Source organism: Cytobacillus oceanisediminis (assembly GCF_003182355.1).
Lineage (GTDB): Bacteria > Bacillota > Bacilli > Bacillales > Cytobacillaceae > Cytobacillus > Cytobacillus oceanisediminis_A.
Genome location: NZ_QGTW01000016.1, coordinates 1 through 57,671, shown reverse-complemented (window position 1 = coordinate 57,671; position 57,671 = coordinate 1). Strand labels below are relative to the sequence as shown.

General features: G+C 36.5%; 57 protein-coding genes, 1 tRNA gene and 1 pseudogene (1 of these 59 running past the window's edge). 12 read left to right on the top strand and 47 right to left on the bottom strand.

Going from position 1 to position 57,671, the window contains the following annotated elements:
• Nucleotides 1–236, bottom strand: partial view of a glycine/sarcosine/betaine reductase component B subunit gene (locus tag DFO73_RS23530; protein WP_110067140.1) — the start only. Its footprint begins 1,072 nt before the window's first position; only the first 236 of its 1,308 coding nucleotides appear in the window; it begins with the start codon at nt 234–236; its stop codon lies off the left edge, out of view.
• Nucleotides 237–500: 264 nt separating this feature from the next.
• On the opposite strand from DFO73_RS23530, the gene DFO73_RS23525 reads away from it, so the two are divergent.
• Nucleotides 501–2,042 carry a glycine betaine uptake BCCT transporter gene (locus DFO73_RS23525; RefSeq protein ID WP_110067139.1) on the top strand — a complete coding sequence of 514 codons (1,542 nt, stop codon included), beginning with the start codon at nt 501–503 and terminating at the stop codon, nt 2,040–2,042.
• Between the two features lie 3 nt (nt 2,043–2,045).
• On the opposite strand, the gene DFO73_RS23520 is transcribed toward DFO73_RS23525, so the two are convergent.
• Nucleotides 2,046–2,708 carry a TetR/AcrR family transcriptional regulator gene (locus tag DFO73_RS23520; protein WP_110067138.1) on the bottom strand — a complete coding sequence of 221 codons (663 nt, stop codon included), beginning with the start codon at nt 2,706–2,708 and terminating at the stop codon, nt 2,046–2,048.
• 227 nt (nt 2,709–2,935) lie between these two features.
• On the opposite strand from DFO73_RS23520, the gene pyc reads away from it, so the two are divergent.
• Nucleotides 2,936–6,403 carry a pyruvate carboxylase gene (gene pyc, locus DFO73_RS23515; RefSeq protein WP_110067137.1) on the top strand — a complete coding sequence of 1,156 codons (3,468 nt, stop codon included), beginning with the start codon at nt 2,936–2,938 and terminating at the stop codon, nt 6,401–6,403.
• Between the two features lie 85 nt (nt 6,404–6,488).
• Here the strand turns inward: pyc and DFO73_RS23510 are convergent, their stop codons facing one another.
• From DFO73_RS23510 to DFO73_RS23480, 7 genes are all read right to left on the bottom strand, one after another.
• The gene (locus DFO73_RS23510) at nt 6,489–8,594 is read right to left on the bottom strand and encodes an ATP-binding protein (protein ID WP_110067136.1); all 2,106 of its coding nucleotides are present in this window, start codon (nt 8,592–8,594) and stop codon (nt 6,489–6,491) included.
• 208 nt (nt 8,595–8,802) lie between these two features.
• The gene (gene modA, locus DFO73_RS23505; RefSeq protein ID WP_110067135.1) at nt 8,803–10,677 is read right to left on the bottom strand and encodes a molybdate ABC transporter substrate-binding protein; all 1,875 of its coding nucleotides are present in this window, start codon (nt 10,675–10,677) and stop codon (nt 8,803–8,805) included.
• A gap of 20 nt (nt 10,678–10,697) precedes the next feature.
• A complete protein-coding gene (locus tag DFO73_RS23500; RefSeq protein ID WP_110067134.1) occupies nt 10,698–11,504 on the bottom strand; it encodes an ABC transporter permease in 807 nt (268 codons plus the stop codon).
• A gap of 197 nt (nt 11,505–11,701) precedes the next feature.
• Nucleotides 11,702–11,929 (bottom strand): sulfurtransferase-like selenium metabolism protein YedF, encoded by a 228-nt coding sequence (yedF, locus tag DFO73_RS23495; protein ID WP_110067133.1) that lies wholly within the window; start codon nt 11,927–11,929, stop codon nt 11,702–11,704.
• The gene (gene yedE, locus DFO73_RS23490; protein ID WP_110067132.1) at nt 11,907–13,130 is read right to left on the bottom strand and encodes a selenium metabolism membrane protein YedE/FdhT; all 1,224 of its coding nucleotides are present in this window, start codon (nt 13,128–13,130) and stop codon (nt 11,907–11,909) included. Before yedE ends, yedF begins: the two co-directional genes overlap by 23 nt.
• An 88-nt stretch (nt 13,131–13,218) precedes the next feature.
• Nucleotides 13,219–14,145, bottom strand: coding sequence for a selenium metabolism-associated LysR family transcriptional regulator (locus tag DFO73_RS23485; protein ID WP_110067131.1), 927 nt, complete (start codon nt 14,143–14,145; stop codon nt 13,219–13,221).
• A 398-nt stretch (nt 14,146–14,543) separates the two neighbouring features.
• Nucleotides 14,544–15,809 (bottom strand): NAD(P)-dependent malic enzyme, encoded by a 1,266-nt coding sequence (locus DFO73_RS23480; RefSeq protein WP_110067130.1) that lies wholly within the window; start codon nt 15,807–15,809, stop codon nt 14,544–14,546.
• 241 nt (nt 15,810–16,050) lie between these two features.
• On the opposite strand from DFO73_RS23480, the gene citZ reads away from it, so the two are divergent.
• On the top strand, nt 16,051–17,163 hold the full coding sequence (gene citZ / locus DFO73_RS23475; protein ID WP_110067129.1) for a citrate synthase: 1,113 nt from the start codon (nt 16,051–16,053) through the stop codon (nt 17,161–17,163).
• Between the two features lie 115 nt (nt 17,164–17,278).
• On the opposite strand, the gene selA is transcribed toward citZ, so the two are convergent.
• The gene (selA, locus tag DFO73_RS23470) at nt 17,279–18,667 is read right to left on the bottom strand and encodes an L-seryl-tRNA(Sec) selenium transferase (RefSeq protein ID WP_110067128.1); all 1,389 of its coding nucleotides are present in this window, start codon (nt 18,665–18,667) and stop codon (nt 17,279–17,281) included.
• 994 nt (nt 18,668–19,661) lie between these two features.
• On the opposite strand from selA, the gene DFO73_RS23465 reads away from it, so the two are divergent.
• Nucleotides 19,662–19,793 (top strand): FbpB family small basic protein, encoded by a 132-nt coding sequence (locus tag DFO73_RS23465; RefSeq protein WP_110067127.1) that lies wholly within the window; start codon nt 19,662–19,664, stop codon nt 19,791–19,793.
• 231 nt (nt 19,794–20,024) lie between these two features.
• Here DFO73_RS23465 and DFO73_RS23460 read toward each other — a convergent pair whose 3' ends face one another.
• From DFO73_RS23460 to DFO73_RS23420, 9 genes are all read right to left on the bottom strand, one after another.
• On the bottom strand, nt 20,025–20,321 hold the full coding sequence (locus DFO73_RS23460; RefSeq protein ID WP_110067126.1) for a tyrosine-type recombinase/integrase: 297 nt from the start codon (nt 20,319–20,321) through the stop codon (nt 20,025–20,027).
• The gene (locus DFO73_RS29880) at nt 20,272–20,565 is read right to left on the bottom strand and encodes a tyrosine-type recombinase/integrase (protein ID WP_375137346.1); all 294 of its coding nucleotides are present in this window, start codon (nt 20,563–20,565) and stop codon (nt 20,272–20,274) included. Before DFO73_RS29880 ends, DFO73_RS23460 begins: the two co-directional genes overlap by 50 nt.
• 120 nt (nt 20,566–20,685) lie before the next feature.
• On the bottom strand, nt 20,686–20,979 hold the full coding sequence (locus DFO73_RS23450) for a hypothetical protein (protein WP_110067124.1): 294 nt from the start codon (nt 20,977–20,979) through the stop codon (nt 20,686–20,688).
• 536 nt (nt 20,980–21,515) lie between these two features.
• Nucleotides 21,516–21,851 carry a hypothetical protein gene (locus DFO73_RS23445; protein WP_110067123.1) on the bottom strand — a complete coding sequence of 112 codons (336 nt, stop codon included), beginning with the start codon at nt 21,849–21,851 and terminating at the stop codon, nt 21,516–21,518.
• A gap of 250 nt (nt 21,852–22,101) precedes the next feature.
• Nucleotides 22,102–22,773, bottom strand: coding sequence for a hypothetical protein (locus tag DFO73_RS23440; protein ID WP_110067122.1), 672 nt, complete (start codon nt 22,771–22,773; stop codon nt 22,102–22,104).
• The gene (locus tag DFO73_RS23435) at nt 22,773–23,018 is read right to left on the bottom strand and encodes a hypothetical protein (protein WP_110067121.1); all 246 of its coding nucleotides are present in this window, start codon (nt 23,016–23,018) and stop codon (nt 22,773–22,775) included. Before DFO73_RS23435 ends, DFO73_RS23440 begins: the two co-directional genes overlap by 1 nt.
• Nucleotides 23,011–23,496 (bottom strand): phBC6A51 family helix-turn-helix protein, encoded by a 486-nt coding sequence (locus tag DFO73_RS23430; protein ID WP_110067120.1) that lies wholly within the window; start codon nt 23,494–23,496, stop codon nt 23,011–23,013. The genes DFO73_RS23435 and DFO73_RS23430 overlap by 8 nt, the downstream gene beginning before the upstream one ends.
• Before the next feature lie 17 nt (nt 23,497–23,513).
• Nucleotides 23,514–23,927: a hypothetical protein gene (locus DFO73_RS23425; RefSeq protein ID WP_110067119.1), complete on the bottom strand. Its 414-nt coding sequence runs from the start codon at nt 23,925–23,927 to the stop codon at nt 23,514–23,516.
• Between the two features lie 3 nt (nt 23,928–23,930).
• Entirely contained in the window at nt 23,931–24,167 is a 237-nt protein-coding gene (locus DFO73_RS23420; protein WP_110067118.1) for a helix-turn-helix domain-containing protein, read from the bottom strand.
• Nucleotides 24,168–24,508: 341 nt separating this feature from the next.
• Between DFO73_RS23420 and DFO73_RS23415 the strand changes: the two genes are divergently transcribed.
• Nucleotides 24,509–24,688: a hypothetical protein gene (locus tag DFO73_RS23415; protein ID WP_110067117.1), complete on the top strand. Its 180-nt coding sequence runs from the start codon at nt 24,509–24,511 to the stop codon at nt 24,686–24,688.
• Between the two features lie 1,260 nt (nt 24,689–25,948).
• Here the strand turns inward: DFO73_RS23415 and DFO73_RS23410 are convergent.
• From DFO73_RS23410 to DFO73_RS23360, 11 genes are all read right to left on the bottom strand, one after another.
• Complete coding sequence (locus DFO73_RS23410; protein ID WP_110067116.1) at nt 25,949–27,544, bottom strand: hypothetical protein; 1,596 nt, start codon at nt 27,542–27,544, stop codon at nt 25,949–25,951.
• Nucleotides 27,531–29,072, bottom strand: a complete 1,542-nt coding sequence (locus DFO73_RS23405; RefSeq protein ID WP_110067115.1) for a hypothetical protein — start codon at nt 29,070–29,072, stop codon at nt 27,531–27,533. Before DFO73_RS23405 ends, DFO73_RS23410 begins: the two co-directional genes overlap by 14 nt.
• Before the next feature lie 361 nt (nt 29,073–29,433).
• Nucleotides 29,434–30,030, bottom strand: a complete 597-nt coding sequence (locus DFO73_RS23400; protein WP_110067114.1) for a hypothetical protein — start codon at nt 30,028–30,030, stop codon at nt 29,434–29,436.
• Between the two features lie 26 nt (nt 30,031–30,056).
• Nucleotides 30,057–30,800: a hypothetical protein gene (locus DFO73_RS23395; RefSeq protein WP_110067113.1), complete on the bottom strand. Its 744-nt coding sequence runs from the start codon at nt 30,798–30,800 to the stop codon at nt 30,057–30,059.
• A gap of 24 nt (nt 30,801–30,824) precedes the next feature.
• Nucleotides 30,825–31,328 carry a hypothetical protein gene (locus DFO73_RS23390; protein WP_110067112.1) on the bottom strand — a complete coding sequence of 168 codons (504 nt, stop codon included), beginning with the start codon at nt 31,326–31,328 and terminating at the stop codon, nt 30,825–30,827.
• The gene (locus tag DFO73_RS23385; RefSeq protein WP_110067111.1) at nt 31,313–31,606 is read right to left on the bottom strand and encodes a YjcQ family protein; all 294 of its coding nucleotides are present in this window, start codon (nt 31,604–31,606) and stop codon (nt 31,313–31,315) included. The genes DFO73_RS23390 and DFO73_RS23385 overlap by 16 nt, the downstream gene beginning before the upstream one ends.
• 37 nt (nt 31,607–31,643) lie before the next feature.
• A complete protein-coding gene (locus tag DFO73_RS23380) occupies nt 31,644–32,213 on the bottom strand; it encodes a DUF3883 domain-containing protein (protein WP_181396114.1) in 570 nt (189 codons plus the stop codon).
• Complete coding sequence (locus tag DFO73_RS23375) at nt 32,180–33,037, bottom strand: hypothetical protein (protein WP_110067109.1); 858 nt, start codon at nt 33,035–33,037, stop codon at nt 32,180–32,182. Before DFO73_RS23375 ends, DFO73_RS23380 begins: the two co-directional genes overlap by 34 nt.
• Before the next feature lie 88 nt (nt 33,038–33,125).
• Entirely contained in the window at nt 33,126–33,929 is an 804-nt protein-coding gene (locus DFO73_RS23370) for a hypothetical protein (protein ID WP_110067108.1), read from the bottom strand.
• A gap of 212 nt (nt 33,930–34,141) precedes the next feature.
• Nucleotides 34,142–34,336, bottom strand: coding sequence for a hypothetical protein (locus DFO73_RS23365; protein WP_110067107.1), 195 nt, complete (start codon nt 34,334–34,336; stop codon nt 34,142–34,144).
• A gap of 16 nt (nt 34,337–34,352) precedes the next feature.
• Nucleotides 34,353–35,336 (bottom strand): tyrosine-type recombinase/integrase, encoded by a 984-nt coding sequence (locus DFO73_RS23360; protein ID WP_258309717.1) that lies wholly within the window; start codon nt 35,334–35,336, stop codon nt 34,353–34,355.
• 702 nt (nt 35,337–36,038) lie between these two features.
• On the opposite strand from DFO73_RS23360, the gene DFO73_RS23355 reads away from it, so the two are divergent.
• Nucleotides 36,039–37,925, top strand: coding sequence for an HsdM family class I SAM-dependent methyltransferase (locus DFO73_RS23355; RefSeq protein WP_110067106.1), 1,887 nt, complete (start codon nt 36,039–36,041; stop codon nt 37,923–37,925).
• Nucleotides 37,909–38,865, top strand: a complete 957-nt coding sequence (locus DFO73_RS23350) for a restriction endonuclease subunit S (RefSeq protein ID WP_219993449.1) — start codon at nt 37,909–37,911, stop codon at nt 38,863–38,865. Before DFO73_RS23355 ends, DFO73_RS23350 begins: the two co-directional genes overlap by 17 nt.
• A gap of 40 nt (nt 38,866–38,905) precedes the next feature.
• On the opposite strand, the gene DFO73_RS23345 is transcribed toward DFO73_RS23350, so the two are convergent.
• The 5 genes from DFO73_RS23345 to radC form a co-directional block, all read right to left on the bottom strand.
• Nucleotides 38,906–39,346 (bottom strand): hypothetical protein, encoded by a 441-nt coding sequence (locus DFO73_RS23345; protein WP_110067105.1) that lies wholly within the window; start codon nt 39,344–39,346, stop codon nt 38,906–38,908.
• A gap of 259 nt (nt 39,347–39,605) precedes the next feature.
• Nucleotides 39,606–40,439, bottom strand: a complete 834-nt coding sequence (locus DFO73_RS23340) for a hypothetical protein (protein WP_110067104.1) — start codon at nt 40,437–40,439, stop codon at nt 39,606–39,608.
• Nucleotides 40,440–40,744: 305 nt separating this feature from the next.
• Complete coding sequence (locus DFO73_RS23335) at nt 40,745–41,308, bottom strand: tyrosine-type recombinase/integrase (protein WP_110067103.1); 564 nt, start codon at nt 41,306–41,308, stop codon at nt 40,745–40,747.
• Nucleotides 41,309–41,482: 174 nt separating this feature from the next.
• The gene (locus tag DFO73_RS29695; protein WP_309044237.1) at nt 41,483–41,548 is read right to left on the bottom strand and encodes a hypothetical protein; all 66 of its coding nucleotides are present in this window, start codon (nt 41,546–41,548) and stop codon (nt 41,483–41,485) included.
• Entirely contained in the window at nt 41,520–42,089 is a 570-nt protein-coding gene (radC, locus tag DFO73_RS23330) for a RadC family protein (protein WP_309044189.1), read from the bottom strand. The genes DFO73_RS29695 and radC overlap by 29 nt, the downstream gene beginning before the upstream one ends.
• A gap of 472 nt (nt 42,090–42,561) precedes the next feature.
• Between radC and DFO73_RS23320 the strand changes: the two genes are divergently transcribed.
• The 3 genes from DFO73_RS23320 to DFO73_RS23310 all read left to right on the top strand — a co-directional run bounded on the left by DFO73_RS23320 (nt 42,562) and on the right by DFO73_RS23310 (nt 45,347).
• Nucleotides 42,562–42,849, top strand: a complete 288-nt coding sequence (locus DFO73_RS23320) for a helix-turn-helix domain-containing protein (RefSeq protein ID WP_110067101.1) — start codon at nt 42,562–42,564, stop codon at nt 42,847–42,849.
• Between the two features lie 45 nt (nt 42,850–42,894).
• Nucleotides 42,895–43,113, top strand: coding sequence for a hypothetical protein (locus DFO73_RS23315; RefSeq protein WP_110067100.1), 219 nt, complete (start codon nt 42,895–42,897; stop codon nt 43,111–43,113).
• Between the two features lie 1,202 nt (nt 43,114–44,315).
• Nucleotides 44,316–45,347, top strand: a complete 1,032-nt coding sequence (locus tag DFO73_RS23310) for a hypothetical protein (RefSeq protein ID WP_110067099.1) — start codon at nt 44,316–44,318, stop codon at nt 45,345–45,347.
• Between the two features lie 80 nt (nt 45,348–45,427).
• Here DFO73_RS23310 and DFO73_RS23305 read toward each other — a convergent pair whose 3' ends face one another.
• Both DFO73_RS23305 and DFO73_RS28880 read right to left on the bottom strand, forming a co-directional pair.
• A complete protein-coding gene (locus tag DFO73_RS23305; RefSeq protein ID WP_110067098.1) occupies nt 45,428–46,396 on the bottom strand; it encodes a tyrosine-type recombinase/integrase in 969 nt (322 codons plus the stop codon).
• 197 nt (nt 46,397–46,593) lie between these two features.
• Nucleotides 46,594–46,690 (bottom strand) — tRNA-Sec (locus DFO73_RS28880).
• 124 nt (nt 46,691–46,814) lie between these two features.
• On the opposite strand from DFO73_RS28880, the gene DFO73_RS23300 reads away from it, so the two are divergent.
• Nucleotides 46,815–47,243, top strand: coding sequence for a DUF2621 domain-containing protein (locus DFO73_RS23300; protein ID WP_110067097.1), 429 nt, complete (start codon nt 46,815–46,817; stop codon nt 47,241–47,243).
• 260 nt (nt 47,244–47,503) lie between these two features.
• On the opposite strand, the gene DFO73_RS23295 is transcribed toward DFO73_RS23300, so the two are convergent.
• The 3 genes from DFO73_RS23295 to DFO73_RS23285 form a co-directional block, all read right to left on the bottom strand.
• A complete protein-coding gene (locus tag DFO73_RS23295) occupies nt 47,504–47,995 on the bottom strand; it encodes a CcdC family protein (RefSeq protein ID WP_110067096.1) in 492 nt (163 codons plus the stop codon).
• Nucleotides 47,996–48,400: 405 nt separating this feature from the next.
• Nucleotides 48,401–48,760: a response regulator gene (locus DFO73_RS23290; RefSeq protein ID WP_110067095.1), complete on the bottom strand. Its 360-nt coding sequence runs from the start codon at nt 48,758–48,760 to the stop codon at nt 48,401–48,403.
• A gap of 296 nt (nt 48,761–49,056) precedes the next feature.
• Complete coding sequence (locus tag DFO73_RS23285) at nt 49,057–49,764, bottom strand: cytochrome c biogenesis CcdA family protein (RefSeq protein WP_110067094.1); 708 nt, start codon at nt 49,762–49,764, stop codon at nt 49,057–49,059.
• Between the two features lie 678 nt (nt 49,765–50,442).
• Between DFO73_RS23285 and DFO73_RS23280 the strand changes: the two genes are divergently transcribed.
• Nucleotides 50,443–50,613 (top strand): aspartyl-phosphate phosphatase Spo0E family protein, encoded by a 171-nt coding sequence (locus DFO73_RS23280; RefSeq protein WP_110067093.1) that lies wholly within the window; start codon nt 50,443–50,445, stop codon nt 50,611–50,613.
• A gap of 53 nt (nt 50,614–50,666) precedes the next feature.
• Here the strand turns inward: DFO73_RS23280 and DFO73_RS23275 are convergent, their stop codons facing one another.
• The 7 genes and pseudogenes from DFO73_RS23275 to sirA form a co-directional block, all read right to left on the bottom strand.
• On the bottom strand, nt 50,667–51,332 hold the full coding sequence (locus DFO73_RS23275) for an HAD family hydrolase (RefSeq protein WP_110067092.1): 666 nt from the start codon (nt 51,330–51,332) through the stop codon (nt 50,667–50,669).
• Nucleotides 51,333–51,503: 171 nt separating this feature from the next.
• On the bottom strand, nt 51,504–53,297 hold the full coding sequence (locus DFO73_RS23270) for an ABC transporter ATP-binding protein (RefSeq protein WP_110067091.1): 1,794 nt from the start codon (nt 53,295–53,297) through the stop codon (nt 51,504–51,506).
• Between the two features lie 4 nt (nt 53,298–53,301).
• Nucleotides 53,302–55,050 (bottom strand): ABC transporter transmembrane domain-containing protein, encoded by a 1,749-nt coding sequence (locus DFO73_RS23265; protein WP_110067090.1) that lies wholly within the window; start codon nt 55,048–55,050, stop codon nt 53,302–53,304.
• Nucleotides 55,051–55,159: 109 nt separating this feature from the next.
• Nucleotides 55,160–55,579 (bottom strand): DUF6376 family protein, encoded by a 420-nt coding sequence (locus DFO73_RS23260; protein ID WP_258309714.1) that lies wholly within the window; start codon nt 55,577–55,579, stop codon nt 55,160–55,162.
• A 131-nt stretch (nt 55,580–55,710) separates the two neighbouring features.
• A pseudogene (locus DFO73_RS29690) lies at nt 55,711–55,793 on the bottom strand (YneF family protein); the annotation flags it as partial.
• A 470-nt stretch (nt 55,794–56,263) separates the two neighbouring features.
• Nucleotides 56,264–56,479, bottom strand: coding sequence for a YneF family protein (locus DFO73_RS23255; protein ID WP_026583317.1), 216 nt, complete (start codon nt 56,477–56,479; stop codon nt 56,264–56,266).
• 86 nt (nt 56,480–56,565) lie between these two features.
• Complete coding sequence (gene sirA, locus DFO73_RS23250; protein ID WP_110067088.1) at nt 56,566–57,003, bottom strand: sporulation inhibitor of replication protein SirA; 438 nt, start codon at nt 57,001–57,003, stop codon at nt 56,566–56,568.
• Nucleotides 57,004–57,671 lie beyond the last annotated feature (668 nt).

The following is a 57,671-nucleotide window of genomic DNA, read 5'->3' as shown; positions in this document are numbered from 1 at the left end:
GGAAACATTACCCCTCCAGAAACTTTACACCTAGGTTCAACTGCATCCTTTACTGGAGTAATACGGATAGGATCTCCTTCTTTTGCAATTATGAGATCCGCGTATGTTATGTTTTCATCTTGAAGTACAATGTTTAGTGCCTCTTCTTTGTTAATCGTTAAAATTCCATTTTCAAAGAAGGTCTTTTCTCCAAAGACAATATCTTGGACATGAAAATATCCCATCTCTAACTTCATACAACCCCTCCTTTAATCGTGATTATATTTTAATTATGACTAGATTATATTATTGTTTTTTCAGAAAGTAAATAATTTTCGATTAATTTTACTGTATAATTTTTACTTTTTATTTTTATAAGAAAATCTTATTGTTTAATTAACAGAATATTCGGGATGTTATTTTAATCAAGATTATGATAACATCTTGAGTAGTTAATTGTTTCTGAAAACGATTACAATTGAATTTGAAAGGAGAAATGATTTTAATTAAGGGGGAAAATTATGAGTAAAGGTAAAAATCAAGTGTTTATTACATCGTTGTTAGTCACCGTTTTTTTTGTTTTATTCGGTGTTTTTTTTAATGACCTTTTGTCAGATTTAACAACAGGATTCTTAAAAACTACTACTGATTATTTTGGATGGTTCTATTTGATTGCTGCCCTATCATTTTTAGTTTTTACACTTTGTTTATTGTTTTCAAAATATGGGGCTTTAAGGTTAGGGAAGGATACAGATCGCCCTGCTTATAGTACGGTATCCTGGTTTGCGATGTTATTTAGCGCAGGAATGGGAATTGGATTAGTATTTTGGGGAGTTGCAGAACCCGTAGTTCATTACACGAAGCCTCCATTTGGAGAAGGTAATACGGAAGAAGCCGCAGCTATATCGATGACATATACTTTTTTCCACTGGGGGCTTCATCCTTGGGCGATTTATACGTTTATCGGATTAAGCCTTGCCTTTTTTCAATACCGAAAAAACCTCCCGGGACTTATCAGTTCTGTTTTCTACCCTATTTTAGGTGAACGAATTCACGGGAAGATTGGTAAAACAATTGATGTACTAGCTATAATAGCTACTGTTTTTGGTATTGCTACTTCCTTAGGATTAGGCACATTGCAAATTGCCAGTGGGGTAGATTACCTTTTTAATGTACCTAATACAATAACCAATCAAATCATTATTATATGTTTCCTAACTGCTTTATTCACTGGATCTGCTTTTATTGGAATTGACCGAGGGATGAAAATTTTATCTAACATTAATATTCTGTTGGCCATATTACTCATGACTGTATTAATTATCATTGGCCCTACAGCTCAGATATTTAATGTATTAACTAATACAATGGGTAGTTATCTAGATCAGCTCTTATCTATGAGCTTAAGAAACAGACCATTCGGTGACAATTCCTGGATTTCAGGCTGGACACTTTTTTATTGGGCATGGTGGATTGCTTGGGGACCGTTTGTAGGAAGTTTTATCGCCAAAGTTTCAAAGGGAAGAACCATAAAAGAGTTTATTTTAGGTGTTTTAATTGTTCCTACATTAGGAACTTTTGTATGGTTTGCTGCTTTCGGTGGGTCAAGTCTTCATTTAGTTCACAATTTAGGGAATAAAGCATTAATAGATGCGGTCAATACAGATGTATCATTAGCATTGTTTGTATTCTTTGAAAATTTCCCAATGGGCTTCCTCTTAAGTATTATTGCTCTAATCCTGGTTGTGACATTTTTTGTTACTTCTGCAGATTCATCCACATTTGTTCTATCAATCTTTAGTTCAGAGGGTAACCTGAACCCTTCCCGATCAATAAAAGTAACTTGGGGAATTCTTTTATCCCTGATCTCCATTGTATTGCTATTAAGCGGTAGTTTAGATACTTTACAATCCGCGTCAATTGCTGCAGCTTTTCCGTTTACTATTATTATGATTATTATGTGTTACTCACTATATAAAGGCTTAAAAGAGGAAAAAAAGGAAAGTAATCCCCAAGTAAAAGCACCTACAGAAAATGCTAACGAAAGCAAGGAAGCCATTTAAATCTTATAAAATTTCTGGAATGGTATTTCGAATGTGTTTTAAGGTCATTTCAGTAATTTCCTGAACCGAATTGGCAGATCTATTATTAATAAACAATGTAAGCGCACCTTGCCATATTAAATAATGTGTATCTGCCATTTGGTCAGCATCTGATTCCTTAATGTAACCCTCTTTTACACATTGCTCTAGAGCGATTCGAGTTCTCTTGGATACGCTGGTTTCCATAATCATGGTCCTGAATTCTTCAGGCACTGAAATTATGTCACCTGGAAAGTAATCATAATAATCACTCAACTTCGTTGGATGAACACCTAAATCAGAAGAAAAGATTGCATAATAGATTTGCGGTGATCCAAATGAGTATTTACAAAAGCATTCCCATATTAATAAATACTTCTCTAAAGGATTTTTAGCATTAGAAATATATTCTGGTAAGGCACTTGTGTAATCTTTCATAAATTTCATGGAAGCAAAGAATATTAAATGTGATAAGTCCTCAAAGTAATTATATATAGTTGCACTGTTATAACCTGCTATATCAGCAACTTTTCTAATTGTTACATTTTCTATTCCTTCTTCTTCAATAATTTTCGCTGTTGCATCAATAAAATAAGACATCATGCGAACCGTTTGAATTTTTTTATTTCTCTGTTGAATATTTTTCATAGAATCTCCACCCCATACCCTTTTGGGTTATATTGTAATCGCGATTATTATTTTTGTATAAAAGTAGGTAAAACTGTGACGCTTAAATTGTGTATTTTATATCATTAAAGATTGTAAAGGTAATCAAGATTATTTTTTTAGTATAACATAGATTAGTCTCTTATGTTCAAATAATTTAAATTATCTAACAATTTATTTCTAACTCATTATAAAAGGAGGCGCTTTAATTGGCAAATAAAATTAATAAATTATTAGTAGCAAATCGTGGTGAGATTGCGATTCGGGTCTTTCGGGCTTGTACGGAATTGAATATTCGTACGGTCGCAATTTATTCTAGGGAGGATTCAGGATCATATCATCGATATAAAGCTGATGAGGCCTATTTAGTCGGAGAGGGAAAAAAACCCATTGATGCCTATTTGGACATTGAAGGAATTATAGAAATTGCAAAAAGCGCCGAAGTTGATGCCATACATCCAGGTTATGGATTCTTATCAGAAAATATTCACTTTGCAAGACGTTGTGAAGAAGAAGGAATTATTTTTGTTGGGCCAAAAACAGAACATTTAGATATGTTTGGAGATAAAGTAAAGGCTAAACATCAAGCAAAAATCGCTGGCATTCCTGTTATTCCAGGAAGTGACGGGCCTGTAAATGATTTGGAGGATGTAGTCCTATTTGGGAATCAAAATGGATACCCGATCATCATTAAAGCATCACTAGGCGGTGGTGGACGGGGTATGCGGATTGTAAGTCGCGAAGAGGAAGTGAAAGAAGCTTATGATCGAGCAAAATCGGAAGCAAAAGCTTCCTTTGGTAGTGATGAAGTGTATGTGGAAAGGTTTGTAGAAAATCCTAAACATATAGAAGTCCAAATTCTCGGGGATCAACAAGGAAAGATTATTCACTTATTCGAACGTGATTGTTCTGTACAAAGGCGCCATCAAAAAGTAGTAGAAGTAGCACCTTGTGTTTCCCTTTCAGAGGAATTGCGTGAAGCGATCTGTCAAGCCGCTTTACAATTGGCCGAAAATGTCCAATATGTCAATGCCGGGACAGTAGAATTTCTGGTTTCCGGAACCTCCTTTTATTTTATTGAGGTAAATCCTCGTGTGCAAGTGGAACATACCATTACAGAAATGGTTACAGGCGTCGATATTGTTCAGTCCCAGATCCTGATAGCAGAAGGTCATTCTTTACATGGTGACATGATTAACATTCCAAAACAAGCTGATCTACGAATATATGGCTATGCTATTCAATCCCGTGTCACTACAGAAGATCCACTAAATAACTTTATGCCTGACACGGGAAGAATTATGGCATATCGTTCTGGGGGTGGCTTTGGGGTTCGGCTTGATGCCGGAAATGGCTTCCAGGGTGCAGAGATCACACCACATTATGATTCATTATTAGTCAAATTATCAACTTGGGCACAGACATTTGAACAAGCTGCATCTAAAATGGTACGAAATTTACAAGAATTCCGTATCCGCGGAATTAAAACGAATATTCCTTTCCTGGAAAATGTGGTAAAACACGAAAAGTTCCTTACAGGTGAATATAATACATCCTTTATTAATAACACACCTGAGCTATTCTTCTTTTCCAAAAGCAAGGACCGTGGGACTAAAATGCTCACATATATCGGTACTGTAACGGTAAATGGGTTTCCCGGTGTCCCTAGAAAGAAGAAACCGGTTTTTTCCAAGCCAAGAATACCAAAGCTTTCTTCTCAGGAGAGGATTCAGCCTGGTACTAAACAAATTTTAGAAGAACATGGTACCGTGGGGCTTTTAAACTGGGTGAAAGATCAGAAAGAAGTTTTATTGACAGACACAACCTTCCGTGACGCTCATCAATCCTTGTTAGCCACCCGGGTACGGACAAATGATATAAAGCACATTGCCGAACCAACAGCAAAATTACTTCCTGAATTATTTTCGATAGAAATGTGGGGCGGTGCAACATTCGATGTCTCCTACCGTTTTCTAAAAGAAGACCCATGGGAACGTTTGGTATCTCTAAGAAAATCAATTCCAAATATATTATTTCAAATGCTATTGCGTGCATCTAATGCAGTTGGTTATAAAAACTATCCAGATAATGTAATTCGTGAATTTGTAACAAAATCAGCAGATACGGGCATTGATGTTTTCCGCATTTTCGACAGCCTTAACTGGCTGAAAGGAATGGAAGTAGCCATTGATGCTGTACGACAATCAGGAAAAATTGCAGAGGCAGCTATATGCTATACCGGTGATGTCTCGGATTCTACAGAAGTTAAGTACAATATGGAATATTATAAGGACATGGCAAAAGAATTGGAACAACAAGGTGCTCATATTATTGGTATTAAAGATATGGCGGGACTTCTAAAGCCTCAAGCTGCTTATCGCCTTATTACTGAACTGAAAGGAATAGTAAATATCCCAATCCATCTTCATATGCATGATACAAGTGGTAACGGTATTTATACTTATTCCAAGGCTATTGAGGCGGGTGTGGATATCGTGGATGTTGCGGTAGGTTCCATGGCGGGTTTAACCTCACAACCAAGCATGAATTCACTGAATTATGCATTAGAGGGAACTGACCGTAAGCCAAGTATTCCTATCTCTTCTATTGATAAACTGACTCACTATTGGGAAGATATACGGAAATATTACCAAGATTTCGAAAGCGGAATGGTGGCGCCTCACTCAGAAGTCTATCAGCATGAAATGCCTGGCGGACAGTACAGCAATCTTCAGCAGCAAGCAAAAGCCGTTGGACTTGAGGAACGCTGGGATGAAGTAAAAGATATGTACAGACGTGTTAACCAAATGTTTGGAAATATAGTGAAGGTAACACCCTCTTCTAAAGTAGTTGGAGATATGGCATTGTTTATGGTACAAAATAATCTTTCAGAGGAAGATGTAATAGAACGTGGCTTGAAAATAGACTTCCCAGACTCTGTTATTGAACTTTTCCAAGGTTATTTAGGGCAGCCATATGGTGGATTCCCTGAAGATTTACAAAAGGTTATCCTGAAGGATAAAAAACCAATTACTGTAAGACCTGGGGAATTATTAGATGAGGTTGATTTTGAGGATTTGAAACATACACTAATAAAAGAAATCGGTAATAGGGCTACGGATTATGATACATTGGCATATGCATTATATCCTAAGGTATTTATGGATTATATTAAAACGGTGGATCAGTTTGGTGATGTATCCGTTTTGGATACACCGACATTCCTATATGGAATGAGGCTCGGTGAGGAAATTGAAGTAGAAATTGAATCAGGTAAAACACTTATTGTAAAACTTATTTCAATTGGAGAGCCACAAGCAAATGGTACAAGAATAATTTATTTTGAGTTGAATGGGCAGCCACGTGAAGTAGTCATTCGAGATGAAAACATAAAATCAGAAGTGATAGCAAAAATAAAAGCAGATCCTAAAAACGATGGTCATATCGGTGCAACCATGCCTGGTACAGTCATTAAGGCGGTTGTGGAAAAAGGAGAAAAGGTAAAAAGAGGCGACCATCTCCTTATTACAGAGGCAATGAAAATGGAAACCACAGTTCAAGCACCTTTTGATGGGATCATTAAAGATATTTTTGTTAAAAGTGGCGAATCAATTAAAGCAGGAGACTTATTAATTGAAATTTCAAAAGTGGAAGCTAATGACTTGATTGCTCATTAACTTCTTATACATTGGAAAAAGGACGCTGGCATTGTCTCACCAGCGTCCTTTTCTTGAGTATAAAGACAATCCAAACATAACAAAATTAAGAGGGTTTTACGCTGGAGTGTAACATTAGCTTTAAACTACCATTTTTATCCTTCGATCTATTTACTGGTATGGTTACGTCTACCGTTGTCCCTTTCCCTTCCTCGCTAGAAATAAAAAGTTGGCCTTGGTGGTGTGCAACGATTTTATAACTTAACATCAATCCTATACCTGTCCCTTTTTCCTTTGTTGAGTAATATGGTTCCCCTAGCCTGTGTAATCGTTCTCCTGGAATCCCGCATCCATTATCAATAAAACGAATTCTAAGATTATTTTGCTCCATTTGTTTTACTTCAATATAAATATCTCCCTGACCATCTGTTGCTTCAATGGCATTCTCAATCAAATTTATAAACACTATCCTTAATTGACTTTCTATGCACTCAATAGGCGGGATGTCCTCTTCTGTTTCCATGATAATATTAATATTGAACATTGTTTCGTCTTCAATTATTTCTTGTATTAAATTTTTAACATTGACTTTACTAAATATCGTCTCATGATGAAGATCGGCTAAATACAAAAACTTATAAATAATTTTTTCCATCCGAGCCAGCTCTGATAAAGTAGTCTCCAAAAACTCTTGTTGAAAAGAATTTTTGTCTATATTTATCAATTGTAAAAACCCTTTAATTGTCGTGAGCGGGTTTCGTATTTCATGTGCTACTCCTGCAGCCAAGCGTCCAACAACCGAGAGTTTTTCGGATTTCATAAGCATTTCTTCTGTTTTCCTCTTCTCTGTAATATCTTGTGCAAGTCCATAAACGCCAATAACTTTATTATTCACAATGATAGGAACTAAAGTTAAGTTTAATTCAATTCTTTTTCCCGTAATATGCAGAAATGCAATATCGAAATTTTGAGGACTCCCGTGAAGTGCTTTATCAAAGTTATGATGCGAAAGATCTATATAATCCGATACAATGCTATCACAAAAATGACTACTCCTGCATTCTTGAACACTATATCCCGTAATTTTTTCAAAACTATGATTTGCTGATAGAATATATCCATTTTTGTCAATGGAGTATATAGCACTCGGATGGTGGTCAAACAATGACTTATAACGCTGTTCACTAGCTGACAATTCTAACTGAACACTTTCTAATTCTTTTGTTCTATCCTTAAGTTGGTGAAGTAAAATGTCATTTTGTAAAATGGTCATGACTTGACGTATAACGATTAAAAGTAAAACAATTGCTCCTCCTATAAACACACTAAAGATAGCTTCCTCTTTTTTCAGAGCTATAATCACTAAAATGCTTAAACCTAAGTACGGAAATAAAATACGGAAAGAAGAAGATAATTTTGATAAAATACTTTTTCTCTGAGGAGCATTGTCTACTTTTTTATAAAAAAGACTAGAAACTCCTATAAATAAAAGAGAGATATTCCAAACTGGTGTCATTAGTGAAAAGTCTTGATTATATTCATAAAAAATAGACTGATATACGTAGTAAGATTCTGCTAGTGTATAAATTACTATTCCTGTAATATTCAAAGTTAAAACAATTGGAGAAAATATAGGCTTAGAAGAAAGATAAATTAAGACAATTCCCAGTAAAACCCCTAAATGAGCTACTGGATAACTTAATGAAGCGATAAGCTTAAAATATGAATATGAATAGTCATTATTATGTATAATAGGGCTCAAAAAATGTATCCAACTAATTGTTGTTAGTACGGTCATTATAATAAAAGAATCAAAAAACACTTGAAAGGTATGAAGTTGTTTCCTTTTTACATATACTTTAAAGAGAACAGCAATCGCGTATAATAATACAAATAAGTTATAAAATAAATTAGCCCATCCAGGAAATGGGTAATTCAAATCCAAGTACGCCACATGAAACCTATAGATTAACTCAGCAATAAAATAACTCAAGCACCCGATAAATATAATGGTCCAAAATGTTTTATCTGACTTATCTTCTATTCTGTTAAAAGATAGCCCTAAGAATATAAGTGTTAATAATGGGCCAATAACCGCTATAATAACCCCTAACGATTTAATATCTGGCCAAAATAATATAGATGAATAATAAGCTAATATATATAGTAAAGTGATTATAATGGATTGCTCTTGTATTTTTTCAAATTTCATCTAAGAAACCACCTATATCCAAAATAATTAAAATTATGAATTATTAAATAATTTTCTGCGAAAAAATGTTTTTATCAATTGAATTAAAAAAAGTAGACATAACGTCTACTATCGTAATTATATGATAATCATGATTCCCGTGTAAATACCTATCCTGAATTAAACTGAAGTTAAACCTAGTTACGGATCAGCATCATAAATTTAGAAGTCATTGAAAATCCTCACTTAACGGATCATAGTTGTATTTTAAAAAAGTTTTTTGGCCTTTATCGGAAAGAATCATATGCATGAACTCTTCGGCCAAGTTCTTGTTTGGTGCCGCGTTAGGCACAGAAATATAGTTAGTGGCAACAATGTTGTATTCTTTAGGAATTTCGATAATTTTAACCTTTTTTAAGAACTCTGGAGTCACGTCAGTTGTATATACAATCCCTGCCTCTGCTTCTCCCAAAGATACCTTTTGAAGTACTTGCTTAACATTTGTTTCAAATGACACCACGTTGGCTAACACTTTTTCATAAAAATCCTCTCCGTATTTAACCTTGGCCTTTTCTAATACTTCTCGTGTATATTTTCCAATAGGTACTGTATCTGTGCCAATCACGAGTTTCACTTTTTTTGAACTCAGGTCCTTTAAAGAATGAATACCAACCTGATTATCTTTTGGTATAACAATCACGAGATGATTATTAGAAACAGGGAAAAATTCACTTATTAAGCCTTGTTGTTTGACAGCCTCAATATGATCCAAATCAGCAGATAAAAATAAATCTGCTTTTGCCCCTTGCTCCAGTTGTGTACGAATGATTTGGGTACCAGCGTATGTTGCTTCGACATTAACATTTGAATGATCATTTTCAAATTCTTCAATTAATTTGTTAAATGGATCTGTAGCATTAGCCGCAACTAAGGAGAACATCTCTATTTGACTTTCATTTGTAAATCCATTAGCACGCTGGGAACTAAACACATAAGTAAACATCAAAAATGTTATCGCCAGAATAGCGACAAGGGTATAACCCCATTTCCATAGTTGTTTTACATTCTTTTCTGGCCGTTGTATTCCCTTCTGTTCAACAGGTGAACCTTCGTCCTTTTCGAGCTTTATGGTTCGAACCTCTTTAGGGCCAACGCATGCATATATTGCCTCCCCGATCTGGAAATCCATTTGCTCATAAGTTTCAATTGGAATATCTGCATAGAAGGAGGATCTTCCGTTAATATGTAAGCGCACAAATCCGCCAGTTACCGCCATATCACAAATTTCCCCGTGCCATTCTAGAACTGAATTTTTTGATTCCCGACTTACCTTTACTTTCCATGGATCAAAAGCAACATAATCTGATATTTCGGAATCAGCGGTTTCCACAGCAATCAAATTTGTACCGGTAAACTCTGCTACAAAATGGTTTGCTGGAAACTGGGCAATCTCGCGAGGAGTGCCTGTTTGAATAATTTTTCCTTTATCCATTACAGCTACACGGTCCGCCAATACACGCGCATCTTCATAATCATGTGTGACCACGATAGTAGGAATCGACAGTTTTCCAAGCAACTCTTTTAGCTCAGTTCTTACATGGGATCGGGTAGATACATCTAGCGCAGACAACGGTTCGTCCAAAAGCAAAAGTTTAGGTTGAGTGACCAGGGCACGAGCTAAAGCGACCCGCTGCTGCTCTCCCCCGGAAAGCATGGAAGGCTTGGATTGTGCCAGGGCTTCAATTCCCAAAAAGGATAATGTCTCATTGATGCGTTTCTCTCTTTCTTCTGTGGCTAGCTTAGAAATACCATAGGCAATGTTTTCCTTTACGCTAAGATGAGGAAACAATGCATAATTTTGAAAGACAAAACCAATGGTTCTGTCTTCAGGGGGCAAATTAATTTTTTTCTGATTATCGTAGATTACATGGTCTTTCAACTCGATTTTGCCTTCATCAGGGCTTAACAGTCCCGCTAGCATCTTTAAAGTTGTACTTTTCCCGCAGCCTGAATGACCAATCAGTACAAGAGTTTCATTACTTATTTTCTGTGAAATATCAACACTAAAATGACGAAGTCCCTTTTTTAGTTTAAGATTTAACATATTCGCCTCGCCCTCCTTTGCTAGTTTACAGTTAATTTATTTCTCATATGCTTTTCTACTAGACTTACAAATAACAGAACAAGAAATGATACTGTCAAGAGCAATGCAGATATAGCAACCGCAACGTCAGCATCTGATTCCATTGAGGTGAAAATAGCCAGCGGTAATGATTGTGTTTTACCTGGCATATTACCAGCAAACATCATCGTTGCTCCAAATTCCCCTAAGGCTAATGCCCAGCTGAGGGCAACTCCCGAGATCAAACCTGGTAAAGAAAGAGGAATCGTTACACGCCAAAAGGTCATCCATGAAGGAACTCCGAGTGTTCTTGAAACAGCCAATAATTGGTCATCAACAGCTTCAAACGATTGTCGAGCTGTATTTAAATAAAAAGGGGAAGCCATAAAGATCTGTGCCATGATTACAGCGATTGATGTAAACGGAATTTCTACACCCAAAAAAGAAAGTGCTCCTCCTAATAACCCGTTTTGTCCAAAGACAAGTAATAACCCAACACCGACAACAGCAGTAGGAGCAACTATCGGCATTTTTAACCCAACCTCAAGTGCCTTTTTACCAAGAAACTCCTTCTTCGCAAGGCAATACGCTAGTGGGGTGCAAAAAATAATGATGAAACATATGGAAATAATTGTTGTTTGTAAGCTTAACATCAGTGCTTCATAAGCCAAACTACCATTTAACTTCTCCCAGAGAATAGACGGGCTCTTAGTTATAAATACGGAAAGTAAGGGAAGAGTTAAATAAATGACAATGACAAAAATTAATAGAAAGAATACAAATTGACCATATCTGCGTAATGAAAACATACTTTTCCAACTCCAATCTGTATTATCATTTTTCTAGTAAATTTTTATAGATTCTATATGCTTTTTTATATCTCTAAGGTTGAGTGGGATTAGCTAATGTTAAATCAGACTTACCATTGATTTATTTCTAGCTTACACAAGCGGTTTTTGCTTAAAGCCTGAGCAGTTCCATCTTATGTTTGTTTTCAGTTGCCTTTCTATGCATATATAAAGAAATATAAATCCTGCCCGTTTTTGTAAGGCTCCCTAGCCATGCTGTAGCCATGCTTAACTATTTCTTCAGGTACGTTTCGGAAAGAAGCTGGACAATCAGCAATAACCTGAAGGATTTCTCCTTTTTTCATATCCTTTAAGACTTCCAAAGAATAGATGACTGGAAAAGGACATGGTTCTCCTCTAAGATCAAGAGTGTAATCGATATTCATTATGTTTCTTCTCTCCTTTTTTAAGTCCGGTTCCAAACCGATAGTTTTTCTCCCAAAATACAGCTATCCTATACCATACAAAAAGCATAAGGAGCGTGGCAATTAATGCCGGTACAGCACCCATTTCGGCAATCAAATTAATCGAATTTCCAATCTTCACCACCGCTTCATAAATACCTAAATGATCCCATCCATACGAAAGTGCTGTGGCTCCCACAATATTACCAGCAAAAACAAATAGATATAAAACCTGTCCTTCCATTACCCGATACATCATTCCGGTCTCACATCCGCCTGCTAAAACAATACCTAAACCGAACAATAATCCGCCTATAAATGTGCTCGGTGCTCCAATTTTTGTAATAGGCTCAAATCCGTAAATAACGATAATAATAAATGTAAAAACAGTGCTGACAGCTATTCCTGCTGCAATAGCTTTTGTCATGGTAGCCCTTCCACTCACCCATAGATCGCGGAAAGCTGAAGTGAAACAAATTTGTCCTCTTTCTATTAAAATACCAAAGGCTGCGCCAAACATAGCTGCGATGCCAAGTAATGTCTTGCCCGAGAGAAAGAAATATAATAAAAGTCCTGAATAAGCAACAGCCACCATAATTCCAATATAAGGTTGGATATCTTTTTTCTTAACGGAATATGTAGCAGTATTGCCTTTACTTAAAACAGGTTTACCCTTCCACCAACTGGTGCTGACAATTTTAAATCCGAAGAAAGTCCCAATTGCTGTTGCAGCCATAAAAATCCAAGAGTGAAAGGAGAATTGTGGAACACCCGTAAAGAAGGCTGCCAAATTACATCCAAGAGCTAAACGTGCTCCAAATCCCGCAATAATTCCTCCAATTAATCCTTGCACTAATCGCCTTTTTTGCTTAGGTATCCGGATTTTAAAATTACTGCTTAAGAGAATAGTAATAAATGCACCAATAAACATTCCCCAAACGATCCACCCATCAGTTCTTTCAACACTAGTGCCATGCATTCCTATAAGATTAAAATAATCCCAATCAGATATATCCACTCCAAAAAGTTCCAAGATATGACCGCCTAAGCGGGTGAATTCGCCTGTAACTGCCCATACGGTGTTAGTTAAGCCAAAGTAGATGGCACTTAAAAATCCAGCAATACCCATCGCCCAATATGGGTTCCAATAATAGCAAAACATTTTATTAATATGGCTTTTCAAATTGGTTTCTCCTCCTTAAATGATCAATATAAAATTTTATATTTTTAATCAACATAACTTTAATATCTAATAACTCCCCAATTCACCCCTAAATTCCTATTTCATCCTGTATATCTTTTGCTGTATAAATTGCAGTGAACTCTTTAATGATTGGAAGGTTTGTATTTTTGGATAGGGTTGATAAATAAAAGCTTCGCTTGAAAGGTTCCAACCCTTCTGCAATTTGAATACGGCCACTTGTGGCAGCAGGGATTGCTGCTAACTTAGACACACAACTAATTCCCACCCCTGCTTCAACAGAAGCAATTAGTGCCTCTGTACTTCCAACGTGAACTACGGATTGGAGATCAGACATTTGGATGCCATATATAGTTAAATAATCTTCCATCACTTTACGGGTTCCGGATCCCTCTTCTCTTAATACAAAATTGTAATTCCGAAGAGTATCGCTATTTAAACTATTCGAGTTAGATAAAGGGTGATTATTGGGTGTTATAAACACTAGAGTGTCTGAGGCAACCTCTAATGTCATAATCTTATTCGAAGAAGGGTTTATACCAACTAAACCGATATCCACTTGATTGTTGATAATTTTATCAATAATTTTTTTTGAATCGCTAATTTCGACAGAGACACTGACATTAGGAAATAATCGGTGGAATTCACGGACATACTGTGGAATAAGATATGTTCCTGGAATGGTACTCGCACCAATTACTAAATTTCCTGTCAAAGTATTATGAAAGGATTGGATTTCTCCTTCAAGTTCTTCCCACTGCTTTAAAATACTTTTTGCTTTTTGATACACAAAATGTCCAGCAGGGGTTGTCCGAATGATGGACGAGTATCGATCATAGAGAGAAAGGTTTAAATCAGCTTCTAAACTCTTTATCAGTTGGCTAATTGCTGGTTGAGTACACCCAAGTTGTGCCGCTACTTCAGAAAAACTTTTCTTTTCAATCAGCAAAACAAACGCTTCAAGTTTTCTAAAATTCATTGAATACTTTGGGTACATAATGATTCTCCTATTCTTAATGTCACTAGAAAATTTGCTTATTTAGCTGCTTACTGTATAGCATTACATTGGCCTTTCCGCTGTATTATTGTTCGTTGAGAAATGGTTCCTAATCGACTTATGTATTAATAAAAAAATAATTTTTCTTTATAAAATATATAAATAATTCTTATAATGTGTGCAAAAAAATGGATAACCATGATTATAATTTAAATCAAATTATAATTTTGAATTTTATTAATGTAAATAATATTTTGAAAATTGATCCTAATTGACTAGTATTGGCTTTTGCATTTTAGCAATACAAAATAAGCGCAAGCCGTAAGGAACGTTGCTTGCGCTAGCAAGTAAAAAATTTATTCTATTACATCAACTCGAGTTTATCTGTATAGAATAGATTAGTATGAAGGTGACACATTAACCTTCATATCAGATTGCATGTGTGAAAAGTGATAAGCTTTATTTTTCAGATCACCGATATTCACTTCCTTCGTGGCAACCTTTGTCTTTATTGCAGCTTGTGCAACTGCAGCAGCAACCTCTGGTACGATACGAGGATCAAAAGGCAAGGGAATAATATAATCTTCCCTAAGCTCATATTCCGGGATCAACGAAGCAATTGCATAAGCTGCTGCAAGTTTCATCTCCTCATTAATAACGGTAGAACGTGTGTCTAAAGCCCCGCGGAATACACCAGGGAATGCCAGGACATTATTTACTTGATTTGGATAATCAGACCTACCTGTACCAATGATCTTCGCTCCAGCAGCTTTTGCTTCATCAGGTGTTATCTCCGGATCCGGATTTGCCATCGCAAAAATAATGGGGTCTCGATTCATCTTATAAATCATCTCTTTGGTAAGAGCACTGGGAGCTGATACCCCAATGAACACATCTGCTCCTACTATCACTTCTGACAATGGGCCACGAATTTGGTTTTGGTTCGTAAGCAATGCTATTTTTGCTTTAATCTCGTTCATCCCATATGGCCGTCCATCATAAATGGCTCCTTTGGAATCGCAAATGATTAATTCCTTTACTTTAAGTCGTGTTAACAGTTTTGCAACTGCAATTCCTGCTGCCCCTGCTCCATTAATTACTACTTTTACGGTGGATAAATTCTTTTTGGTTAATTTTAAGGCATTAATTAAACCTGCAAGTGTAACAATGGCCGTACCATGCTGGTCATCATGAAAAACGGGAATTTCAAGCTCTTCTTTTAATCTTTCTTCGATGATAAAACAATTCGGTGCTTTAATATCCTCTAAATTAATCCCGCCAAATGACGATTGAAGTAATTTAGTGATTTCTATAATCGTTTCAATATCACTTGTATTAATACAAAGTGGTATAGCATCCACATTAGCAAAACTTTTAAAAAGAATGGCCTTTCCTTCCATTACAGGTAAAGAAGCATCTGCACCAATATTCCCTAATCCGAGAACAGCTGTACCATCTGTGATGACTGCTACTGTATTCGCTTTCATTGTGTATTCATATAACTTTTCCTTATCTTTATAAATTTCCATGCATGGTTCAGCTACACCAGGGGAATAAAGAAGGCTTAATTTCTCCATACTATCAACTTTTATTTTTGACTTTGTTTCAAGCTTTCCTTGATATGCACGATGAATATTTAGTGCTTCTTCTTGTAATTTTCTCATCCCTTTCACTTCCTCACCTTTTGATTTGTAAAAGCTAATGAAATCCTCTTTTATCTCGTTATTTCTTTTTACCGATAAGAAGTTAATGGATACATTAAAAACCCATTTATTATAACCAAGGTTATTATATAATCAAAATTAACACAAGAATTTTTTTTATTTTCTGATTATTATGGATTAATTTATCAAGGTTATGTTATAATCTTGATTATAAATAAGCATGAAAGGAAGAGATGAGAAAATGCTGCAAACAAAAGGTTTAGAAGGCGTTATAGCAACTTCCTCGCAGGTAAGCTCCATTATAGATGGTGAATTAACATACCGGGGGTATAACATTAATGATTTATCGGATAATGCCAGCTTTGAAGAAGTCATATATCTATTGCTGAACGGCAGATTACCAAAAAAACAGGAATTAGATGAACTTAAAGCAGAGCTTACTGAAAGTGCTTTTGTTCATGAAGATATATTGGAGAAAATAGCACATATTCCTAAAGGTATACACCCTATGGCATTCCTTCGAACAACAATATCAAGTTTAGCTTATTATGATGATATAGCTGATGACATGAGTGAATGGGCAAATAAACGAAAAGCAATTCGATTACAGGCTCAGATTCCGACTATTGTGACAGCATTTTCAAGAATACGCGAAGGTAAAAATCCTGTTTTTCCTAGGAGTGACTTAGGATTTGCAGCTAATTTCCTTTATATGCTAAATGATGAAGAACCCGACGAAATTTCCGAAACCGCTTTAAATAAAGCGTTAATCCTTCATGCTGATCATGAACTTAATGCGTCCACTTTTACAGCTCGTGTATGTGTAGCTACCTTGTCAGATATTTATTCAGGTATTACATCCGCCATTGGAGCTCTAAAAGGACCTTTGCATGGTGGTGCGAATGAAGCTGTTATGAAAATGCTGATGGAAATTAATGATGTTGAACATGTAGAGGCTTATCTCAATAAAGCCTTTGAAAATAAAGAGAAAATTATGGGTTTTGGCCATCGGGTATATAAGTATGGGGATCCAAGGGCAAGGCATTTAAAAGAGATGTCAAAAGAGTTAACTTTAATAACTGGAGAGAAAAAATGGTATGATATTTCGGTAAGAATGGAAGAAATGATAAAAGAAGAAAAGGGGTTATTGCCAAACGTGGACTTTTATTCTGCATCTGTTTACCATAGTCTGGGTATCCAGCATGATCTGTTTACCCCAATTTTTGCGGTTAGTAGAACGGCTGGCTGGTTGGCACATATCTTAGAGCAATACAGCAACAATCGTCTCATTAGGCCTCGTGCAGATTATACCGGACTTAAAAATCAAATTTATGTCCCAATTGAAGAACGCTAATTCTTCTTTCTAATAATTGCTATTTAAAAACAGCCGAGAGGAAGAGTTCTCGGCTGTTTGAACTTTAATAGTTCCTTTTAATTTTAACAGATATAGACTATTTTTCCTTTGTTCATTAGATATGAAGAATTGCATTAATAAGAAACGGGATTTCTTCCTCTGTCACCGTGCGTAAATCTATTAGGACTTGGTCATTTTTAAGTCGAGTTACAATCGCTGGACTCCCTAGACGCAGGCGATCAAAAATCTGTTGTGAACTCAACTGATCATGACTTACCGCAACAACAAGTGTTGGGATTTCGACACCTGGCATTGTGCCTCCCCCAAGTTGAGAGGTACCTTCATTGATAACCATTTTCCAATTGTCCTTGTTTTGACTAATGCCATCAATAAATATATTAATTCTCTTTCTAATTTCTGATAAAGGAAGCAAAATATCGCGAATCGTTGGAATTTGTTCGGATTCTCCTTGAATATAGCCTTTAATGGTTGCCTCTAGTGCGGCTAAAGTCATTTTATCAACACGTAAAACACGTGCCATTTGATGATTTTTAAGCTTTTCTATTAATTCTCTCTTTCCAACAATTATTCCAGCTTGAGGGCCGCCCAAAAGCTTATCACCACTAAATGAAACAATATCTACTCCTTTTTTTAATACCTCTGATACAACTGGCTCATTCCCTATTTCGAAATGGTAAAGGGCTCCACTTCCTAAATCCTCATAAACAAGAAGTTGATCATGTTGTTTCGCTAGTTTAACTAGTTTCTCTGTTTCTACAGATTGCGTAAATCCAATTGTTTTAAAATTACTTGTATGTACCTTCATAAGAATGGAAGTTTCTTCATTAATTGCCTGCTCATAATCAAACAGATGTGTTTTGTTTGTGGTGCCTACTTCCTTTAGTTTTGCTCCGCTTTCTTCCATGATAGATGAAATTCTAAATGAACCCCCTATTTCAACCAGTTCACCTCGAGATACAATAACCTCTTGTTCCTTGGCCAAAGTACGTAGGATCAAATAAACTGCTGCCGCATTGTTATTTACAACCATCGCTGCTTCTGCACCAGTAATAGCTGTTAGAATGGATTCGATGATTTTATGTCGGGATCCCCGTATCCCTTTTGCAATTTCATATTCTAGATTTGAGTAATTTCTCGCAGTCAAAACAACTTGCTTGATTGCTTCTTCACTTAACCTTGCCCGTCCCAAATTTGTGTGTAGAATCGTTCCAGTTGCGTTAATAACGCGTCTTAAATTATTTTGATGAAATGTATCAGATTTTTGCTCTAGTTTTTTAAAGATATAGTTTTCAAAGTCCTCTTTAGAAAGAATGCCATCTTGCCATTTCCCATCTATTATCGCTTCACGTATGCTATTAATTTCATACTGGGCCCATTCCGTTAACTTTTGTAGGGTGATTCGTTTTTTTCTTCTTAATGTAATAAATCTTAAATCCTTTTGTATCAAGTGGATAGCTGGTAATTCACGAAGATATTTCTTCATTCCTAATATCCTCCCATAAAATCTTGATAGCGTAATTAGCAATAAGTCTAAATATAATTGCTCTGTAAATATTAAAAAACATATATAATATAAAAACAATATCATGATATAATCATGGTTACAATATTTTTTCAGATTATTCCGTTAAAAAGAATCCCTTTTACCAATAAATTACGTTACTAAAATAAACCCTCATTTCAAGTCCTTGCTATGGATCGACAATAATAGATTTCTATATTTCATCTAAGATCATCTCCTAATTTTAGTTGCATTATAAGTTCCATTCCCGTATGTTTACTCCAAGCGAAAAACTGTTTCCCCGTCACCTCCGCTGTCCGTTTTTCAAAATTGATACCCTGAGTATTACTTGGGAAGATTCAGAACTGGGGCACCATGGAGAAAAGAAGGAATGGTCTTTAGGAAAACACATGTGGCTGATTTTCCTTTAATCTTTTATAGCCAGAGTTCACAGAAGTTCACCCTATACTTATTCTTTTTGTTTTCTAACTACATTGGTTTTAATTGCCCACTGGTTTTGCAGGAGGAGCAGCTTTGAAATAATCTAAGATGATAAATAAAAAAGCCAGAATCACTCCCGGTTACCCATAAATATTTTAACACTTGGAGAAAAAATGTCCGGGGAATCCAGAAAGGCTACAGCCAGCCTGCAAAAGAAAAAATTGATCCTATTAAGTTCTGGCATATTTTTTGAAAATGTATGTTAGAGGCCACAAATAACGATATTGAAAGGTGGGAAGATTTGCTGTCACAGTAAGATGCTGCATAAAAAGTCTTTTATATTCCCTAGACCGATATATGATACTTTGAAAATTCAAGTCAACACTCAATTCGCTCCTTATATTTGCCTTTTATAAGCTCCCTCCTATGTTTAAAAGTTCACACATTGTTCAAATGTATTTGGTTTAGAGAGCTACTTCTTGTTGTATAATTATATAGAATATTCTGATAAAAAATGAAAGTGAGTTGAATTAGGGTGCGAAAAGATATTAAATCATTGAAGGAACTTATTGAAAAGAATAAACAGGATCTTTTAAATGACAAACAGGCTTTAGAAAGAATTGATAAACGCATAGAGGAACGACATGCCCTAAAAAGGCTAGCATAATGCCCTTTATGAAAAAGTGTGCAAACAAATGAGAAACACATCTCTTATAAATGCAATATACAAAAAACCCCGGATTTAGTGACTTTTTTATTAGTGTCCAATATCCGGGGTATAATCCGTTCCCCTCATTTTATTAGTTCTGGAGATTCATAAAAATGGTTGATAAACTTCTTGGTAGCCTTTAAATAACTTTTTGTATGTTAATTGGGCTGCCATTGCCTAAGTATATAATTATAGATGATTAATTGGACTGTATTGATGATGTTGCTGTTTAATATCTTCACCGTTCATTTGAATATATTTTCTGACCATATTCATCGTTGCATGACCTAGGATGCGCTGCAAAGTAAAGGCATCCCCGCCATTTAAAATATAAAATTTTGCAAACGTATGGCGAAACGTATGAGGCGAAACACGAATATCTCTTAATCCTGCCTGGTCGCCGTATTGTTTGATTCTTGATCTGACCCAGCTGGGATTAATTCTTCCTCCGTAATTGGATAAAAAAAATATAGTCGGTATCTTCAAATATCCTGTTTTCCTTTATTAGTGTATGAATCATTTTAGCTGTTTTTTTGGATAACGGAAGGATCCGTGCGATTGTATTCTTGGCAAGCGGTGCCGGTATTTTAATCATTTTCTGTTCATAATAAAAATCTTTACTGGTAAGCCCTAAAGCTTCGTTTGCTCTGATTCCAGTATCTAAAAATAATAAAAGCAATACATAATCCCTGAAGCCTGCATATGTTCGCTGGTTCTGCTGTTTTAACAGATCGGTTATCTGCTGTTTTGTGAATGCATCTATAGTGTCTTGTTCCGTTTTTAAGTGTTTGACCCTTGTTGTCGAGTTTTCCGGAATATGCCCTTCATCTTTTAAGAATTTAAAGAAGCATTATAACGTTCTCAGTCTGATGTTAACAGTCGTCGGTGATAGCCCCTTTTTATCAGTTTTATACCTTACTGATGCTTGTATGTGGTCGTCCCATAATTTTTTCTCCCTACTCACATAATAAACATAATCCCGAATCGTATCAGTTGAAATCTCTTCAGCATATTCCATTTGCTGATATTTCTTTGTTAAGAATCCGGTGAAATATTTAAAATTGGTCCTGTGGTCTTTTAGCGTCCTCTCACGCAGCCCTTCCAGTTCTTTTGCGCGCATGAAAGTGTTAAATAAATCATCCAACCGCTTTCCTCTAATTGGTTCATGTGTTTCTTCCTGGAACGACCGTAAATTTACTGTTTTTCTTCCTTTTCTTTTGCTTTTTACAGATAAAAAAACCTCCTTTGATTAGCGGAGTTAGCCCACATAAGCAAAGGAGGTCACAAGGTCTGTTTTATGTACCCTACACGGTCTATAGGGAAAATAAAGCATCTGCCATTTATATATAAACCATAAGAAAAGCCTGATCTATCAACGTTTTTGGCGGGACCGCCTGGGAATCGAACCCAGCTGACCTGGCACGCAGGTCACAAGCGGTTTTGAAGACCGTGGAGTAAAATCCATCCTTATAATCTTCTTTAAATCACCGTCAAATCAACTTTTAATGAATAATAACACCCGTATTACTGCTGAAAAACCACCAGTATTTACGTTAAATCCTAATGTATATTATAAGGTAAATACTAATGCTATTTCAAGAGAATTTTTCCAATTTGGTACTATTAATTCTGTACTTGTAAACCCACCATATTTACTCCATTAAAGAACAACATGAAACATTAATATTCAATTTCTGCTGATTCAACAATCCATTCTATTAGTTGCTTCTTTAAAACTTCCATTCTGTTTGCATCTGTGGATAAGCAGTAATCATAAATATACTCATCTGCAATTTCATCATCTTCAGAAAAACCAAGGTGTTTTAATAATTCCTTGCTGTATTCGTCTCCACTTCTTAAACCTAATTGAACCAAACAGTTCTCTAGTTTACTTTCCTCTTCAATTCTGTCATATAAATTTGAGATATTTTCGTATAACTTCAGAAGTACAACAGAAAACACTTCAGAATCCAGTCTACTAATATTATTGATTATTTTTGCAGTTTTCATCTCCATATTCATCACCCCTTCCCTATTATATAGGTATTTTTTATAAACAAACTTGCTTAGTTTTATCGTATAGATAGATACTTGAGAAACAACATGCAGCCAAATTAACTTTTGTTATATGGATAATAACCTATATAGTCATAAAAAAAGAACCCCAATTCAGAACCAGCAAAGGAACTGTAAAGGGGTTTTGTTTTGCTTTCTTATGTCATGTTTTGTCATGGTGCTTTTATTGAAAATTATTATTCAATTTCAATTACTTAATATATCCGGCTTTCTTTCCTTTCTCAACTGCTGAAATAGTCGGTGAAGGAAGTCGGCCATAATTCAAAGCATCAAATACTTCATTCTGCTGAACCATTAAGTTAGTGGTGCTGTATCCATTGCCATAACCAGCAAAACCGATTGCTTCATATGCACCTGACAAATAGTTTTGATTCTTTTTACCAAGCTTTACAAGAATGTTATTCAATCTGTTTTCTGTACTAACAGCTTTCCAGTATTCTTCCCTCGCTTCTGCTATCTTCTGAAGATATTCAAGCTTTGCCTGTTGCATCTTGTATTTAATCTGACTAACTTCATTAGATGCTTCACCAACATTTTCAGCCTGTGCTTTTTTAATTTCTGCAAGCACTGCATCAACATCTTCAGTTTTGTAAGTATCAATTAACCCTATTTCTTTATGAAGGGTTTCAATCTTTTCTGTTAATGCCTTCACTGTAACGGCTTCAGCTTCATATGCTTCTTCTGTAATATCTCCTAATACTTTCATCTTGTGAAAGTCTTTAAGCTTAAACTGTGCATCCTGAAGCTTCTGCTGGGTTTCAATCAGTTCTTCCTGTTTCTTTTCTAAAGTTTGTTCATATCGTTCTGAAGTAGTTTCAATCTTTCCTAATAAGTTATTTATTACAGTTTTAATCTTTGCCATTATTCCGCATCCCCTTTTAATTGTTTTAGTTGTTCTGATAATTCCAGTACAGAAGCACTTAATAAGTTAATCTGTTCTTCCTGTGTTAATTGCTGTTTTACTTCACCTTTTTCAGCTTCCTTTTCCCGTTGTTCCTTCTCCTGTTCATTCTTCATTTCAGCAACTTTTTCTGCACGCTGCTTTTCTCTTTCTTCAGCTTGTAATCGTATGCCTTCGCTAATATACATAATTGGTGGTTTATTCATTGTTATCAGTTCCTTCCCTGTTTGGTTTATCTGCTGTTTTTAATCTTGCAAGAAGTCCAAGTTTCTTTTCTTCAACACTCTTTTCTGATTGTCTTTCGTGTGCTGGTGTTATACCTAACTCTTTCATGCGTTCCTGTTTCTCTGCTTCTACCACATACGAGAAGTTATCAAGAAAAAGCTGTATTTCCCTTACACCTGCATTTGCCTTTGTAGCTTCAGCCATAATTTTTTTCTTTACCAGTTGATAGGCTTGTCTTTCATCATCTGAAATAATGCTTCCACCTAAAGCAACTAAATAAGATTCAAAGACTTCATTTTTCCGCCATTCATAAAAGGTTTTAGTGCTGATTCTGTACTTACTACAAAATTCAGTAACCCCTATCCCCTTTTCATGCCTTTCTGATACAAAAGCCTTTGCTATCCTTATCTGTTCATCTGATAAAGTATCAGGTGCTTTCGCTTCATTGTTTTCAGTCATTTAGTAGTACCCCCTTTTTAAACTGATGTGCGAATAAGCCCATTTTTGACAGTAATATTTGTTGTATTGGTCCAGTTCCTGACTTTGTTTTTTACTTCATTCTTACAAAGGTTTGTTTCCAGCATCTTTTTAATTAATGCTAAAGCCTGTTTACTGTTTCCATTCCTTCCAGTGAGTTCACACCGTAAATCTTCCAAGCTGGCAATTAGTTTTGTTTTTGATTTATTAGCAAGATTAATAAATACCTTTTGATGTGATTTATCTGTTTCCCTTACATAGTTGTACTGGTAAGTAAATTCGGTATCTTTAACAGCCTGTAAAGTATCTTCCATCATTAAATGAATAATAGCTTTCTGTTCCTTGTGTGTGCCGTTCTGTAAAGATGTTTGAATGTATATAAGGTTTTGCCTGATTTGACTTCTGTAATCCACTTGTTACACCCCTTTTATTCTCCTGTTATTAAAGACACCCTGAAGCAATACAATATCCTGTGTACTGATTCCAGCATCTGAAAAGACTTGCATTATCTTAAATTCTGTTTCAGGTTGTGCTGGTACAATTCCCTTTTCTATTTTGCTGATAAGAGATTGATGCACCCCGACTTTTGAAGCCAGTTCTGATTGTGATAAATCTGTTATACTTCTTAAATATTTGATTAGTTCAACATTCATTAATCTGTTACACCCCTTTATATGTAATTCTTAAAATATGAATAATTAATAAAAAGAAAGAGTGCCTGAAATGAAATCAGACACCCACACACTTTTTACCTTTAGGTAGTTGCAATTGATAAGTACACATACGAAACTAAGAAAAGAAGAAAAAGTTTTAAACATAACATTCAATCACAGAATATTTATTTTTTATTTTTTTTAGAAAGATTCATCTGCTTATATCGTTTCATCAGCTTGTTACCTTCCTATACATTAGGACTTAAAACAATGCATTTGTCAGACAGAACCGTTAATATTTTATGAATAGATAATAAAAATAAAAGCTAGGGGTGACTGGAATGGAAAAGGAAAAGGTAAAGCAAATACTATCAGTTTTAAAAACTATGCTGGATGAACAGAAGGCTTTCAGGCAGGAAGTAAAGGAGAATTTTACAGAAGTGAATAACAAACTGGATAGGATAGAATCCTTTGAAAAATCCCTTATTGAAAAATCCAAGAACCTTAAAAATTTTATGTAATTTTTTAAAGCCGTTTTTGATATTTCATATTTCTAAAATTCCTGATAAGGGGTAGGGGTTGCCACAAGGTAGTTCGGAAGGTATTCGGAAGGTGCGAAAAGATTCTGTAAAGGTTCTGAAGGAATATCACAAGGCAGGAAATACCAGCACCCTAAAATTGGTGTGTATTTGTTCAGATAGCTAACTCCCACACCATGCAACCCGTCTCCCCATGATGGGTGGGTATCTGTATTTTTGAATATTAATCTTCAACTTTAATCAGATATTTATGTATGAATTGTATTTGCTGTTAATTTAAAAATGTTTTTATTACTGTTTTGGAGCAGTCTTCGAATGTATATTGATGAATTGAATATTCACGTTTAGTTTACATAATAACCATTATGTAAAATACAACGAGTGTATAAACGTTGGTGTAAAGCCATTCACAAACTTGCTTGAATTATGTAATATGCAGGATTTTATGCAAAGACTATTATACCAGTACTTGAAGGCTTATGTGCATGATTGTGAAAAAACAGTTCACTGCATAAAATTAAGCCTATTCCCTGCATAAACAACACCCCTATTTTTAAACCAATCCCCCCCTGATTAATTAACTGGTGTCCCCATATAAAATAACCGGTATTCCTGTAAAGAAAAAATACTTGACACCCATTTCCCTTTCCACACCCTTGAAGCGTTTGCTGGGTAAATCAGCCCTTTTTCAACATATAACCTGTTCACATTTTAGACACATTTACAATAGACTGACACATCCCTGATAAAGTACAGGGCGACACAGAAACTCACATTAAAATATTTTAATACAGTATCCCACCTTGTATAAAATTCTTTAATCAGTCCGTTAACCCTTCCTAAACGCTGCATAACGGTAATACAAGTATATGAACTTTATGAACCCTATTTGTGAAACCTTTGTGACAGTTAGACACAGTTTGTCTTATAAGCACCCTGCAAAAGGTACATATGTTTAGAGAAACAGAGATAACGGTAAACTTCTTTAAAAGTTTTCGGTTAAACAACTAACTAATTAAGCCTAACGGCTTAGTTCTTCACTTCGTTCAGAACCATTAGAAATATAACTAATAAGATTAAATTTAACGATTTGCTGAACAAAGTGAAGCAAATTACGAACGAAGTGAGTATTATTTCTATTAATATCTTCTAAAACTTATAGTAATAAATATTAATTAAATACCCTTCCATAACCTTATTACTGGTTCTGGAAAGGTTATTCTTTTTTACAAGACAAATTATCTAAGATTCTAACGAAAATCCACCTTTGTAACTAAATTCAGGTTGGCTAATTTCAATACCTAAACATTTTTTTGTAGTTACAGTTGTTTCAATAAAGTCTCCAGCATTTTTAATATACCTTTCTTCAAATAAAATTTCAGATAAAACCTTTAAATTATTTTCACACTCAGAAAGTGCTTTTTCTAACATTCTTATGTTAACAATTTTATAAGTGCTTCTATTTAAGAAGCCACTTCCAATAGTTAAATTAGTTAAAACAAAATAATAAAAATTTACTGGAGTTTCATCAAAGTTATTGCCAAAAGCACTTTTCAATGTTTTTAAAGTGTTTCCTTCCGCTGCATTTTTATATTTCGGTAATTGTATTTCTAATCCTTTTACTAAAGGCTTTTCTTTTGTCTTTATTTCTGAAGGAGTGAAGGGTTCTGTTATCCATTTTAATTCAAAGCAAATAAGTGTTTTAGTAATTTCATCAAAGACAATATAATCTATATCAGAATCGGGAATATTCACTGAATCTTTTTTATATTTAAAGTCGCGAAAAAGCTTATATAGTTTTTCAACAAAGATTACTTCTCTTCTATCATCATCTGTGGGAACTTCTTGCCCAATATTTTGATAGTAACTTATATGTTTATCAAAGACCTGAAGACTATACCTTTCGGGTTCATGACTAAATATTGCAGATGGAATAATAATATATCTTGAATCAGGCATCTTTATAATTGGTTCAGAAATTAACGATGAATGTATCCTATTAAACTTTTTCTGACCATTGAAACTAAGTATTTCCAACATATCTTTAGCCTTATCTAGAGTTAAACTTCTTAAATTCCATTTCTCTGGATTTACTTCCATCAATTTAAAATTATTCACCTTATCATAACTAATTTCTTGATTTTTATTTACAAACTTTTTAAACTCTAAAACATTTAGACTTTTTTTATTCCAGGCATCAGTGTATAAATGCTTCCAGAATTCTTTCACTTGACCAATTGTAAAATCTAAAATTCTATAGTCATCAGGTAATTCAAAATCACATTCAACCAAGTTTTTGGCATGAAACTGTGCATTAAGATAACGACCATTCTTTTTGGCTTTTTCTTTTTTTTCAATTATCTTTCTACCCTTATGTTCCTGGAAGTCAGTTATCAATAAATGATTTACTTTTTCATAAAAGTCTACTTCCTTGTTAATGTATGTAAAACTTACTTTTTCATCATTTATTATATTAGCTGTAAATAAATTAAAATACTCAGATAAAAAGGCCGTATTAGACTGGTGGACTTCATATACTTTCTGGAAATAATTATGTAGAACGTTAAAATCAATATTACTAAAATCTTTATCTTCTACAATTTCCCCTTCCCAAACCCATTTAATAATTTCTGCTATTACATGAATTATTTTTGCATCATTATTTATAAATGTTTCATAGGTTTTTAAGTAATCATAAAACAAAGCTTCGTATAGCTTACAATAGTAACTAATTGTATTATTACTGCCTATAACACTAACAACTTCTCGAAAAAAATCGTTCTTTATTAAATCCATTTCTTCAAATATTTTATTTGAAATCGACTTAAGTGCTTTCATTTTTGTCTCCTATTCTTTTTAAATATCTAACTAATAAGGGTAATAATTGTTTTGACAATATGTTTTCAACTTCATTAATTTCCAAATAGGAAATCCGGAGTAAAGGTATATTATTTGCACTGCAAAATTTATTTTTTATTTCATCATTTTCTAGTCTTTTCAAGAAGGATTGTTCACCACCAAAATATTCTCTTGCACGAAAGTGTTGTTCCCCGTCAAATTCAACCAAATAAAGTAGTTGATTGAGTTTATTAAAAACAGCAAAATCAAATGGAAGCGGTTTATTATTTCTACATTCACTAATTCTATATTGTCTAATATGGTGAATACCCTTATCAATTAACCAGTTAGCAATCTTTTCTTCACCAGCTGAAGCTGGTGAACATGCTAAACAACCAAAACCATTTTTGGCACTTTTATATGTTTTATATCCTATGTACCCACATTCCTGACACTCATAAGTAAGTGGGGTATTACTATTTTTATATTCATTATCTAAAAGTTTAAGATTCAGATTTAAAAAGACACTTTTTCTAACATCTAAAGATGGTTTTTCTAGTCCAGAACATTTCCTGCAGCCTTTGTCACTGTTAAAATTATTTAAATTCATAAATACTTCATGGCCGGCAGGGCACCTAAGTTCAATGGTAGCCCTATTAGATTCGTATGTTTCTGATACTAGTTTCCATCCTTTTCCCTGAATGATTTTTTTCACATCTGTATATAATAGCCGTTGATTATTTGCGTTTTGGATGTTTGCACATTTTTTGCATCCTTTTCCTGCCCTTAAATTTGATACTGTTTTATCACCTATATAACCGCAAACAAGACAAAGATATTTCATGGGTGTTCGTGCATTTGCATATTCATTTTCTTTAAGCAAAAGTTGATTTTCTGAAAATAAATTTCTTACTTCGTTTAAGTCTAAAGGTAATATTCCTGCACATTTGGGACAACCCTTTCCTACCTTCGCAACTGACAAACTCTTTTTATCCTTATAGCCACAATCAATACATTCATAAGACATTTCTTCATTAAAATTTTTGTATTCTTTTTCAGTTAATAATAAACCCGCCTGTTTAAAAATTTCCTTGGCATCTTCAATTGTATATTTAAGAAGGTTTTTACGTTTCATCACTTCTCCGCAAAATATACAACCATACTCACCTTGAATAATAGTGGCATATGTTCTTTTATCTTTTTTTTGACAAATAATACATTCATATTCTAACGGTTCAGTTCGCTTAACATAATCAGTGGAAAGAAGTCTTAAATTTTTTTTTATTAGTTCTTCTCTAACAGTGTTAATGGAAAGTCTTTTTGAAACTCCAGCCTTTTTCTTTCCGCATTTCTTACAACCTTGTTTTCTATAATAAACTTTCGAGAAACTTTTTTTATCTATATGTCCGCATTTTAAGCATTCATAATCCATTAATTCTTTAGAACTTATATAACTCTTGCTTAACAACTTAAGTCCTACATTTTTAAACTCTTCTTTAACTTCTTCAAGCTTCCATGTTTTCACCATATTATCACCTTGTTGTACTGTTTACCTATGTCAAATAAAATACAAAACCTAAAGGAAGATATTCCTTTAGGTTAATTATACAAGAGTAACTTTATGTTAACAGTGGTTTTTTTTTCCACTCCTTTTCTGTTTTGTTGACTTGATATTAGTTGCCTGTTGAACGGTTCGTTTCTTTTTCCCTTCACAACGCTGTTAGCTACTCCCTATGGTTGCTTTCCCTTCTTCTTTTCCAGTTCGTTGCGTACTGCTGTAAGGTTGAAGGGAATCTTTTTTTGTCCATTGAACACTTTCAGCATTTGAATTGAAAATTAATATTCAATCAGTTCAATAAGGCCGCAGCTAACCAGTTCTAAGAATTTAATTACTGCTTTAGAAAGGTAATAAGTTCAGAATAAACGTTTACTGACGATGTTAATATTTCATCCAAAAATTTCTGTTTAGTTTCCTTGTTCCTTTTATTTCCTAACATTGAATTTATGTTTGCAAGAAATTGTTTATCAGCTTCAATATCATTCCCCATTAAAGTTTCAATATCGACCTCAATACTTTTACTGTGTACCAATGTATTTCTAACAGTAATTAAATCATAAAGACTTTGATAAAGTTGTTTATCTTTTGGGAACTGTTTACCAGTTGCTTCAAAGTAAATATTTACAACCTTATCAATAACATTACCTTTGTCAAACTCATTAAATTTCTTTTCGCCCAAAAAACAAAACCCATATTCGTTTATGAGTGATTCAACTGACATAACCAAAAATACCACCGTAATAATTGCATTCTTTTCCTTATCTCTAAACAAGCCAAAATATGACTGGTTTTGTTCAGGGTCTTTTGAAAAAATATCCCATTGTGCATTATTATCTGTAAGTTCGTTGTATTGGTTTAGGCATTCCATGTATTTTTGGTAATGTTCCATTGCTATTTGAAAATAAAAGGTATGCAATGCAATATGCATTTTAGTTCCCCATTCTTACATTGAATTTAAGAATAATCACCAATTGATAATTCATTTACTATTTGCTTTTTGAGTTTACCTACACATTCTTCTATAAATTGAATCTCCCCATCAAGGCTATCAATTTTTTCTTTAAAAAAGCCTTCTTCAATTTCTATATCAACCATCTGTTTTACTAAGACCTGCACAGATATTATTTTACTTACTTCATTCATTTTAGGTTTCATAGGTAAAGTAACCGAAATAACATCATTTGAATAATACAGTTCGTTTTCCTCGAAATAATCAATAAATTTATTTATTTCTAACATTGTTTCCTTCAATCTGGTTGCAACAATTGAAGACTTTATTATCGAAAAATCTCGATATTGTTGAAACCTTCTATTAGTTTTTTGAACTTCAAATTCATCTTTAATTTCAGTTTTTAAATAGACCTCTATCTCTTCATATGTCATGTCTTCGAATTTTGGCCAAACAGTTTCTTTTCTGGAATGATTTATTTTGTTTAATGATGAAAGTGCTAATTTAAATAACACTCGGTATGATTCGTGTCTTCTCGACCTGTATAAGTTGAAATCATGCAATTTTCTTTGATAGTCAAACTTTTTTTCTTCAGTAATTAAGTTTAGGTCATGTTTATATTCTTCAAGTTCTTTCTTAAAAAAATGTGCAACAAGGTTTTTAAAATATGATTTTAATAAAAAAGTCACCACAGCTATTAGTATTGTAGCTTGTCCCAAAAATTTAAGCAGTTCATTTACATATTCCATTTTTCAGCACCTTTTTATAAGTATTTAACTTTCAGGAAACATCAGCTTAATCAGTAGTTTCCCATAACTCAATAATCCTGACATGGCATCCAGTGCATCATTTGTTTCCTGGGCTTTACCTACCACTGTTTTAACAATGCCTTCAGCTTCTTCAACTGTTTGTGCTTTTAACACTTCAGTCATTTCCTGAAATAAACCAAGCATTTCTTCATTGATTTCATTATTTTTTCTAATCAAACCAACCATTTCCGGCAAATAAGCAGTATTGGCGACAATTTGTTGAATCATTTCATTTAACTGCATTTCTCGTTGTTCTTTTTGTTGTTGTTTTAGTTCCTGTTCTTGTCTTTCCATTTCCTTTAAACGATTTATTCTATCCAGCATTTCTCCTACATTAGCCAAACTTGTTTTATTATAATCAAGTTTTTGGAAAGCTGGTTTCAAAGCTGATTCAATATTTATTTTTGGTATAATTCCAAACTTCTCCATTTTTCCTCCTCTATATTTTCCATCTATAATTTCAACCAATCACGAACCTCTTTAATACCTTTGTATGTTTTTGTAAAAGCATTATTTTCTTCTAAAAACTCTAATCCACTCATTGTAATTTTAGCTGAATGATAACCAACATAATAAACAGTATCATCTGCATATTGAATCATAATATTTCTTGCAAATCCTTCACTTCTAATTAATTCTGCAAGTTCTCCCCACTGTTCATCATCCAGTTCATAATCTGATTGTTTTGGTTCATTACCTTGTTCAATTTCCTTCAGAATACTGTATAGCAGCTTTTTTCTGTTCATTTTCCCTTCTCCTAAAAATTTTTTCACTCTAGTTAAGTTAGCAATTCTTCTGGTTTCTCTTTTTAACTTTCCAGTTGTATTCTTCAAATCGGTATTCCTTGTTTGAATTTATATCTTTGATTTTTACTATTTCTGGGGATTCTGACATTACACTTGTTACAACATATATTAAATACGTTAAACCTTCTTCTTTCATACGTTTTGCGGTTTTATATTCATGATTTGATATGTAAAACTCAATCTCTGTTCCAGTTGTTGCTTTTACTTCAATATGAACTGGTTCTCCTTCACGAGTAAAAGAAAGAATATCATAACCATTTTTAGGGTTTAAAGCTTTCCGTTCATCAATCATTTCAGCATAGATAGTGCCCTTTAAGTAATTGTGTTCATGTTCATATACAAATGTTTCACCTAGTCTCCCTATCTCCATTTGTAGTTCATGTAGTTTTAAGTAGTCAATTTCTGTATTTAGTATTTTTTCCTTCAAATCTTCGTATGCATATAATGTAGATAAATCACTTTTTGCATTATCTATTGTAATATTTGATTCTTTAATACATTGAATCTCAATCTCTAAATCTCGTTTTTTTTTAAGTCCTCTGAACAATGAATGCATACAATTCTATTATTAACCGAACGCCAATTTTCAGCTATGTTTGTATAACTTTTACGACAATTTCCACATTTAAGACTGAAATCCCTTTTAGCTTTTTTAATCATTAAAGGGATTAGTTTTCTTTCTAACTTTGCAATTTCCCCTATTTTCTCAAAGTAAGCATCAGCGGTAGCAAAGCGATTATAATTGCTACTACGTTCGGATAGTTGTATGAACATAATTTCAAACTTTTCAGGAACTGGCAGCAATCCTTCAGAAGTCTTAAGATATCCATTTGAATAACTTTCGCTTGTTATTTTTTTTCTTAGTTCTTCTACCGGCAAACCTAAGTCGAAAACAGCATACCAACAAAATTGCATTTTTAAAGTATCTAACTTAGATGATTTTACATCCAAAACCTTTTGAATTAATATTAGTTCTTGTATTGTTAATGGAATAACTTCAGTTTCCTTTTCTTTTTTTACATTTTGACCTATATTCTTTTGTCTTAACTTATTAGCAAGAAAACCATTTTTTATACTCTCTTTCCTTTTAAAAATTTCATTAAATCCAATTGGATTATTCAAAAAATCATAGGCAAATAAAAATCGAAAAAAGCTTTTCATGTAAATTTCATTAGAAGTAAGTTTTTTATCATCATTAGGAAATATCTTTAGATAATCTGCAAAGGTAATTTCAGCAACGTCTTTTTTATGTAGTTCATCTTTTAACAACCTACTAACAGCTGAATTCATATTTGCATGTGAAGATTCCGCATAAGTTGATAAGAATTCATCAATAGCCTTAATAGTGTTATTAGGTAAAGGCACACTCATTCTTTACCACTCCTTGGAAGTTCATTTATGAATATTTTACCATATATTTCAAAGGTGAGTGGTTAATTCTTAACAGTTTCTTATAAAACTAAATAGCTTTCCACCAGTCGTTAAATGATTGATTTAGGGAAATGACTTTAAATTTACGGTTTAAGACTCCATAAAAGAACCCATATGGATTTGTAACACTGCTGAATTTAATCTTCCTAATAAGCGTTCTAAATGCCTGTAAAGCTATTTCAATTATTTCACCTGTTATTTTGTTTTTATAGGCTGAAATAATAACCATCTTCCAATATTCTTCAATCTGTTTTGCATCATCAAAGAAGCATTTTACCAAGCTGACAAATTCTGCTGGAACTCTTTCACTGACAAAAGAAGCATCTAAAGTTTCCCTTTTTGTTTCTGAATAATTTACATCTTCAGTACGTTTATTATTATTTTTGTTGTTAGTTTTAGAAAGATTGTCTGTTTGTGGTGGGTTCAGTTCTTCCGGTTTAGATGGTTCAGCATTAACAGAAATAGAAGGTTCTTCAGCCTTTACAAAACGATTGAACACATAAATGTTACTAGATTTACTGCCGTTCTTCCTTTCTGTTTCATACACGTTTAATAAGCCTAAATTTTTTGCCTTTTGAACCATCCGCTTCACTGTGCTTCTGCTTACAGGCTGATTATTTTCATATGCAGTTTTAGTGATAGTTGCAATTTTGGCATTTGAAACACCAGCAACCTTTGCACAGTATCGTTTAAGGTATTTCAATGCAATCAGTTCTGACTTCGTAAATTCTCTTTTAATATCCAGCATCCACTGTTCAAAGTTGTTGTTAAAATCTTCTATATCTCTGAATTGTGATAAGTTGCTGAAGCTTTCAATGTTACCCTGTTTCATATTACGGTTCCCCCTGTTAAGCACCGGAACCGACAATCAACCTTCACATTATTTTTTTTAAAAAAGGCATCATTAAAGAAGCCTTGCATTTATCTGTTTTTTTCATTAAAATGAAGGTGGTTGTACGGTAATCCGTAGTATTTAATTTGCGGCTTACGTATCGTTTATTTTTTAGTCACCTACTGCAATAGGTGGCTTTTTCTTTTGCCTTTTTAACGGCTGTTTCTTTCAGCAAGTGCCTTCCTATATAGTTCCAGCTTCCATTGCAACAAAGCTTGTTTGTATTCATCTGAAAATGTACCAGCGATTCTATTCTTTGTGCTGAATACTTTGTTTGTTTCCTTCAGATACCATACAATAGCATCTTCTATTTTCATTTCATCAATGTTTGGAAACTGAAAATTCATCAGAAAATACCTCTTTCTACTTCTTTTTAAATACTCTGTTCCAAGGCGAAAAAGTATTATGTTGTTTCTTTACATCTGTATCTGTCATTTGAATATATTTCCGTACCATAGACATATCTGTGTGCCCAAGAATCTTCTGCAAGCTGAAGGGGTCACCGCCATTCATAATGTAAAATAAAGCACCTGTGTGTCTGAAGGTATGGGGTGAAACTCTCTTATCATCAATTCCTGCAGCTTGTCCTAATTCTGTTAATCTCCTTCGCCAAGTGTTACTGACTATTGGTCTACCATCATAGGTAACAAACAATATTTCACAATCAAAATCTTCAGTTTCTGCCATGTATTCTTTCAGCAACTTAACTGTTTTTGTGGAAATAGGAACAGTTCTAGCACGCTTGGTTTTTGTTTTGTGTGGTTCAAGCTTTATCTGCCCACTTTTCAAGTCGACATTGCTTCTTTTTATATTCAGCAATTCCGAAATTCTAACCATTGTGTCAAGCAAAGTATAAATCATTACTCTGTCACGGAAACCCACATATCTTGAATCGTCAATTTGGTTCAGCATTCCTTTTACTTCTGCAGGTGTGAATGCTTTAATTTCATCTTCATGAGTTTTCACAGGTTTAAACCGTTCATGTATAGGTTCTTTTATCCAGCCTTCCTGATAAGCATGTCTTAAAAAAGCACGTAAAGTCCTTATTCTTACATTTGCAGTTGTCGGTGCAACCTTCCTTTCCTGAAGCATATATGAAATGTATTCTCTGAAAGTTTCAAGGGTGATTTCTTCATTTGATATGTCACCACCTGAAAAGTCTGTGAAATACTTTAGGTGTTCGTAATAGCAATACAAAGTTGGTTCAGCTAATCCTTCAGATTCCTTGTAATCCATGAACTGTTCAAACATTTCATATAACGAAAAATTTTGTTCAACTGACTTTACACGCTTTACTGCTGTATTTCCCCTTGCACCTTTTCGTTTTGTTTTTGGTAAAATTGCCACAAAAAAATCCACCTTTCTTTAATAGATTGGTGGATTTAACGCATACGGATACACTGAAAAAGTTACCGCATATTATGTAATTTTCAGAAGGAATACTGGTGTTAGTTTATCAGGAAATCACAGTTCAAATCACTGTCAAATCAAAGAATAAAAAACTGCCTGAACCCTTGATAACACTGGTTTATTTTGGCGGGACCGCCTGGGAATCGAACCCAGCTGACCTGGCACGCAGGTCACAAGCGGTTTTGAAGACCGTGAGATAATCATTGGCGGCGGCATCCTTACCAAAACCCAATAATAGCAAGGTTTAGCTACCCATACCCAACGGATTTATCAAGTTGTACTGTTCAGTTTTTTCGTAGTCGCTACAGTCTTATTATAGTTGCAAGATGAATCGAATTACAAGAGCTATGTTGAGAAGCTAACGGCGCATTCACAAAAAAGACTCCCATTGCGGTCAACAAAAAAGGCTCCATTAAACCAGGATTTGTTTGGATGTACAAAGGTCTTTTCATAGAATATAATTATAATAATTATCTATCTGCATGAATTAAACCGTTCTCGCCCATGGAGTCCCTTATAATCAAGGGCTTTTTTATGTTAAATAGGATTTTAGCACCATTTAAACTTTGCTAAAATAATAAAGGATAGGTAATTCATTTGCATTGGTTAATATTACTGCATTTATATGGAGGGTACAGCATGTCAAATGAGCGTATAACAGAAAATTTGGTAAGGGATAAACTTCGAGACTTAAGTTATTATAGCGCAGATAATGATGTACGTGTAGAAGAACAAAAAAGTGAAATTCAGGCTGTAAAAAAATATCTTAAAGAAGCGAGTAAGTCTGGAAAAGGAGGAAAAGGTTCACCCGAGTTTATTATTTCATCCGAGACAACTCCTGACTTTTTAATTGTCTTCGAGTGCAAAGCAGATGTAAGGTACCATGAAAGTACAGAACATAACGAGCCAGTAAAGTATGCAGTTGATGGAGCACTACACTATGCAGCAAAACTTTCAAAAGAGTTTAACGTTATTGCAATAGCTGTGAGTGGCCAGACAGAATCAAGCATGAAGATATCTTCATATATTCATACAAAAGGCGCGGCTGAACCAAAAGAATTGTTAACCAAAGGTGGAAGAAGTATAACTGAAATAATTCCTTGGGAAGACTACATAGAGCACGGAACGTTTGACCCTGATGTTCAGAGAATGAGATATAACGAACTAATGGCATTCTCTCGTACTCTTCATGAGTTTATGCGTGACCACGCAAAGCTTACTGAAAGCGAAAAACCTTTATTGGTAAGTGGTACTTTGATAGCGTTATATAATAGTGGATTCGCTAAAAGCTTTGATGCATATTCCCCCGAGGAATTACAAAGACACTGGCTGCATTACATCACAGAAGAAATAAACAAAGCAGATATTCCTAATTCAAAGAAAGCTAATATGACTCAACCTTACTCTTCAATTGCAGTTCATCCAGAGCTTGGAAAAGCGACTAAGGCTTATCCAAAAGGTGTGCTACATGAATTAATAAAAATGCTGAACGAAAAGGTTTGGCCTTTCATAAGTGTTTATCATGATTTCGATGTTGTAGGTCAATTTTATGGAGAATTCCTTAAGTATACAGGCGGAGACAAAAAAGCCCTTGGTATAGTGCTAACACCTAAACATATAGCCGAGCTATTTACTTTAATTGCGAATTTAAAGAAAGATAGTAAGGTGCTGGATTTTTGCTGTGGCACTGGGGGCTTCCTAGTATCTTCAATGAATGCCATGATGAAATTAGCTGTAACAGAGGCAGATAAGAAAAGGATTAAGGAAAAAGGATTAGTTGGGGTTGAACAACAACCAAATATGTACGCATTGGCTGCATCTAACATGATTTTGCGAGGAGATGGCAAAGCAAACCTATACCAAGGCAGTTGCTTTGAACCTGCGATTGTAAAAGCATTAAAAGCACACAAGTGTAATGTTGGGATGATTAATCCGCCGTATTCCCAGTCAGATGAAGATTTGCATGAGCTTGTTTTCGTCCGTGATATGCTTAATTGCTTAGTTAAAGGCGGAACAGGAATTGCAATTGTTCCTATTACATGCGCAACTTCACCCCACCCAATAAGAGAAGAGATTCTGAAACACCATACATTAGAAGCTGTAATGTCGATGCCAGGAGAATTATTTTACCCTGTAGGTACCGTAACCTGTATTATGGTATTTACTGCACACACTCCACATGAAGATTCCAACAAAAAAACTTGGTTTGGATACTGGAGAAATGACGGATATGTAAAGACAAAGCACAGAGGGAGAATTGACCTTCGTGGGACTTGGCCATCTATTAGGGATAGCTGGATTGAAGCATATCGCAACAGAGATGAAATTCCTGGCTTAGCTGTAAAAAAACAAGTTGACCATACTGATGAATGGTGTGCAGAAGCATATCTTGAAACAGACTATTCGAATTTGACAGCAAAAGACTTTGAAGAGGAAGTTCGTAAATATGTTGTATATCGAATGGTTAATGAAGTGGATGTAACAACTGACGACGATGAGGAAATTGACGATGCCGAAATTGAGTAATTTGTTTGAAATAACATATGGAAATAAATTGGATTTCAATAAAATGACAGTAGTAGAGAACAGTGAAGAAGGCGTTAATTTTGTTGGGCGTTCTAGTCAAAATCACGGAGTAACAGCTAGGGTTAAAATATTAAAAGAGCATGAGCCTTATGAAAGTGGCCTTATTACAGTGGCACTTGGAGGGACAAAATTACTTTCATCGTTTGTTCAAGAAACACCTTTCTATACTGCACAGAATGTTGCGGTATTAAAGCCATTACAGGAAATGACCTTTGAACAGAAAATTTTTTATTGTATCTGTATTAGGCATAATAGGTTCCGATATAGTGCATTTGGTAGAGAAGCGAATAGAACTTTAAAAGACCTTGAAGTGCCGCCAATTACAGAAATACCTGATTGGGTGGTTACTACAGAACAACCTAAAGTTGCTGACTTAAGAAAACCTATACTTACTGAAAGGCCTGAGCTAGACACTCAAAAATGGCAATGGTTTAAATTTAATCAACTGTTCGACGTAAAAAAAGGAAAACGTCTTACTAAAGCAAACATGACTGAGGGAGACACGCTATTTATAGGGGCAGTAGATAAAAATAACGGGATAACAGCCAAAGTAGGACAGGGTCCTATTCATAGTGGAAACACTATAACTGTAAACTACAACGGGTCAGTAGGTGAGGCGTTTTATCAACCTGAACCATATTGGTGCTCTGATGATGTTAATGTGCTATACCCAAAATTTGAAATGAACCCATATATAGCCTTGTTTCTGAACACTGTTATAAGACAAGAAAAGTATCGTTATAATTATGGTCGAAAGTGGCATTTGCAACGTATGAAAGCTACTCAAATTAAGCTACCTGTCGATGCTAATGGCGAACCCGATTGGGACTTTATGGAGAGGTATATCAAGAGCTTAGACCTGTCAGGAAACATTCAATAAATTTGGAACCAACAAGGAGGCTTGTTGGTTTTTTTAGTTATCACGATACTTTAGTCGCTCTTGAAGGTCTAACAAGGTCACTCCCCCTCTGTCCCCTGTACCATCTAGTCATAACAGTCTTATATGGTACATCATATATTTCAGCCCATTCGATAAGCGGCCTGGTCTCCTCATTTATTTCAGCGTACTTGGTGTCCCGTTTATTCCTACATTGTTGATGCAGTTCAATCCATTTACAGTTAGAAGGCTCATAATTCCCATTAACATTAATGCGTTCCAGACTCAACCCATCCTCGTACCCATTAGACATTGCCCAATGATAAAACGCCAGGAAATCATTTCTCCATTCATCACTGATTGTTATTCCCCGCCCACCATAGTTATGGTAGTTAGATGCTTTAGGATTTGTGCATCTTTGTATCACCTTTCTCCATAAATTATGTATTCGAGTCTTAGATAAACCGTGTTTATATACTCCCATTTTATCTGCCTCCACTGAACTGTTTTCAAAAAAATAACCAGTTCATTTAGCAGCGTCAAGACAAAATTATGTTATTTTAATCACTACTCCCTCCCAGACGGAACGGCGGATACTGTTTGTAAATAAAGTGGTCGCTAAACTAAATAAAGCCTTCTAGCCAGTCATATCAATACATTGCTGGTTAAAAGGCTTTTTTTATTGACATAGTTGGTGTAAAAAAAAATAAAACGCGAATATAAACCTTACTTCAAAAAGCGTTTCATTCTATTGTTATGTTAATGCTAGGATGGCTTTTTATTATTTCCAGCGCTTCCATAAATGGTTTTGTGTCAACTAGGTTTATTTTAATATTTCCTTTTTTAAATTCTTCTTCACTTTTAAATGCTACAAATAAAGGAAGTTTTCCTCCATTGTCTTTGATGATGCCATTTAAATGTTCTATCCCCTTTATAACGGTTGGTGCAATATCGTAAATGAAATCCTGATATAAGTTCTCAATAAACATCATGGAAATCTCTACATGAGGGTCAACATTAATTAGTTTTGGCATTCTCTCGATGTCTTGCCTGGAGTGCTTCCAACCACTGAATTTTAATAAAGTTTCTCTATCTGCAAAAATTCCACTATCACCTATAAGGCTTTTTTTAATATGCCCTAAAGGGAAACTATAATGGACAGCATATTGCCTCATCATTGCCATAAATCTGTATGAGACATGACCATCATAAAAGCTACTTGCTTTTTTTCTAAATTGTTCCATTCTGGCTTTTCCAAAGTGTTTTTTGTTGTGCCTTTCACCGTAGTCGATAAACATTGATAAAGAAGATAAATAATTGATTAGCAAACGGTTTGCTTCATGATATACGTTTTCTTCATCTGTTTTTAATTTTTCTTCGATGGAAGAGGAATAATCTAAATATTCTTTTCCGTTTCTTTCAAGAAGATTATTGACCTTTGACATAGCGTTAATTTTATGAGCTTCGCTAAGTGTATTCCTATGATTATCATATTCTTCTTTTGTTATATGTTTTTGAATATTAAATAGATGCTCCCCATCTTTTGTACGTTCCCTATAGCCAATTCCGTAAATCATAAATCTCACCCTCCAGATATACTTTTGGTTCTCTATAGTTTTCGCTTACTCTTTTCATGTTATTGTTTCCTTCTGTACTTCACAAGTGAAAGTATCTACAATGGAGTAGTATGTTGGTTTATAGTAATTACCAAGAAGTCTGGGTCAGGTATGCATAATGTTCCACGTACATCACAAGCTGAAAGCCATTTTCGCATATGAATAGCCAACCTCGTAAAAAGCAACTTAAAGATTCACTATGCTTCCTTTGCTTTACTAAATCTTTTCCTGCATTTATCTCTCCTAATGCCTCATTTCCTGTCCTCCTACAATACAAATTCATTTAAGCTGTCCTCAATTTCTTCCTGGGTGATTCCAATATACCGCTTTGTAATTTCTGGCTTTGAATGGTTCAGGATTTCTTGCAACTTGGCAACGTCCTTAGTCTGCTTATAAAACCAGTAGCCGAATGTCTTCCTCATGGTATGGGTTCCAATGCCATCCTCAATGTCTACCATTTTAGCTGCCTTTACAAGCTGCCTATATGCCTGAGTGGTAGTGATATGGCTACCGCCTTGGCGGCTGGGAAAAAGCCATGCCGTCCCTTCCAGTAGCTTTATATATGATTGTATTTCATCATAGATGTTTGTAAGCTGTATTACTCTTGGCTTCTTGGTCTTTCCTTCCTTAACCGTGATTTTCTTCTTCCCCTTAACCTGTTTTATCTTGAGTTTTACCAGGTCGCCAACACGCAGCCCTGTATTGATGCCGATAAGGAACAGGATATAATCCCGCTGGCCGCACCATTTCTTCAAACTCCATTTCACATCCTCCAGTTTTTCTTTGCTCCTGATTGGTTGAACATCATAAACCTCTGCTTTAGTCGTCATTTTTCTTCGTCTCCTTTCAATTCAGTAAAAACAGGAAAATGAGTGTATGATTTTTTTTATAAAAACTGGGATTGCACCAAAAATGGCACCATCCCAAGAATACAAAGGAAATGAGTGTATGATTTTGGCTATTTTCTTACACTGAAAAAGACTGACCAATACATCTAGCCAATATTACAAATAACCCTTTTCTTTTAAGCTAATGTATTTTTCAGCGCCAATGATAACGTGGTCCAGCACCTCTATTCCCCACTTTCCCCACTTCTACTAGCCGCTTAGTTACCTCTATGTCTTCTCTTGAAGGCTCTGGCTGCCCTGAAGGATGATTATGAGCTACAATAGCACTGGCGCAACATCTCTTTATCAATGGAAGGAAAGTTTCTCTTGGATGAACAATACTAGCATTTAACGAACCAGTGAACACCGTTTGTCTAAACATTACTTCGTTCTTGGTATTCAATCCTAAGCATACAAATTCTTCACGGTGCAGGTATTGCATGTCTTTCAGGTAAGTAAATGCATCTTCTGGACTTCTAATTGCAAATCTTTCTTCTGCTGTACTAGGATTTAGTCTAGCTAACTTTAATGCTGCGATAATTTGTTGTGCTTTCACTTTTCCGACACCTTTGATTGCCAGTAGTTCTTCCTCTGTAATTTCCAATAGCTCTTGAATTGAAGGAAAGCGGGTAAAAATTTCACTAACAATATAGCTGTCATCCTTTTCACGGATAGTCGTCGCTAATAGCATTTTAAAAGTAAATTTATCGAATTGAGTGGTCATAATAATTTCTTCCTAATAATTAAAATAAAAAAAGGAGAGACGAATGTACGCCTCTCCAATTGATTGATATAAGTTTTTCTGTATACTATAGATAATTGATATTTTTTCTTTTGATGAGACCGTTCCAGCGGCTCATCTTTTTTTATGCACACTACTAGCCCTGAATGCACCTCACTCAAGGCATGATTTTTATATCTTATTTCTAATATCCTTTTTTCATCCTGTCTTTCGTCTCTACTATTCCCCCCTTTCTTATTCATTGGACTTCTTATGTTTGCTGTTCACATCACCTCCTTTCAATCTCACTAATTTTTTTCTGAAAAGTTGAAGAAATCTATTGACTTTCTTTTCTTAAATGGTTTCGATGTAAGTGTTCAAGGTATATGTCGAGGTTTCTCCTCGGTTCCTCTCTAGCCGTCTCTAGTGGGGCGGCTTCCCTAACAAAAAAACAAAATATTAAGGATGATGATATATGATTACACCAGAAGAGCGTGAGAGCCTTATGCGAGCAATGGAAATTAAACATGTTTTAGTGGAATGTGACGGCTTACCATTACACCGCTGCTTAAAAATTAAGCGAGTCCACGACAACTTCACACAAATAGAGCTGGCTGCCATTCTCGGTATGGGTGCATCGACTCTTTCAGAGGTTGAAAAAGGCAAACGGAGAGTCCCTTACAAGTACCGTCAAAGGGTAGAGAACTACCTGTATCATGAGATGTACCATGATAAACAGTTTGTAGGAGAAATAGAGCAATAATGGCTACCTGCCCAATCTTGACACATATAGAAAGGATGAAAGACAATGACTGACCATAAACAGATAATCGAGCGCTTAAAACAACAAAACATGAATCCAGACTTACCTCAAAGCCAACGTGAAGCTAATAAACACCGAATAACCTGGCTTGAAATACTCCATAAGGAAAAGCCTTCAAAGACAAAGACCGTCTATTACGACGCCGTACAGCAACGTCTGGCACATGGGTATTCCGTGAGTCCTGCGTCCTTGCTGAATGATTAAGGGTTTCCCCTTCTAATTGAGGCGTGGAGAGGCTGGGTTTGGGCAAAGCCCAAGGTCTTAAATGGGCAAGGATAGCTCCCAGCCACCTTCTCTACCCTTTCACTGCTACACTAGAAAACCGATGAACACTCCCATTAACTTCTAATTGAGTATGTGTCATCGGCACAGATTGCCGCAGCAGTGAAAGTGTCTTTGGTCAAGGGCTTTGAAGTTTAGCGGTAGCTAAAGTTTTGCGACCAAAGGGAGCAACCCTTTACCAATGACATGGGATGGACATCTCTTATGGCTTTTATGGTTTCGGCGTGTGCACTAAATGAAAGGCATTCACCTCATAAGGGGCAGGAACTATACCCCTTCCAGCCGTAGGCAAAATGACTTCTCACGGAGAGGGGGTGGGCATGTTAGAGCGTCCGAACCCTTCACAGCTACATTACTGCTCACAGAAATCTGAGCTATTTTTTTGCCTATATAGTGAAATTATTTCTACAATTATACTGAGGCTTGGCTTTTCCATAGTAGTCATTTGCTTGTGGAAAGTCTGGTGTTTGTGATGATTGACTCTCGGACACACATCTAGCTTTGTACGTAGACAATCTCTCTCTATGTTGAATGGCTTGCGAGGGATATGGTACATCCACCTCAACTTGGGTGCAGGAAGGTACTCTCCAATAATCCGTATGGGTTGGCGGCAATTAGTTACCTTCTACGCTAAATGTCTTCTGATGCATGATATTCTTTTCCTCCTTCAATTAGAGAATGGCTGCGGGTCAATAGATACATACATCCCTAAAAGAGAGTGTGATAGAGGACTCAGGTACCTTGTCTGCTAAATCGTACTATAGAGACACCCTCCCTTAATTCAATCATGGGTGGTTAGAAATACCCGTCAGCTCTTGTTGTTTCATGGGTGCTCAGAGAAACTCTCCTTTAATCCATATGGTTGGAGAAGGGAGTAACAACCCTACATCATTTGTAAGACTGTGCTTACAGGTACTCTCCCATTATTGATGGGTGATTGTACTTCTATAGCCACCATGCTATCTCTGAATGTTATTTGGCAAAATGAGAGTAATATGACTGCACCGAGTAACAAAAGATAGCCTATCAATCAAAGAATTAGTCCCTTTAGTGACTCTTACTATATATAGCTTTATATTACTAATAGGAGTCACAGAAGGGACCAAATTATGGAGGTACCTACATTGGATAAAGTAACATTGAATTATGAGCAACTTAGAGCATTTACTGAATGGGGAGTAGCAACCGCCCGCAAGAAGAATCCAATGGCGAAGAAAAAACACCTTGAAAGCATGGGGATGCAGGATGTGGAGGTAGTTGGGAAAGGTACAAGAGCTACCTTCACATTCACAATCCCTCCTGGATTCTGGAGGATGGTGCTAATACCATCTATGGATTACAGAGAGTGGGGCGTGGATTACATAAACATTCTGATTGAAGACGGAGACATCCTGAACACTTCTGATGGAATTCTTGTGTTGTTTGCTACCGAAATTTATGAGACCTTAGCTAAGAAGCACCAAGTGGATAAAGAGACAGTAAAGACTACATGTACACGATTGCGTGGCTATCTTTTGAAGCGTGACTACATCCGTAATGGCGGCCCGCAGGATTTAAAAAGTCACCGTGTGAAAAGAAAGACTGAATGGGGCTGGCAGAAGGGACCAAATGCCGTCATGTATGATACCAGGGCCCGTAAGGTATGGAAAGACTTTTTCCACAGACAGAATGACTTGTACCGCACGTATAACCCACAAGCTGAAAAAGCACCTGCATATATCTATGCACAGGAGGCTAGAGAGCTATATCAAAAGAATATGACTTTCTTTCTTCAAGTAGATTACTACCGAGTAGCCAAGCGGACTATCACCAACGACAATCTTCTGGCTGACATCAATTATGCTAGAAGCACATTCTTAGAAACGCTGGACATGGGAATTGTGCGTAAAGAGATTGCCAAGCGTCAAGAGGAGTACATGGCCGAAAAGGAGCGCAGAGATTCAGCCCATAAACGCTATCTGGAGGAGATAAAAACGCAGATGCCTTCTAGAGATGAGCGTAAGGCCATACGAGATGAATTAAAGAAAATAGCCAGCAGCACTTCTTTCCAACAAAGAAACATGACTCAGGCACAGAGAGAAGAGTTAGACCGAGTAATGGAGGAAATACTCGACAGGACCATTGAAGAAGTAAAAGCATTAGACGGTGAAGAATAAAGAGGTGCACAGTTTTCAAAAGCGCGTCGGCCATAGTAAAATTAAAAAGAGCCGCCTTAAAAGATGGCGGCTCCGCTGGTTTACTTATACAGGTAGTTAATAGGTGAATAGCTATTATGCTGTATCTGAACATCTGTACTCGTCATTTGAATGTAGCGGCGTACCATGTTCATATGTGAATGCCCTAAGATGCGCTGGAGACTAAATGGGTCCCCGCCATTCAAAATATAAAATAAGGCTGCTGTATGACGAAATGTATGCGGGGAAACCCGCTTATTCTTAATCTGTGCTATTTTACCGTATAAAGCCAAGTTATCCCTTACAGTAGCCTCAGATATTCTTACCCCTTCATATGTCAGAAAGGCATATTCATTGCCAAATTCAGCGGTCTCCTGCAAGTAATCCTCTAATAGTTTGATGGTTTTCAAGGATAGCGGAACCACCCGAGCAACTCTTGTCTTGGTGTCGGCTGCTTCAAGCTGAATAAAGCCCTTCTTCAAGTCTATATTCTCCCGCTTTATGTCTACCAGCTCGCAGACTCTGACCATCGTATCCAGTAAGACGAAGACTATAACTTTTGTACGGAACCCTGTATAAGATTCGTTATCAATGGCCCCGATTAATTTCCGTATTTCATCAGTCGTCAAGGATTCCACGTTATCAATAGGAGCCTTAACAGGCTTAAATCGCCTATGAATAGGTTCTGTCACCCATCCCTTCTCCTCATAGCAGAAGCGTATAAATGAACGCATGGTACGGACCCGTATATTAATGGTAGCTGGGGCCAGTTCCATTTCTTCCGCCATATGGCTTATCCACCCGCAGAAAAGCTCCATTGTCATTTCTTCCTGGCTTAAGTCCTTTCCTGTATACCGCATAAAGTAGTCGAAATTGATGTAATACTCCTTAATAGTGCGGCGGGCCAACCCTTCTGACTTTTTAATAAGCATGAACCTTTCAAACATCTCTGTCATGGTGTAAGTCTGCTCATTAGTTTTTGGTGCTGATTGTTCCCTTCTGAATTTCCTGCTAACTGTCCTTTTTTGCATAACAAAAGCCCCCTTAATATTAATTAAGCGAGCTACGAATCAAACAGTCTTCTTGAAAAGTCTCAATTAGTCTTCTATGCCAGTCCCTAACAGTCTTCCCTAAAACTGAACGAAAACTGTACGGGAAATCCCTATGTATGCTTAATCCAATGCAAAGGGCAGATTATGGCTTAAACCCTTGCGGCTGTAGTCTTATTTGGCGGGACCGCCTGGGAATCGAACCCAGCTGACCTGGCACGCAGGTCACAAGCGGTTTTGAAGACCGTGGAGGGCACCAGCACCCCAATCAGCCCCGTAAAGACTCTTATTATTATAAAGGCAAATGGTGCTCCTTTCAAGACTAATGCTTCCTTTCTTGTCGAAAAGGGTGCACAAGGATTATAATAGGGACAGAAAATTATGTGTGTAGGTGAAGGAAATGCAACTTGAAGGCTGGTTTTTGTGGTTTATTTTATTCTGGGTTGTGGTTCTGATTTCATTCTTCGCGATAGGCGGCTTTTTCATGTTCCGGAAATTTTTGAAGCGAATGCCGAAAGAGGATGGCAAATCAGATCTTGATTGGGAAGAGCATTATGTGAATGAAACGCGCCATCTTTGGCAGCAGGAGGAAAAGGATCTGCTGGAGGATCTCGTTAGTCCGGTGCCTGAGCTGTTCAGGGATGTAGCGAGAATGAAGATTGCCGGGAAGATTGGCGAGCTTGCCTTAAAGGAAAAGGCAACAAAAATTGACCAGGATCTTTTGATTCGGGGATATATCTTAGCTACCCCAAAACGGGATCATAACTTCCTGCGCAAAAAATTAACAGAAAAACAAATCAGTATGACACCGTATGAGCATTTGTTTTAGGCCATTTCGGGGATCCGAAGTGGTTTTTTTTATTTAAAAAGTGTGAAAAGCTTAATGTATATAAGCACCCTGTTGATTGGAGCGGAAGGCACGAGACTCCTGCGGGAAAAGCGTACCCAAGGGAGACCCGGCAGGTGTGGAGCACCGAGAAGGCTCCCGGACCGCCCGCGGTTTGCTGAGTGCCTGCAGCGGAAATCAACAGGCCAGTGAACCAGAGCGCAAACAAAAAAGCTACCGAACCTAAACCCGGTAGCTTCTACTTATATTGTCGTCTTCGGATTCCCCGCCCCATAAAGCTCCTGATGCAGCTTCCGATAATTCATATACATCGCAATCCTCCAAGGCACAATCATGGCAAAAGCAAGGATCCAGAACATCCCGCTCAGCTCACCATAGTCAATCGTTGAGCTAAGGACCATTTTTCCAATAATCCGTACTACAAGCAATCCTATCAATATAAAAGCAAATGCTTTTGAACGCTTAAGGTAGATTTCGTTGTCCCTGATTTCAAAGGAAGATGTTTTGATCAGCAGGATGGAGAACAGCATTCCCACTGTGGCAGCTTCCAGGATCTCCATTGGAGTCACTCGAAAATAGGGGACGACAAACATGAGCGCACCAGTGCTCATGAAAATCGGCGGCAAGATGATTTTCTTGGCAGAAGCCGGCTTCTTGGCTGCTTTCATGCGGATGAACATCACGAAGATTGCCATAAACACGGCGCCGATTGATGAAATTAATACAAAATCCATTCGATTTCATCCTCTGTTTCATTAGATTACTTTACTTATTATATATTAAAAGGCTTGGTTTAGATACGATTTTTGAAAATGTCCACTATTAATTAGGCTCTGCTAAAGCTATTGTTGTTTTTAGCACCCTGTCGATTGGAGCGGAAGGCATGAACTCCCCGAAAATGCATTCTCATTTTCTTCGTGCGGTGTTTATACGAGAATGCTTATTCAACGTCCTGCGGGAGTGCGGAGCAAAGGGAGATCCCGCAGGAGCAAAGCGGCGAGGAGCTTCTTACCGCAGCGGAAAGGGAGTGCCTCGTGCTGAAATCAACAGGCAAATTTAACAGAGCTTATAATTAAAAAAGCCAACTCCATCTGATACCCGGACACATCATTATGTCCAGGGTACCCAGAGTCAGCTTTTTATCTTAATACCCTATTGACCGCTTCCAATACACGCCCTTCATCAAAAGGCTTTACAATAAAATCCTTTGCACCCGCTTCAATGGACTCGACCACTACCTTCTGCTGACCCATGGCAGAGCACATGATAATCTTCGCATTGGGATGATCATTTTTTATTTCCTTCATGGCCTCAAGTCCAGTCATTTCCGGCATGGTGATGTCCATCATCACAAGATCTGGAAGGTGATCCCTATATAGCTGTACAGCTTCTTTGCCGTTCTCCCCTTCTCCTACAATTTCATGGTCGGCTTTTGCTAGAATACTGCCCAGCGTGACTCTCATAAACTTTGCATCATCGACTATTAAAATTCTTGCCACCGCTGTTTCCCCCTTGTACTGCATTGGAAGCTCTATCTCTATTATACTTCTTTCATAGTAAAAAATACCCAAAATTATAAAACAACAAACTCCCCGAATAGTAAAATGGCAACACTTCCACAAAAATACAATTATCCACGCTGAAAGAACACATACTACAATATATCGAACTATCAGACAAATTTCAATTTAAAAAGTGCGACAAATTTCGACCAGTACACTTTTGACTAGTAGCCCTTTTTACTTATATCAAATAAAAAGCAGCACATTCCCAATTTGAATGTGCTGCCTATTTTTTAAAAACCAGTAAATCCGCCAAATAAAGGTGATAAAATCGCGATAATCTTGGTCATCCAGTCAAAGAACAGGACAACACCCATGATCATCATTAAAACACCGCCAATTTTCATAATCTTGACGCTGTTTCGCTTGATCCATTGCAGCTTTCCGACGAAGAAGGAAAGGACGAAGAATGGAATTCCGAAACCAAGTATATAAGCAATCATATAGACCATAGCTGATCCTGGGTTAGCTGCAGCAAGAGAGATTACTGCTCCTAGAATCGGCCCTGTACACGGTGTCCAGCCGGCCGCAAATGCCATCCCGATTAAAATTGATCCCAGAAATCCAGCAGGACGGTTTTTAAACTCGAAACGCCTTTCCTTCATTAAGAATTCCGGCTTGATCACTCCCACTACGACCAGCCCGAAGAAGAAGATAAAAATGGCCCCAAGCTGGCGGATCAGATCCTGATATTCATTGAAGAAACGTCCGATAAAGGTGGTTCCAAACCCAATCGCTATAAAAATCGCCGAAAAACCAAGCAGGAAGAATAATGTATGCAGCATGCTCCGTCTTTGCAGCATGGCATTCTCTTCTTTTATCTCCCCTACTGACATTCCTGTAATATACGATAAAAACGCCGGATATAATGGCAGGCAGCATGGCGATATAAAGCTTAAAAACCCTGCCCCTAACGCAATAAATACATTTAAATCTGTCATAGTCACAACTCCTGATACTCATTCGTTCCTATTTATTCTAACAAATACCATGCTGAAAAGATAATGGATAGAATGTGAACGTTTTGTGTCTAGAAAAATACCTCTTTTGGTATTCTGAATTAGAATTATTATAAGTCTTTGTTATTGCTCAACTTTCTTTTTAGCACCCTGTTGGTTGGAACGGAAGGCACGAGATCCTTGGAAAATGCATTCGCATTTCCTTCGTGCGGTGTTTACTCGTGGATGCTTATTCAAAGTCCTGCGGGAGTATGGATCAAAGGGAGACCCCACAGGCGCATGGCGCCGAGGAGGCTCCCGGACCGCCCGCGTTCGCTGAGTGCCTGCAGCGGAAATCAACAGGCCAATGTAACAAGGCATTAAAAATCTTACAGCTTAATTCACAAGTATTAACTGGAAACTCCCTTACATCTCTGGAAAAATCCCTAAACAAGCTCTATAATAAACCATATTAATTTTCAACCTAAAACATGTTTTTTTAATGTAAATGTTATTAAACTTTAAAGGAAGTTTCTTTTGAATTTATTACCATAATTCGATATACTATAGTATATCTTAACAAATTCTGTTATTATCTTTCAGCATTTGACATGGAACGTAATTGGCAGCTGAATTTTACATATAATGCGACGAGAAACCACCAGAGAGGAATTATTGGCCATGTGTAAACAAGACTTGCTTTCATTGATCGAACAGAAGAGAACGGAGTTAATTCAAGTGGCCATGAAAAGCGGCTTAAACTCTTCGGCGGCAATCCAGTACAGCCAGGAACTTGATGCCCTATTAAATGAATACAATCGAATCTTTATTAAAAAAGTGCAAACCCATTGAAAAACGATCTGCATCGGAAGCAGATCGTTTTTTCAATACACAAACAGCGTTTTTTATTTACATAATATAAATTTATTAAATTCTTCCACTGTACCAAAGTAATAGTTCGATTCCCTTTTCATTTGTTTTTTGATTTCAGGAATACAGTGAGACCAACCGGCAGCGGCAAAATCTACCTGACAGCTTCTTGCCATATCCAATCCAGGCTTTAAGTCATCCAACATAAGTGCTTCCGTTTCTTTGAGATTGAAGCGTTTTAATATTTCCTTAATCGGATAAGGATGTGGTTTTCTTTGATGCTCTTGAAGTTCCCATCCAAAGATTGCATCCGGCAAAAATCCGCAATGGATCGAATAATCTCTTTCAATTCGGGTTCGCTCAGAATGAGAAACAACCGTCACAATTCCGCCTTGCTTTTTAAATTCTTGAATGGTTTCAACAAAAAGCTCATAAAAGTCTGGCACAGTCGTTTCGGTATATCGCTTCCATATTTCTTGCTGATGTTGAAGCTCTTTATCTGTAAATTTAATGATATCCTTACACAAGGAAGAAAACCCTGGATGGAAGCAGTATCGAATAAAATCTTCAAGGCTAATCGGTTCCTCTTTTGGCCGCAGGCTTTTAAGAGCTTCTACAAAAGATGGATAATGTATGTCTGGTGTGCTTTTTACTGCCGTATCGTCGTGGTCCAAGATTAGACATTTATATTTTAGCGCCATATGATCCCCCTATAAAATTATCAATCTCTATTCATAAGCCAGCATTTAATTTAACATAAATTAGAACATATGGACAATGAGTATTTCACGTCATTTTTTACGCAAAAAAAATAGTCCAATTTATTTTTCAAATTGGACTAAATGATCGTGTGTTTTTTACTTTTATCCAGCTTATCCGATCGCATCCTCCACTTTTTCAGCAGATCCATTCTGAAGCAAGTACATCTTATGATATAAGCCGCGTTTCGAAAGCAGCTCCTGATGTGTTCCTCTTTCAACGATTTCCCCTTGATGAAGCACAATGATCAATTCTGCATCCTGAATAGTAGAAAGGCGGTGAGCAATCGCAATGGTTGTTCTGCCCTTCCGCATTTTCTCCAATGCGATTTGGATCGCTTCTTCCGTTTCTGTATCGATATTCGCAGTCGCTTCGTCCAGCACCAAAATCTTCGGATTGGTAGCAATCGTTCTCGCAAAGGCAATCAGCTGTCTTTGTCCGCTTGAAAAAGTAGAACCCCTTTCCGCCACTTGATGGTCATAGCCGTCTTCCAATTTATTAATGAACGTATGCGCCTGAACAAACTGGGCTGCTGCTTCAATTTCATCATCTGTCATATTCTCAGTATAAAGCCTGATGTTATCCTTGATCGTTCCATAAAAAAGGAAAGGATCCTGAAGAACGAGCCCCATCTTCGTCCGGAGTTCATCCTTTGGATAGGATTTAATGCTTTTTCCATCAATTAAGATATCTCCGCGTTCAAATTCATAGAAACGCATCATTAGGTTGATAATTGAACTTTTTCCACTGCCCGTATGTCCTACTAGCGCTACTGTTTCTCCCGGCTTTGCTGTAAAAGAAATATTCTTCAGCACATCCCGTTTACCGTCATAGGAGAAGCTTAGGTTTCTGAACTCGATTTCCCCATCCGTGATTTTGGCAGAGTCCTTCTCCTTTTGCGGTGGGGCAAGCTCTATTTCATCTAATAGTGCGAAAGCTCTTGAAGCCGCAATGATGGCCTGCTGGTACATAGAAAGCCTCATCATGATCTGATTCACCGGCTCAAAGAAACGGTCCAGATAGCTGACAAACGCATAAAGCACCCCGATTTCAATGGGACTATTAAAAGAAGAAATCCCAAAGAAACTCAATACTATGATAAGGGCAAGCACATAAACAAGGTCGATAGCCGGTCTCAATAACAGTCCATCCATTTTGATATTCCGCATTCCGGCATTATAATGCTGCTCATTAATATGGCCAAATTCCTTCCGCAGCCTATTTTCCTGCCTGAACACCTGAATAATGGACATCCCCTGCAATGATTCGCTAAGCTTCGCATTCAGCTGGCTCAGCCTTTCCCTCAGATCCTTATAAAAAACTGAACTGTATTTCCGATAGGTTCTCATAATCATAAAAAGGATCGGCAGTATCACCAGACAGAACAACGCAAGCTTTACGTTTAAAATGAACATCGCCACAAATATCCCTGTCAGGAGGAAAGCTCCCTGAATGAACGTGACTAAAACACTCACGAACATATCTTTGATCGCTTCCGTATCATTCGTTACCCTTGAAACAATGCTGCCCGCAGGCGTTTTATCAAAGTATTTTAAGCCCAATGACTGTACTTTTGAAAAAACGTCTACACGAAGCTGCTGGATGATTTTCAAAGCGATTTCCTGGAACTTTAACAGCTGAAAATAAGAAACCAGCACATTCATAATCTGAATGCCCAGGTATGCAGCACCCAAAGCAAATAACGGCTCAAAAACCAGATTTCTTGGTGTCAAATAATCATCGATGAAGATTTTTACCAGAATCGGCCCCAATATGTCTCCTATCGTGGTTACCAGGAGCAGACTGAATGCTAGCAGAATCGTTTTCTTATGCGGTTTTGTATAGGAGAGCAGCCGGAACAGGACCTTTCGCTGCTCTTTTCCTTTCATAACTGGTGTTTTTTCCATTTTCTTATCCCCCATGCTCCACAAGCTCTTCAAGCTGCTGGCGCAAATACATATCCTTATACCAGCCCTCTTCAGCCATCAAATCATCATGCGTCCCCCGCTGAACAATCTTTCCTTCATCCAGGACAAGAATGAGATTCGCATGCTGGATGGCACTAAGGCGATGAGCGGTAATTATCGTGGTTTTGCCTGCCCGCTCTTCTCTTAATGAAGTCAGGATCGCTTCCTCAGTTTTGGCATCGACTGCAGAAAGGGAGTCATCCAAAATTAATACCTCCGGATTCATGAGCAATGCTCTCGCAATGGAGATCCGCTGCTTTTGCCCGCCAGAAAGGGATACGCCTCTCTCGCCAACAACCGTTTGATATCCATCCGTAAATTCGAGAATATCCTCATGGATATTGGCGAGCTTTGCTGCAGCGTAGACCTTTTCAAGCCCGGCATCCGGCCTTGTAAAAGCAATATTTTCTGCAACAGTGGCCGAAAACAGGAAGTGTTCCTGGGGTACATACCCAATCGCTTCCCTCAGCTTCTCCATTTTATAGAGGTCAATTGGATGTTCTGCAAAAAGGATTTTCCCCTTATAGCCTTCAAACTCGCGAATCAAAAGTTTCAGCAGAGTTGTTTTACCCGTACCTGTTTTCCCGACAATCCCAAGAGTCTCGCCCCTTTGCAGCCTAAAATGAATATCTTTAAGCAGTGCTTCATTTTCTCCCGGGTAAGTGAACTCCTCAATTTTGTATTCAATATCCCCGCTTGGCACTTCATTGATGCCAGACTGATCATCTTTGATATCGATTTCTTCTGCAAGCAAAGCGGAAACACGGTCATACGAAGCACGGCCTCTCTCCACGATATTGAACAGCCAGCCAAATGCAAGCATCGGCCAAATGAGCAGCCCCAAATATGTTGTAAACGACACAAGCTGCCCAATCGTTAATTCTCCTGCCAATACATATCTTGATCCGAACGCAATGGATAAAAAGAAAGAGATCCCGACAATGATTGAAATGGTTGGGTCAAATAAAGAGTCAACTTTGGCAACCGAAATATTCTTTTGCACCACATCTTCCGATTGTTTACGAAAATCTTCAATATCCTGTTTTTCCTGTCCAAAGGTTTTAATGACTTTGATCCCGGATACGCTCTCCTGTGTTTTATCATTTAATGAAGAAAAAGCCTCCTGCGCCTTGTGGAATCGTTTATGCAGAAGCGTCCCATACCAGCTCGTAAGAAGTGCCATAAATGGCATCGGAATCAAGCTGATAAGCGTAAGCTTCCAGCTGATCGTCGTAGCCATGGCGATAATCACGAAGCCGCCTGTCGCCAGTGAATCCACAAATGTGAGAACCCCTGCTCCTGCAGTCTGCTGAATAGCCTGAAGATCGTTTGTCGCGTGTGCCATCAAATCACCGACTCGCTTTTTCTGGTAAAAAGACTGGGACATTTTTGTAAAATGGTGATAAAGCTTATTCCTCAATAAGTTTGAGAGCTTAACCGCCGATCCAAAAATCATGATCCTCCAATAATAACGAAGCACATACATCATAAGCGCAACAACAGCCAGGAGCCCAATCCACATCAAAAGCCTTTGTGCTGTCAGCTCTCCATTTTTAATCGAGTCGACCACAATCCCGACTACTTTTGGCGGAACCAGCTGCAAAAGCGCCACAAATAACAGCAGAATTATCCCGTTTACATACGCTTTTTTCTCCTGTTTAAAAAACCACATCAAATCCAAAAAGACCTTCATACCCTATCCTCCGAATACCGTAACATGATAATAGCTTAAATAGTTTAACAAATATTTCAAAAATAAGGAAGATTTTTATTAGCAAAGAAAAAGCACCCTCGTGGATGCTTTATTGTCCTAATGATTCGATTCTATTTATTAAACTGGTTACTTCATTAATTGTTGTAAACACCTCTGAACTCTCCAGCTTATCCAGTGCAAGTTTACCATTCTCTAATACTTTGTTGATCTCAGCAAGAAGCGCCTCATTTTGATTCACTAATTCCTGATGAATATCCTCCGCTATCGTTGGGATGTCATTCAATGCGATAAATTCCTCTACATCCTGTTTAAGAGTAATCAATCGATCCTCAAGCTCTTGTTTTAATGCTGGATCCGCTGCTGCCTCTTCCGCAAAGTTATTTAGTGTATTGATATGTTCAGTCGCCTGGTTTACATAGTCAATGGAATTATTCACTTCCCCTAAAAATGAACAGCCGCTTAATAACATTGAAATGGCAAGGAGCCCGGTTAGCAGTAATTTTTTCATTTGTTCTTTCCTTTCATGATTTGTCATAGTATATTTACGGCTGGTTTTGAGGAAGGTTTCATTGAATTCATAAAAAAACACCCTCCTGTTTTTAACAGAAGAGTGGCCGTTGATGGGAAGCTTGTCCGTGATTACTTGCCAGTCTGATTGTTCATGGCATTCATCATTTGGTTGATCTTCTTTTGTTAGGCTTCATGCGCATTTTCATCATCAGCATTTACTCAAAAAGAATTTCCTCTTCTATATAAGTTTCACCCTCTGCAGACCCATTCCAATGTCTAATTGCATAAAAAGAGAGCCTAGAATACTCTAAGCTCTAAAGAATTATAGGGGGTCAACTGTTTGAATAGTTCGACCAATTAAAGTATAACACTATTCAAAGTATTTTTTCAATACGATAAAGCGAAAACGCATAAAAGTGTTAAAATATTAATTATGTGTCTCCTTACTTTATTAGCCTACTCGCTGAAATCAGGATTAACAGCCAAGGAATATTTTTATGACGATAGATTGACCTCTTCTGCCCTACATTTGATTTAAACGCTTTTTTAAAACAACCTCTTAAAAACAAAAAACCACTCTTCTCTGCTAAGTTTTCAACAGAAAAATAAGTGGCTAATTGTTAAATGGTGAGGGTTAAGTAATTACAGAGAAACCCTTACATATCCTATCGCTTGACCCTGATTACTTGCCAGTCTGCTTGTTCATGGCATTCATCATTTGGTTGATCTTCTTTTGTGATGGCTTCATGCCCATTTGCATCATCATCATTTTAAGCATTTGTTCGTTAATTGGCGGATTTTTCTCTAGGTAGCTCATCATGTATTTTCGAGCAATGAAAAATCCTAGTGCTACACCAGCAAGAAGCGCCAGTATACCGACTAGAATATACATCCACATAAATACTTCCTCCTTCATGTTGTCTATCATACAGTGTACTAGACCAAAGGTTATTATACAATATTTGCTTCATATTTTCTCTTATTTTAGACGAATTTTCTTTCTTTAATCGGTTTTAGCCACCCGTAGCGCTTATGCTGAAGATCAACAGCCAGAAAGGAAGACTCGCTTTTTCGCAGCACCTCGAAAAATAGCGTCTCAGCCTCGTAGCTGCCTGCCGCTTCTAAAACCAGACACCGGTCAAACACTTCAAGCTTCGCCTTGCTTTTTTTATTCATCTCTATATAGTATGCACTTTTTTCTATGAAAAAGTCCTTTTTCCTTTGAAGCTGCTGGTGAATATATTGATGTAACCGTAACCCCGGGATGGATTTTGTGACAAAATCGATCTGTTTCAAAAGAATAGACTTCATTTCACCGGACGAATGCTCAAACTCCTCAAACAACTGAAAAAACATACGCTCTCTTCCAAAATAATGGGACGCAAATTCATCTTCTATTAAATACAGTTGATAAGCTCTCATTCGGCCCCTCCTTCCGGGACTATCCATTTCTTTCAATTATAAGGAAACAAAAATAAGGAATCTGTCTGAAGATGTCAAAAACTTTCACTAATTTTGTCGAATGCGTAGAAATCGGATCATTAAGAGGATTCTTGGTGGGAGATTAACATTCTTTACTGCTATTTCGACTTCTTTATTAAGTGCATAAAAATTTACTTTTATTTTAGCTTTTCCCTGTTTTGGTGGCAGGTAATCCTGTACGTTGGAGAATTTTTTTGTACTTTTATTGGTTAAAATTGCTGCTCGGCCTTATGTAGAGAACGATCATTCTTTTACACCCTAAAATTGGTCTTTTTAAATACTTATACGACAATCCTTTCTATCAAATCCACATTCTGGGCCGTCAAAAACTCTTCATGATGACACTTTTTCCTATTAAAGTCGACATGACTGCTCCATGACGACTTTTCCTTCCTTCTTTCCAATTAGGTAGATATGGATTCTCTACGACGACGATCTTCTCTGCTTTGTGCCAATTGCGTGCTGAAAACTTGCTCCCATCCACTATTCATCTTCACCATCCCACCCTTACCAAAATCGAGTAGAGGGAAAATAAATGTATTATTTTCGCCCCTCTCACAACACCGTACGTACGGTTCGCGTATACGGCGTTTCAATTTATATCACAG

Excerpts from the sequence above, each read along its gene's own strand:
- DFO73_RS23525 (WP_110067139.1), top strand. The coding sequence starts at position 501 with ATGAGTAAAGGTAAAAATCAAGTGTTTATTACATCGTTGTTAGTCACC.
- DFO73_RS23520 (WP_110067138.1), bottom strand. The coding sequence starts at position 2,708 with ATGAAAAATATTCAACAGAGAAATAAAAAAATTCAAACGGTTCGCATG.
- DFO73_RS23510 (WP_110067136.1), bottom strand. The coding sequence starts at position 8,594 with ATGAAATTTGAAAAAATACAAGAGCAATCCATTATAATCACTTTACTA.
- modA (WP_110067135.1), bottom strand. The coding sequence starts at position 10,677 with ATGTTAAATCTTAAACTAAAAAAGGGACTTCGTCATTTTAGTGTTGAT.
- DFO73_RS23500 (WP_110067134.1), bottom strand. The coding sequence starts at position 11,504 with ATGTTTTCATTACGCAGATATGGTCAATTTGTATTCTTTCTATTAATT.
- yedF (WP_110067133.1), bottom strand. The coding sequence starts at position 11,929 with ATGAATATCGATTACACTCTTGATCTTAGAGGAGAACCATGTCCTTTT.
- DFO73_RS23485 (WP_110067131.1), bottom strand. The coding sequence starts at position 14,145 with ATGTACCCAAAGTATTCAATGAATTTTAGAAAACTTGAAGCGTTTGTT.
- DFO73_RS23480 (WP_110067130.1), bottom strand. The coding sequence starts at position 15,809 with ATGAGAAAATTACAAGAAGAAGCACTAAATATTCATCGTGCATATCAA.
- citZ (WP_110067129.1), top strand. The coding sequence starts at position 16,051 with ATGCTGCAAACAAAAGGTTTAGAAGGCGTTATAGCAACTTCCTCGCAG.
- selA (WP_110067128.1), bottom strand. The coding sequence starts at position 18,667 with ATGAAGAAATATCTTCGTGAATTACCAGCTATCCACTTGATACAAAAG.
- DFO73_RS23445 (WP_110067123.1), bottom strand. The coding sequence starts at position 21,851 with ATGGAGATGAAAACTGCAAAAATAATCAATAATATTAGTAGACTGGAT.
- DFO73_RS23440 (WP_110067122.1), bottom strand. The coding sequence starts at position 22,773 with ATGGCAAAGATTAAAACTGTAATAAATAACTTATTAGGAAAGATTGAA.
- DFO73_RS23435 (WP_110067121.1), bottom strand. The coding sequence starts at position 23,018 with ATGAATAAACCACCAATTATGTATATTAGCGAAGGCATACGATTACAA.
- DFO73_RS23430 (WP_110067120.1), bottom strand. The coding sequence starts at position 23,496 with ATGACTGAAAACAATGAAGCGAAAGCACCTGATACTTTATCAGATGAA.
- DFO73_RS23420 (WP_110067118.1), bottom strand. The coding sequence starts at position 24,167 with ATGAATGTTGAACTAATCAAATATTTAAGAAGTATAACAGATTTATCA.
- DFO73_RS23415 (WP_110067117.1), top strand. The coding sequence starts at position 24,509 with ATGGAAAAGGAAAAGGTAAAGCAAATACTATCAGTTTTAAAAACTATG.
- DFO73_RS23410 (WP_110067116.1), bottom strand. The coding sequence starts at position 27,544 with ATGAAAGCACTTAAGTCGATTTCAAATAAAATATTTGAAGAAATGGAT.
- DFO73_RS23405 (WP_110067115.1), bottom strand. The coding sequence starts at position 29,072 with ATGGTGAAAACATGGAAGCTTGAAGAAGTTAAAGAAGAGTTTAAAAAT.
- DFO73_RS23400 (WP_110067114.1), bottom strand. The coding sequence starts at position 30,030 with ATGCATATTGCATTGCATACCTTTTATTTTCAAATAGCAATGGAACAT.
- DFO73_RS23395 (WP_110067113.1), bottom strand. The coding sequence starts at position 30,800 with ATGGAATATGTAAATGAACTGCTTAAATTTTTGGGACAAGCTACAATA.
- DFO73_RS23385 (WP_110067111.1), bottom strand. The coding sequence starts at position 31,606 with ATGAACAGAAAAAAGCTGCTATACAGTATTCTGAAGGAAATTGAACAA.
- DFO73_RS23375 (WP_110067109.1), bottom strand. The coding sequence starts at position 33,037 with ATGAGTGTGCCTTTACCTAATAACACTATTAAGGCTATTGATGAATTC.
- DFO73_RS23370 (WP_110067108.1), bottom strand. The coding sequence starts at position 33,929 with ATGAAACAGGGTAACATTGAAAGCTTCAGCAACTTATCACAATTCAGA.
- DFO73_RS23365 (WP_110067107.1), bottom strand. The coding sequence starts at position 34,336 with ATGAATTTTCAGTTTCCAAACATTGATGAAATGAAAATAGAAGATGCT.
- DFO73_RS23355 (WP_110067106.1), top strand. The coding sequence starts at position 36,039 with ATGTCAAATGAGCGTATAACAGAAAATTTGGTAAGGGATAAACTTCGA.
- DFO73_RS23350 (WP_219993449.1), top strand. The coding sequence starts at position 37,909 with ATGCCGAAATTGAGTAATTTGTTTGAAATAACATATGGAAATAAATTG.
- DFO73_RS23345 (WP_110067105.1), bottom strand. The coding sequence starts at position 39,346 with ATGGGAGTATATAAACACGGTTTATCTAAGACTCGAATACATAATTTA.
- DFO73_RS23340 (WP_110067104.1), bottom strand. The coding sequence starts at position 40,439 with ATGATTTACGGAATTGGCTATAGGGAACGTACAAAAGATGGGGAGCAT.
- DFO73_RS23335 (WP_110067103.1), bottom strand. The coding sequence starts at position 41,308 with ATGACGACTAAAGCAGAGGTTTATGATGTTCAACCAATCAGGAGCAAA.
- radC (WP_309044189.1), bottom strand. The coding sequence starts at position 42,089 with ATGACCACTCAATTCGATAAATTTACTTTTAAAATGCTATTAGCGACG.
- DFO73_RS23320 (WP_110067101.1), top strand. The coding sequence starts at position 42,562 with ATGATTACACCAGAAGAGCGTGAGAGCCTTATGCGAGCAATGGAAATT.
- DFO73_RS23315 (WP_110067100.1), top strand. The coding sequence starts at position 42,895 with ATGACTGACCATAAACAGATAATCGAGCGCTTAAAACAACAAAACATG.
- DFO73_RS23305 (WP_110067098.1), bottom strand. The coding sequence starts at position 46,396 with ATGCAAAAAAGGACAGTTAGCAGGAAATTCAGAAGGGAACAATCAGCA.
- DFO73_RS23300 (WP_110067097.1), top strand. The coding sequence starts at position 46,815 with ATGCAACTTGAAGGCTGGTTTTTGTGGTTTATTTTATTCTGGGTTGTG.
- DFO73_RS23295 (WP_110067096.1), bottom strand. The coding sequence starts at position 47,995 with ATGGATTTTGTATTAATTTCATCAATCGGCGCCGTGTTTATGGCAATC.
- DFO73_RS23285 (WP_110067094.1), bottom strand. The coding sequence starts at position 49,764 with ATGACAGATTTAAATGTATTTATTGCGTTAGGGGCAGGGTTTTTAAGC.
- DFO73_RS23280 (WP_110067093.1), top strand. The coding sequence starts at position 50,443 with ATGTGTAAACAAGACTTGCTTTCATTGATCGAACAGAAGAGAACGGAG.
- DFO73_RS23275 (WP_110067092.1), bottom strand. The coding sequence starts at position 51,332 with ATGGCGCTAAAATATAAATGTCTAATCTTGGACCACGACGATACGGCA.
- DFO73_RS23270 (WP_110067091.1), bottom strand. The coding sequence starts at position 53,297 with ATGGAAAAAACACCAGTTATGAAAGGAAAAGAGCAGCGAAAGGTCCTG.
- DFO73_RS23265 (WP_110067090.1), bottom strand. The coding sequence starts at position 55,050 with ATGAAGGTCTTTTTGGATTTGATGTGGTTTTTTAAACAGGAGAAAAAA.
- DFO73_RS23260 (WP_258309714.1), bottom strand. The coding sequence starts at position 55,579 with ATGAAAAAATTACTGCTAACCGGGCTCCTTGCCATTTCAATGTTATTA.
- DFO73_RS23255 (WP_026583317.1), bottom strand. The coding sequence starts at position 56,479 with ATGTGGATGTATATTCTAGTCGGTATACTGGCGCTTCTTGCTGGTGTA.
- sirA (WP_110067088.1), bottom strand. The coding sequence starts at position 57,003 with ATGAGAGCTTATCAACTGTATTTAATAGAAGATGAATTTGCGTCCCAT.